Origin of the sequence: Nitrosomonas halophila (assembly GCF_900107165.1) — a bacterium.
Classification (GTDB): domain Bacteria; phylum Pseudomonadota; class Gammaproteobacteria; order Burkholderiales; family Nitrosomonadaceae; genus Nitrosomonas; species Nitrosomonas halophila.
Map to the genome: position 1 here is coordinate 1 of NZ_FNOY01000008.1, position 57,671 is coordinate 57,671.

Consider the following 57,671-nt stretch of genomic DNA (forward strand, 5'->3'; position numbering starts at 1 on the left):
ACGGAGAAGTTTGTTCAAAGCTTGGAAAAAATTGCGGGTAGAGTATTACAGTATCGTCCGATAGGGCGTCCTGGAAAGAAAAAAGGGTAGCGTCCCCTTTTGTTAGACTGATTGTTCATCAGACGATACCGAGCATCAATCCTGATCCGATCACAAACATAGCACCCGCCACCACCTGCCGCACGGTGTGCAGCGTAATCTTGTGCAGTATCCGCTTGCCAGCAAACGCCCCAATGAAAGCACAGAGCGAGCCGACGATCACAGGTGCGGCCAGTTCACGGGACACGGCAAAATGGCTGGCCATGAAGACCATGCTGTAGACAATCAAGCGAAAGATATCGACGATGACCGCTGACACAATACCGGTCGCCACAAAAGCTTCCTTGCACAGGCCTGCCTTGAGCAAGAAGGCCGAGCGCAAAGCGCCCTGGTTGCCCGACAAACCACCAAAAAAACCTGACAAAATACCGCCAAGCGGCAGCCAGCGCGGAGAAAATGCCAGCGCCTGGAAACGCGGCCAAAGCTCCAGCCAGGCGAACACGATGATCAGAGCGCCAATCACGGCTTTGGTCAGCGTGATCTCAAATGTCGCTTCATTCAGCGTATAGCTCATCAGAACCGGCAGCCGATCGATCACACCAAGCAGCCCCGCACCCGCCATGGCCGCCCCTGCGGCCGGGATACTGAAACGCGCCACCACCCGCCAGTCTGCCTGGCTGGCCATCAGGCCGAATTTGAAAAGATTGTTGGCAAAATGCACCACTGCAGTGGCCGCAATCGCCAGCGGAACCGGAAAAAACAACGCAAACACCGGCATCAGAATCGTCCCCAGTCCAAATCCGGAGAAAAACGTCATACCGGAAGTGAGCAATGCCGCGACACCTATCAAAACAAGTTCCACAGAGCCCCTCTTACAGATCACCGGAAACCGGCGTTTGATCGATAATGTGATCGTTTATACTACAAGCTTCTAAGCAGCTGTTTGGTAATTTCCGTTCCAGGCCCATCTCCTCAACGTGATAGCCATTGCGGCGATACCTTGCCACTGAAAAATGCCTGGATGGCCGCAAGGATGCACTTGTGCACCGATTTTTGTTATGCCAGGCGATTTACCGGCGGTGGCCAGAGTTTGACGGTGCGCAAGCGCACCCGACGGATCACGTCGATGTTATCAATCATAAAACCCACATAACAACAAATCGTTAGTTTCATGTTTCCCCGATTGCTCAACACACCTGAAAACTCGCATGCTTGCTACCGGTCCGGCTCGCTGGTATTTGGTGGCGGTCATGTCATCCTGCCATTGCTGCAGGCCGAAGTGATGCCCATGAGCTGGATCAACAATGCCTCGTTTCTGGCCGGCATCAATGCGGCGGTGGTCGGGGCCTGCTGCTGGCAGCGCTCTATCAGCCGGTATGGATCCACGCAATATACCAGCCGCAGGACTTCGGGCTGGCACTGGTCGCATTGATGGCACTCATGTTCTGGAAGCTGCCGCCGTGGCTGGTCGTGCTCGGGAGCAGCACGGCGGGGTGGCTGCTGGCTACCATGTCTTGAGGCAGCGAGACCAAGCTGCCTGCCGGGAGCACGCGGACACCACTCAAAACCTCACCGCGATCGAGCCGATCACTGCCATGCTGTCCCGGGCCATCGCTTCCCGCCTGGGCAGCACAGCATCATTGCTGCCCAGCCAGCGTGCTTCCATCCGGCATAGCATATGCCGGAATGCGGCGTAATCAATGTTCGCCGACAAACCGACGACGCTGAATCCCTGGCCGGTTTCTGGCGCAACAATGACACCGTCAGGGTCGGCATAATATTCTCCGCGCAGTGCAAGATGCCATTTGTCAGCGAACCGGTAGCGGGCAATCACCACCGGTGTAAACCAGACATCATAAGCCGAGCTGCCTTTCGCGGTCTGTTGCATGCCCATATCGAAACCGGCGAACAGGCTCAACCTGTCCGTTGCCTGAAAGGTGCCATACCAATTATTGAAAATACGCAGCCGCCGGTTTCTATCCGGATCATCCGTGCCTATGAAGGTGCTCCAGTTCAGGGAAAAGCGCGCATCCAAGGTATAGGTCACCTGCGTGCCGACACCTGGCAGCGAGTTACCGGTGGCCGGTCGGATTCTTTGCCAGCCGCTGACGACCAGGGCTGCGAACTGCCAGTTAGGGCTCGCATCCCAGCTCAGGCGTGCGCCTGCCAGGTAATAGGGTGAATTCTCGGCAGCAAGCGAGCGCGTCAGAGTGGGGTTGTCTGCCGAAATCGCGCTTTCAAACCCGATATGGGAGGGCATTACACCGACGTCCAGCCAGAGGCTGCTGCGCTGATTGAGAGCCACGCCCATATTGGCAGCATATACATGCCGCAATAATTTCGGTTCATGCGCCAGATTGCGCTGCGCATAGGTGCCCCCCATCACACCCAAGTTGGCGCGATACCGGTCCTGATCGAGATGCAACTGGAGCAGGGCCAGATTGGCATGAATCTTGTTATGACGGTGATGGTTGAACAGGAAATCGGGCCTTGTGTTGCTGGCAGGCTGGTTGAAGTCAAATCCGTAATACATGTCCAGAAATCCGCTCGCTTGCACTACAGTGCGCGCTTCCGGGTCAATAACATCCTGACCGATGGCATCTACCACCGGCAAGGCCAGCAGAAGACACCCCAGCAATTGCCGTCTCACCCACTTGACCCATCGGCCTGTCCGGCCATTCGTCTCTGGGAACATGTCAGCTACGGCCGCCCGCATTGATCAGCATGTTTGCCGGGCAGTAAGGTGGGCATAGGGGGGTCGGGTTCGCAGACGCGGGTCTTCGACCGGTCCACCCACTGTAAAGTGATAGAGTGATTGCCAGGCATGGCCCGATAGGCCCAGCAGCGAATGCAGGGCATCATCGAAGTAGCATCCGATCCCGGTCCCGTGCAAGCCGGCGGCTTCCGCCTCCAGGTATAGCGCCTGACCGATCAGGCCCGCTTCATGCAACAGCTCGCGGTAACGCCATGCCCCCTCGTGCAAGCTGGACTCGAATTCGGCCAGCATCCCGAGTGAAAAACAGCCGTCGGCAGCGATAGACTGATGACAGCTGATCACGCGCGCCGCCTGGCGCACATCACCGGCAAACAAGCGGTACAGGCCCAGGTGATCAGGCGCCCCCGCGACAGCTGCCCACTCGGCATCCGCGCGCAAGGCCTGGCGCAAGGTCGGCGCTGCCGAGGGTGCGCGCAATAGAAGGTAAATGCCTGGCGTCACCGCTTGAACGCGGTGAACAAACAAAACCAGATGTATGCGCGGCGGCCGCTGCCAGACCGTCCAGGGCGGAAGCCCCGGGCGTGGCAGCAATGCGTCGAGCAGCGCAAACCAGTGATCGGCGGGCAACGCGGTCATGCCATCAAAAGCGACCGCGCTGCGGCGCTGGCGAATGAGTGTGGCGGCTTGCTGCATACCGGTTATCGGTGCGAGAGGCGGCCATGGTGGCAACGGTGCGTGCAAGGAAGCAGTGACGGCTGGCCGTGCAGCCGCCATCTGCACGGCATCGATCCCCTCCCAATGGCGATGCTGCGGGCTCAGGCGATTGGCGTGACCGGTGAACCGCAACCCTTCCGCCAAGACAATTGCAGCTTGTGCCGTGCATAAGCTTGGATCCGGGTCGCGGCTGCCCACCCATAGCGCGACCTCGGGCGCCTCAGTCTCATATTCAGCGAAATCTTCCCGGCGCGAGACACCGCTCAATGCTGCCAATGCCGAATCGCTCCAGTTTTCCAAGACCTGCGCACGCCAACCCAATGTTGCGGCGGCATAGCTGACCGCTGCCAAGGCATGACCACAATCATGCTGACAATAACGATAGGCCCGCAAACCATATTTCCAGGCTTCACGCCAGTGAACGGCTGTCAGCAGCAGCACGAAGCCGCCAGCCATCGGCGCGCCCCAATCCGAACGGGCTGCGGCGCGCTGTTCCAGACAATGATCATGGCTGGCATAATGGTGCAAGCCACCCGCCAAACCGTTGCTTTCAGCAGTGAGCACATAGCATTCGGTGGGATGCAGGTTGCCACTGGAGGGATTGCAGCGCAATGCCCAGCGGGTATCGCCGCTTTCCTTCCACGCCGATAGACCGAAACTCAGTTCCAGCAATGTCCCCAGGCCAGCGAGATCCGTGGCGGCCGGTGCTGGCCGCTGGCCGCTGCGAAGGTCGGCAAATGCAGCCTGCAGGCTGGATGTTCGTAATGGCAAATTACAAATTTGCGTGCCTGGATATCGACGAAAAGGATCAGGCTGGTTGGCCAATCCAACCCGCCAGGGCCAGGAGCATAGCCTTCCAATCGATGCTTGCTGGCTTCGTGATATGCGAGCACGGCTGACAGTCCTGTCCCGCTCATCCTGGCCACCTGCAACCGGCTGACAGCGCTTGCTGAGTGATGGCAGTCAGGTTGGAATACGGTCTCTGCAGGGCAGACGGTACATGGAAATTATTCGCAGAATCGGCACCAATCGGCAGCAAGCTTGGAAATTTTTTCTGAATCACGTAAAACCTTATTTATTTTGCAGTAACGATAATGCAGCGACCGAATGCCCTTCAAGCATAGGCAGGACAGCTGACCACAAGACGACATGACTATTCAACCCAAAAACACGCAAGCTGTCATCTCCAGATCCGATAATTTACCACCAGTCACCATTTTCTGGTTCAGAAGGGATCTGCGCCTGGAAGACAATACCGGATTGGGCAAGGCGCTTGCCGCTGGGCATCCGGTTGTACCGATATTCATTTTTGATCCCAATATTCTGGACGGTTTGCCTCGGGATGACGCCAGGGTGACATTTATCTTCGATACCCTGCAAACACTGAAATCACAGCTACGGCAACCACATGGCAGCAATCTGGCGCTATATCACGGCCAGCCAGCGGCCGTGTTCGAGCAGCTCGTACACAGCTATTCCATTGCGGCTGTTTACGCCAACCATGACTATGAACCCTATGCCAGGCAGCGCGATGCGCAGATACGCACCTTGCTCGGCCGCCACAGGATTAAATTTCTCTCGTTCAAGGATCATGTCCTATTCGAAACCAGCGAAATTGTCAAACCGGACAACCAGCCCTATGTGGTCTATACCCCTTATATGCGGCGCTGGAAAACAGTCTGGCGTGAAAAGAAATCCTGTGCAGAAACGACCTCACCAAACTGGGGAAATCTACTCAAACATATTGACCTGCCCAGCTTGAGCCTGGCTGACATCGGTTTCAAACGTTCAGCCATCAGGGTGCCGGCCGCTCGCACCGGGCATGCATGGCTGCACGACTATCGTGACACCCGCGATTTTCCCGCATGCGAGGGCACTTCCCGGCTGGGCCCGCATCTGCGCTTTGGAACTGTCGGCATCCGCAAGATCTTTCATGAAAGCGAGCAGGCTGGCGCAGAAGCTTTTTGCAACGAGCTGATCTGGCGGGAATTCTTCAGCCAGATTTTATGGCATTTTCCACATACGCCTGAAAGCTGCTTCAAACCACGCTTTGAGCATATTGCCTGGCGCAATGATGAAAGCGAATTCAAGTACTGGTGCCAGGGCATGACCGGTTATCCGCTGGTGGATGCCGGCATGCGTCAACTCAATCAAACCGGCTTTATGCATAACCGGGTGCGCATGGTCACAGCCAGCTTTTTGTGCAAGCATCTGTTGATCGACTGGCGCTGGGGAGAAGCTTATTTCGCCGAAAAATTACTGGATTATGAGATGGCCAGCAATGTGGGCAACTGGCAATGGGTGGCTGGCTGTGGTGTCGATGCAGCACCCTATTTCAGGATTTTCAATCCGATGACACAGGCCGATAAATTCGACCGGGATAAACGCTATATTGGTGCCTGGATCAAGGACCTGAATGCACCGAGCTATCCACAGCCCATCGTCGAACATGCCTGGGCACGTAAACGGTGTCTGGATGCTTACCGGCGCGCACTGGGCGCATCTTGACTGGTACATTCCGGATTGCAAGAGAACCTGTGCGATTAAACTGTGCCGGTTTTGCGTTGCTCGATCAGCGCAAAAAGCTTGTCTGCCGTAACTGGATGGCTGAACAGATAGCCCTGGGCATGATGACAGCCGGCTTTATGCAAAAAATCCAGCTGTGCCTGGGTCTCGACTCCCCCGGCTTCGACTGTCAAATCCAGGCTTTTTGCCAACGCAATGATCGCCGTCACTATGGCCGAATTATCGGAATCGCTCCCCATATCCTTGGCAAACGAGCGGTCGATTTTAATGATATCGATCGGAAAGCGCCGCAGATAACTCAAGGATGAATAGCCCGTTCCAAAATCATCGACCGCAATTCTGACCCCCATTTGCTTGAGTTCATGCAGGGTTCTGATACTGGCTTCTGCATCCTGCATCAGTACGGATTCGGTGATTTCCAACTCCAGCCGGTTCGGGTTCAGTTCGGTGGTATGCAGCACGCCTGCAACATGATTGATCAATTGGGACTGGTCCAGCTCAATGGCGGATATGTTGACCGCGATAAAAATCGATTCATGGCCGATCTCCTGCCAGGCCTTTGCCTGCTTGCAGGCTTCATACAAGACCCACTTGCCGATTTCAATGATAAAACCGGTCTCATCGGCAATCGGAATGAATTTGTCCGGCATGAGCAGTCCGAATTCAGGGTGGTTCCAGCGGACCAATGCCTCGGCACCGATAATCTCGTGGCTGCCAAGATCGATCACTGGCTGGTAATGCAAGACCAGTTCCTTATTGTCGATCGCACGCCGCAACGACAATTCGAGATCCATTCTTTGCGATGAGGCTTCCCCGATCTCTTTGGCATAGAATTTATACGTGTTGCGCCAAGTTTCCTTTCTGAAGGACAGCGTATTCTCGGCATTGGCCAGCAACATCTCTATATTCTTACCATCATCGGGATACATACAAATTCCCATGTTCAGGGTGACATAGAGCTCAAGGTTGTTGATGGTAAAAGGGGTTGCGGTCAGCCGCAAAATCTGGTTGGCAAACAATTGCACTTGGTGAACATTGGTCAGGCCGGCATGGAAGAAAGCAAATTTGCTGCCATCGATACGCGTCAGGATACACTCCCTGTTGCTATAGATTGACAAACGATTCGCCAGCTGCTGGATCAGAATGTCGCCGACGCAAAAACCATATGTGCTGTTGATGCGTGGCAAGCGATCGACATCGATGAAATAAATAGCGGAGAATGTACCGTCTTCCCGCGCATCATCGGAGAGCAGGCTTGCAACCTTCTCGCAAAACAGGTTGCGCTTGGGCAGGCCAGTCAGCTCGTCGAAATACGTCATGCGGTAAATATAGCTATCGGCCTGCCGTTTTCTGCGCTTCAGATCCATGTATTCCAGTTCCCGGTCAATCACCATCTTGAGATGCATCGAATGCCCTTTCTGGACACAATCACTCGCGCCCTTGCGCAGCACGGAAAGCACGGTCTGTTCATCAGTCACCGACGTATAGACAATAAAAGGAATGAACTGGTTACTGGCCTTCAGCAGATCCAGTGCGCGCAGCGCATCGAACCCCGCCATCGAATACTCCGAAACAATCGCATCCCAGCTGGATTCGTTCAATGCCGATTGGAAACCGGCCAGGCTATCGACATGTTTGTATAGCAATTGTTTGCCGTTTCTGGCCAGATCCTCGCGCAGCCGATTCACATCCGCTTCGGAATGGTCGATGATCAAAAGTTTTAAATTACTATATGGCATTCTGTACTTTTTCCAAATGGTCGGTCTATGTGCTAACGGCGCGACGGGGCAAAACTTTACGCACGGAAATCATTGGAAAAGCATGTCAATGCCGGTGCCGGTCAGCCTGTTTGACGACGCAGTTGCGACAGGCGCGCCAGTTCGAAATGTATGAAGGCCAGGGCGGTCAGGGTTGGCGCGAAAAAGTTTATAAATGGTATGAATTGCAACAGTGCCGTCAGAAAACCAAGTCCCCAGCGGGCGGGACGGTCCGCTGCCAGCAACTGCTCCAATTCCGACTGGTCGGCATGTTCACTCAGTGCGTCATAGCAAAACAAGCGTTGATTCAGATACGCCGCCGCCAACAACGGTACCAGCAGGCCGATGCCGACGAACCACAAGGGAAGAGTGACGGCCCAAATCACGATAAAAACAATCAGCGCCGAAATCATATGGCGCAGACTGCCGGCAACGGTTCCACCCTGCATCCGGACCATTGTCGGGTAATAGCGCTTTGCCACAAAATTGACCAGATCCGACATAGCGAACATAGCGGTGATCACGAGGCTGGTAATCACGATCAAAATGATAAAGATGATCAAATTGAACATTGCTTCCACTCCTTCGGCGACCGCTTGCAGGCTCGAAGCCTCCAGCCAATCCTGCAATTCGCTGACTGGCAACACCGTCAACAACCAGCCGGACAAGGGTGTCCAGAAATACATGCCGATCACTCCCCAGAACAAGCCGGCCGCCAGCAACGGCCAGCCCCATAGCCATAACATACGGGGATTGAAAAGATTAATGGTCGCTCGTGAAAATGCATTCAAAAGTCCAGACATCCACAATTCCTTTAAATAGTTTAAAAATGATTCGTTCATGCGCGTGAAATCGCAAACAGAATCCGCCTACCTGCTACCAGGGCTTCAATCCACCCACTGCGACTTGCACACGGGCGCATAATTTTAACCCGGATCTCCTCGCAAATAACAGGCTGACAAGATTAACATATTGTAAAAAAAGATAATTCTCCCTGTTATGCTATGTTCACATCTGGTTCTTCACCCGCCTGAACCTTCATCTAGAATGGTGGCCTAAGTTTTCATTAAAAGGTAGCATGCAACTTAAGGGCTCGTTAATGAATAACTTGCGTATGCGCAAGTTATTCATTAACGAGCCCTAAGATAAGCTTGTCGTGAATAAGGAGCTGTATATGAAAAAGAACGGCTGGTTTTACCTGTCTTTGGCACTGATGACCATGCTATGGCAGGATGCTTCATGGGCGGGACACACTCACAACCATAGATACCAGCGCGCAAACCCGGGCTTTGCCCCTGGCCGCATAGCCGGAAGACCGAACCCCGCTTTTGGAACGGCCCGCCGGACCAGCGCCTTCGGCTATGGCGGACATTACAGCTACCATACGCCCAATACCCGATTTTTTGGCAGCATTACCTATGGGAGGCCAGCTCCCTTTTACCGGCCCTACTACAGGCCCATCCATCGGCCCTATTACAGGCCTTTTTATGACCCTTTCTACTGGCCGGCCTATCCCACTACAATCTACCCCCCTGTCTATCCCCCGATCGTCGTTGTACCAGCCACGCCACCGGTTTATATTCAACAGCCGAGCGTGATTCAGCAAGCACCCCCTGCACGGGTAACGTCAACGATCAATTATTGGTACTATTGTGAGAATCCGGCTGGATATTATCCGGAAGTGAAAAGTTGTCCTGGCGGATGGATACAAGTGCCGCCAAGACCGACGCAATAATTCAGGAGCATGTGATGCAAAATATTTCCCGATCTATCGTATTCCTGCCCGTGGCGCTGCTGGTGGCATGCGTGCATGTACCCTCCGGGCCGAGTGTGATGGTGCTGCCAGGTGCTGGCAAGAATTTCGATCAGTTCCGCAGCGATGATTTTCTGTGCCGTCAATTCGCCAGTCAGCAAATCGACGCGCAGACCCCTAGACAGGCCGCCATCTCCAGTGGCGTGGAAACCGCTGCAGTGGGTGCCGCGCTGGGTGCCGCGGCAGGCGCTGCGCTGGGCGGTGGACGGGGTGCTGCCATTGGGGCAGGCACCGGCTTTCTTGGAGGCGGGCTGGCTGGCAGTGGCGCCGCACAGTCTTCCGGCATGATCCGTCAGGAACGTTATGACATCGCCTATATACAATGCATGTATGCCAACGGTCACCGCGTACCCGTCTCCGCGCAGCTGAGCGAAGGACTTGGTGGGCACAGCAGTTACGACTACCCACCGCCACAGCAACCCTCTGGGCGATACATTCCTCCGCCACCGCCCGGAAGTCCGCCGGCCCCACCGCCTTATTGAGAACAAATATGGCATTTCATGTAGTATGTTGTAGAATGATTGATAACGAGAAAAACTGGCTGGGAATGTTTTGAGATTTGTTCAATCGCAATCAAGCGTTACCCGGCTCTCGTTATTCTTTACTCACATCTACATTTACATTTGCTTTTTGATAAAGGAGAAATATCATATGGCAGCTAAAGCCATTTTCTACCATGCAGGTTGTCCCGTTTGTGTCTCTGCCGAGCAAACTGTTGCCAATGCGATCGACCCCTCCAAATACGAGGTCGAAAGCGTGCATCTGGGCACAGATAAATCCCGCATCGCCGAAGCCGAAGCGGCTGGTGTGAAATCTGTTCCTGCGCTGGTCATAGATGGCGCCGCATTCCATATCAACTTTGGTGCCGGCATTGCGGACCTGAAATAACAGCAACATGGCCATAACGGGGCCGTTGGATAACCGTTAGGCTATAAAAAGGGGCGTATGCCCCTTTTTATATGGGTGCCGTGTTCGCTCGTCCTGAAGAGATACCCGCTACGGTTTTCAGGATGAAGTGTTGGTGGTGGTTTTCGAATATTCGAGGGCCGCAGCAAAGAATCCATCGGTATTATGCTGCAACGGGGAAAGTTGCAAGAATTCCCCGGTCTCTAATGCTGGCAAGTGTAGCTGCTGCTGCGCAAGCAGTTGCTGGCAATTCAGCAGCGAAAAATCGGGATGATCGGCCAGAAAATTTTTAACAACTGCCTGGTTTTCTTCCGGCAACAGACTACAAGTGGCATAGACCAGACGGCCACCAGGCTTGAGCAGCTTGGCTGCGGCAGTCAGAATGGCTCTCTGCTTCTGGATCAGCTCTTCGACACTCTCGGGGCTTTGGCGCCATTTCAAATCCGGGTTACGACGTAATGTGCCCAAGCCGCTGCATGGCGCATCAACCAATACCCGGTCAATTTTTCCTGCCAGGCGTTTGAGCTTGCTATCCCGCTCGCTATCGATCCGTTGTGGATGCACATTGGACAGCCCTGAGCGCTTGAGTCGCGGCTTGAAGTTGTTGAGCCGCTTCTCGGAAACGTCAAAAGCATACAAACGCCCGCGTGAATGCATCAAAGCGCCGAGCAGCAGGGCCTTGCCTCCCGCCCCGGCACAGAAATCGACCACCATCTCGCCACGTTTCGGAGCCAGCAGGAAACCCAGTATTTGGCTACCCTCATCCTGTACTTCAATTTTGCCGGAAAGAAACAACGGATGCCGGTTGATTGCCGGTTTGCCCGCCAAACGAATCCCCACCGGTGAAAAGGGTGTTGCATGCGCCTCGATGCCCTCCTGATTCAGCAGAGCTAGTACTTCATCGCGCTTGGCAAGCAATGTATTGACACGCAGGTCGAGTGGGGCGGGTTGCTGCAAGGCCTGACCAAGACGTACGATCGCATCGTCGCTCAGGAATGCCTGCAGCTTTTCGATCAACCATTCTGGAAATTCCGCTTGGATCGCAAGCGGCTGGGTCGCTGGTGACCTGGCCTTGATTTGCGGGATCCATTTAGCTTCAGCCTCCCGCACCAGGGGAATCAATTCCCGCAAGTTCATGCCCTGGTACCTGGCCAGATAAGCCAGCACCAGTTCACGAGCGGTTGCTTTCTCGGTGATGGCTTCCAGAAAGAGGCGATGGCGCAGGACACCGAATACGGTTTCAGCGATCATCGCCCGCTCATGCTGCCCCAGTTGCGGATGATCACGAAAAAACTGGCGAAGCAGGGTATCTGCCGGGGCTTGCAACGGCAGCACCTTGCGCATCGCCGCAATCAGGAAATCGAGATATTCGGGAGTCAGGCGCATGGCAAGAAGCGTTGGGTCATCGACCGTCATCCTCATCACGGTAATGGATATGGGTCACGATCTGATCCACTTCCAGCCCACCTTTCTCCGTCGATACAATACGCACTGGCAGCAGATGGTGATCGATCGCAAGCCAGATTTGCTTGCGGAATGGATCATCTGCCGCTTGCTGCTTGGTCAGGACGATGGTTGCAAGCGTTCCCATCGGTGTTTCGAGCATTTCCCGGCTGACGCGATAGCGTGCGCTCTGCAGGCGGCGGTGATCCGTTTCATGCAGCGTGACTTCCGCTTCTGGCAGGGGCGCAAACATAAAATGATAGGGCAGGCTGAGTTTATCCAGTGCACCAGCTGGCAAACTCGTTTCCATCTGCTTGCCCTTGCGCCGATAGACTATCCGCTGCCCGTCCCAGTCAAACTCGACTTCGCGCGCTGCCTTTTTGCCACGCTGGTCGGTAAAGCGCATCGGCTGCAGGCCGGCCTGGTTGATCTTGCCGTGGCTGGCACGAACGATACTGCCGGGTTTGATCAGGCGGAGAAAACCGCTGGCTGAAATCTCGCTCTGGATGGCATATTGGCGGTTGTTTTGTTCCTGCTGGATGATAATGGTTTCATGCGCCTTACCCTTGCCGATACTGCCATTGAGTGCAAAATCGATTTCAATCCGCGCCGGCAAATCGCCCGCCAGCGCCATACTGGCAGTCCAGCCTAACATTACGATAAGCAACAAATATCTCATGGTTCCAGACCCGGTGAATACAAAACTTGCTGTTCACGATTAACACCTATGATTTCTACATGACCGTCGACCAGGGTCAAACGTTCCTGCAAAAACCAGTGGACTGCCTGGGGATAAATGCGGTGTTCCTGCGCCAGCACCCGGGCTGCCAGCGTTTCAGGTGTATCCTGGCTCAGCACCGGTACTGCAGCCTGGATGATGACCGGGCCATGATCCAGCTCAGGCGTCACAAAATGGACCGTGCAGCCATGAATCCTGATGCCTTCCTGCAGCGCCCGCGCATGGGTGTTGAGGCCCGGAAAGGCGGGCAGCAGGGAAGGATGAATATTGATCAGCTTACCCTGGTAATGATAGACGAACTGATCACAAAGAATGCGCATGAAGCCAGCCAATGCGACCAGATCGGGCTTGCAGGCATCGATAACTTCCGCCAGCGCCGCATCGAAGGATTCCCGGCTGGCGTAGACCCGGTGATCCACGACATGCGTGGCTATGCCGCGGGCCTGGGCAAGCGCCAAGCCCTCAGCTGCCGGGTTGTTGCTGATAACCGTAATGGAAGCCGCTGGCAGGTTGGCTTCCAGCAGCGCTTGCATGTTGCTGCCACGGCCGGAGATCAGGATGACCAATGATTTCATGGTATCCACACTTCAATCGATCGCAATCGCACAAGCTCCGGATTCACGCCGCTGTATGGTACCGATTTGCCAGACCGTTTCGCCGTTGGCCCTCAATATATCGATGGCAGTCCGACCATGCTCGGGTGCAACGATCACGACCATTCCGATGCCACAATTGAAAACGCGCAGCATTTCCTCCTCTGCCACATTGCCATGCTGCTGCAGCCAGTCGAACAAGGGCGGGCGCACCCAGCTGCGCCGGTCGACATGCGCCATCACGGTCTCCGGCAGTATGCGCGGAACGTTTTCCAATAAACCACCGCCAGTGATATGTGCCAGTCCCTTGACCGGCAAGGCCTGAATCAATGCCAGCAGTGACTTGGCATAAATGCGGGTAGGGGCCAGCACGATATCCAGCAGCTTCACATCGCCAAGCTGGGTATCGGCATCCACTGCATGTTGCGTGAGTATTTTGCGAATCAACGAGAAGCCGTTAGCATGCGCGCCGCTGCTGGCAATGCCCAAGACTAGATCCTGGTCTGTGATCTGCCTGCCGTCTATGATCCGGTCTTTTTCCACCACGCCAACCGCAAAGCCGGCCAGATCGTATTCACCTTCCGGGTACATACCCGGCATCTCGGCTGTTTCCCCGCCGATCAGTGCACAGCCAGCCTGCTCACACCCTTTTGCAATCCCTTGGATGACCTGTGCGGCGGTTTCCACATCCAGCTTGCCGCAGGCAAAATAGTCCAGGAAAAACAAGGGTTCGGCGCCCTGCACCAGAATATCGTTGACACTCATTGCGACCAGATCTATGCCAATCGTGTCATGTCGATTGGATTGAAAGGCAAGCTTGAGTTTGGTGCCGACACCATCTGTGCCGGAAACCAGTATCGGTTGACGATATTTTTTAGGCACCTCGAACAGCGCACCAAAGCCACCAATGCCGCCCAATGCCTCCTGACGAAGCGTGCGCTGGGCAAAAGGCTTGATTTTTTCGATCAGGCGGTTACCCGCATCAATATCGACACCGGCCTCCCGATAGGAAGTCTGCGGCGTCATGGAATTTTTTGGATTGGATACAGTCAAGTTGAGTTCTCGCTGGGTTAGGGCTAGAGTGCGATCTTTACAAGCCTGATTTTACCGTAAATGAACAACAAGCATTCCTTGGATTCACATTTTTTCTGGTGGCTGACACTCATTGGCGTCGTCAGTGCACTGATCTATCTACTCAGTCCTATCTTGACGCCTTTTCTGCTCGCCGCAGTCATCGCCTATATCTGTAATCCGCTGGTGACCTGGCTGGCCGCCCACAAAATTCCAAGGACGCTCAGCACCATTTTTGTCATGCTAATGACGATGGGTGCATTCACGGCCATGATACTGATCATGCTGCCACTGTTTGAAAAAGAAGTTTCTCGCCTGATCGAACGGATCCCATTTTTTCTCGATTTCATCAAAAGCAGACTGATTCCCTGGCTGGAAATCCATTTCAACGTCGAGTTGCAGATCGATATCGCTTCGCTCAAGCAGGTATTAATGGATCACTGGCAAAGCGCGGGCGGGATCGCGGCAAAAGTATTACCCACCTTGAAAAGCGGCGGTCTGGCCATACTGGAATTTTTAATGAATATGATCCTGGTGCCGGTGGTGCTGTTTTATTTATTGCGCGACTGGAATGTTCTGGTCAAACGGGCTGGAGAGTTGATTCCGCCTGTCTGGCAAAAGCAGATCTTTCCCCTGGCACAGGAAACGGATCGCGTGCTGGCCGAGTTCCTGCGAGGAGAGATTGCCGTCATCATCATCATGTGCACCTATTTCATAACCGGCTTGTGGCTGGTCAGACTGGAATTCGCTCTGCCAATCGGACTGGTCGCGGGGCTATTGGTATTCGTACCCTATCTCGGTACCATCGTCGGTTTTGCACTCGCCACCCTGACCGCCATCACGCAATTCCAGGAATGGAGCGGTGTCATCGCCGTCTGGATTGTGATCGGCTCGGGACAACTGCTCGAAAGCATGCTGATCACCCCGCGGTTGGTGGGTGAACGCATCGGTCTGCACCCGGTTGCGGTCATTTTCGCCCTGCTGGCTTTTGGTCAATTATTCGGTTTTATCGGGATACTGCTGGCATTACCGGTCAGTGCGGTATTACTCGTCTGGCTCAGGCATTTACACAAGCAATATATGGAAACAATGAAGGAGTAAGGAGTCGCTCAAAAATAACTGTAACATTTGGATCACATCTGGCGGGCGCACTGCGGCGTTACTCGTCGTCGCCATAGCCTTGCTATGACTCCTCCTCCCGCCTTGCATTGCATCCCGCCAGACGCGCCCAATTCCACACTTATTTCTTCACGGCTCCTGAGCGGACATTTCAGTCTGTCCAAGCGAGCTTTTCGGGTTCTATTTACTGGCTACAAAATACCCTGAGATGCTCCGCAAATCGTCCAGCTGCAGCGTACCGGCGGCATAGCGCAAACGCAGATAGGCAAGCAGATAGTTATAGCGTGCGTCCGCCAGATCGACCTGGGCGGAAAACAGCTGTCTTTGCGCATCCAATAAATCAAGGTTGATCCGTACCCCACCCCGTATGCTCTTTTCAGTTGCCTCAACCAGTAATTGGGCAGACTCGACCGCAATCTCCAGCGATTCGATCCGCAGGATGCTGCTTTGCAACAACTGATATTGCCGACGCAACTCAAGCAGCACTTGATCGGTCATCGCATCCAGATCCGCCTCGGTGCGTGCCTGATTGGCACGCGCCTGACTGGTCACGGCATTCACCCGGCCCCCGGCATACAGTGGAATATTGACCTCAACGCCAACACTCGCCAGGCGGGCATTGCGGTCAGCCGTGACAAACGAGGCCGAATTATTGCGGCTAAGACTCGCCACCAATTCGACCCTGGGCGCATGCCCGGAACGGCTTTTCTCCACCTCCTGCTTGCTGGAATCCACCATATACCGTTGGGTGACCAATTCGGCATTGCGCACCAGCGCCATTTCCCGCCAGCTCTCATAATCGGCAGGATGAATCGGCTGTGCCCGGAACGCTTCGCCCAGGGAATCCAGTTGCGTGACGGGTTGTCCGGTGAGGGTGGCCAGCGCCAGGCGCGCGGCTTCCCATTCATCCTGGGCCTCGATCACTTCCGCCTGGGCCAGCGCATAGCGTGAGCGGGTCTCCAATACATCGGTCTTGGTCCCTTCTCCCCGCATCAACATATGTTCATTGACTAGCTTGAGCTCGGCCAAGGCGTCGCGCTGGGCATTGGCGAGCGCCAGGCGATCCTGTGCCAGCAGGGCATTGAAATAGGCCTCCGCCAGCCGGACAATCAGCAAATGCGTATGGCCGGCAAATCTGGCCTGACTGGAATTGGCTTCCGCGATGCCCTGACGGTAGCCGGCCACCGCCTCGAGATTCAGCAATGGTTGCCGCAAGGCCAGTGTCGTCACCTCATTGTTGAAATCGAGCGGTTCCGATATGCCTCCCTGACTGATCGTGCCGCGGTTGATCCCGTGGGCATGGGTGATTGACAGGGTCGGCAGCAAACCGGATAGCCCAATCTCGGCCGACTGTTGACCCGCTTCGTTTTCATGAACAGCCGAACGAAAAACCGGATCATTGCGCAGCGCTTCTTCATAGGCTTCCAGCAATCCCATGGCCTGTGCCTGACTGAATTGCCACAACAAGGCCAAAACAACCTTCAGTTTGACTACCTGACGCCGCACGACTAATCTTCACCCAATGAAGTATGCAATCGATCCAGAATGGGTTTCAGCAAGTAATTCATCAGCGATCGTTCACCCGTTTTGACAAAAATCTCCACTGGCATCCCGGCGCGGATCTGGTGTTTGGCCAGCAGCTGCATGCTTTCCGGCTTGACGCGGGCCCGCAACTGATAATAGGGCATACCCGTATGCTCATCAGTCAGGCGATCGGCGGACACTTGCGTGACTTCACCGGCAATATGCGGGGTCTTGTTCTGGTTGAAGGCACTGAAAATCAGATCAACATCCAGACCGGCATGCACCCGGTCGACAAGGTGTACGGGCAACTGGCCTTCAATGACCAGCATATCCTCGCTCGGTACGATATCCATCATGCGAAAACCGGGCCCGATCACCCCGCCATGCGTGAAAACATTGATGCCCACGACAATACCACCGACTGGTGCCTTGACAAGCACGTTGGCCAATTCAAAGTCCTGGGCGATCAAGCGGCTTTGCAATGCTTCCGCTTCACGCTGGATGTCTGTCAATTGCTGGCGAACTTCTCGCTGATGTTCTTCGACGCGCTGAGCCCGACGCAAGTTGAGTTCCGCAATCTGCCGTTGAGTGCGCCCGATGTTACCGTCATCCTCGGAAATATCACCGATCAGCTGAGCACGCGTGCGTTCCAGCTCAAGCACCCGGTTGCGCGGCACAAACCCTTCATTGGCGAGCGCCTGTAAATTGTCAAGCTGCTCTTTCAGCAGCGCCAGCTGTTGATTTTTACTGACGCGAGACGACTCCAGGCCGCGCAATTGCACCTTGAGACCGGCGATATTCTCGGCCAATGCAGCCAAATCATGTTCCAGCACCGCCTGACGCGAAACGAACAACTGTCTTTGTAGCGCAATTACGCCGGCAATACGCGGATCATCCATAACCGCCGCCAACAGGGAATCCGGGAAATCGATTTCGGATTGATTGTCGCGCTCAGCGATCAGCCGGGCCTCCACCGCACGCGCAGTGATCAGTTGGGCGCGGGTCACTTCCGCCTGGGCCTTAACCTGGATTTCGTTCATGCGCACCAGAGGCTGGCCGGCCGTGACCATATCGCCTTCCTTGACCAGGATTTCATCCACGATACCGCCCGTCTGATGCTGCACCGCTTTGCGGTTGGTTGCCACCATCACCGAGCCGGACAATGGCACGCCTTTGTCCAGTGGTGCGAAAGAAGCCCACAGCAAAAATCCGCCCACCCCCACCAACACGATCAACCAGCCAAGGCGGGCATGGCTGGTCTCATCAGTCTTGACCAGATTGGAAACTTCCATTGGCGAAGCGTCCATCAGCATTGCTTCTTTATGTTCCGATAACTTCATATAATCCATGCCTTCAGGCTTGTTAAACGGCTGTTGTGGTTGCAGGAACCGGCCGGAATCCACAAGAAAATCCTGCCAGTTCCTGGTCATAGCCAAACAACGTCCAGGACGTCTCCCCGTAAATCAAGCCAACTCTCATCATTCCCAAACTACTCAGGATCGGTTCGATCCCATCGTTTTTGATACCGGCACCGCGCTCAGCCCGGCGGGTTGTGCCGGTTTTGTTGAGGATGTCTGCTGCTGTTGGGCCAGCGCAGCCATGACTTGTTCCGTGGGCCCAAATAATTTTGCTGTCCCTTCATGCAACAGCAGCAACTTGGCCGTGGCCCCCAGAATACGCGTGCGATGGGTGATGACCACGATGGTTTTGCCGCGCTTGCGCAAATCCAGAATGGCCGCCAGCAGCGCTTGCTCACCCACATCATCCAGATTTGAATTGGGCTCATCCAGTACGATCAGCGAGGGATCGCCATACATGGCGCGCGCCAGGCCGATACGCTGCTTCTGACCGCCCGACAAGCCACCACCGCCTTCGCCCAGGACTGTATCGTAGCCTTTCGGCATGGTCAGGACCATCTCGTGCACACCTGCCCGCTTGGCGGCCAAAATGACTTTCTCGGGATCGATTTCACCAAAGCGCGCAATATTCTCGCTGATGGTACCGGCAAACAATTCGATATCCTGGGGCAGATAGCCGACATGAGGCCCCAGTTGATCCTTGTTCCATTGGTAGATATCCGCGCCATCCAGACGCACCTTGCCAGTCGCTGCGGGCCAGACACCGACCAGTAATCTAGCCAATGTGGATTTACCCGAGCCGCTTGGACCAATCACACCCAATACTTCACCTGGCGCTATCGCAAAACTCAATCCTTTGATTACGGCAACCTTGGCGCCTGGCGGGCCGGCTATGATGTTTTCGACCGAAACCTTTCCTTCCGGCCTGGGCAGCGCCATGCCAGGCTGACGGGCGGGATTTTCCTCCAATAGCTTGGAAAGCCGTTCATAAGCACTGCGGGTATTGCCAAACTGCCGCCAGACATTGATCAGCAATTGAACCGGGCCGATCGCCTTGCCCAACAAAATTGAACCGGCAATCATCATGCCGGGAGAAATGCTGTCTTCCAGCACCAGCAAGGCGCCCAAGCCCAGCATCAGCGATTGCAATGCGACCGATACTGATTTGCTGAAGGCGGTTACCACCCCCGATTTTTCACTGGCTTGCGCCTGTAAATTCAGGAAGCGACCATGCAGGGCGTACCAGCGCGCCTGCAGATTGGGCAGCATGCCCATGGCTTCGATCACTTCGGCATTGCGCAGGTTATTGTTGGCCATGGTATTCGATGCGACCGCCACGGCATTGGCCTCCGCCAAAGGCTGATGTGAAATCTTCTCATTGATATAGGCCAGCAATATCAGAACTGCAGTACCGAATAAAGCGAATACACCCAGCCATACATTGAACAGAAAGATAACCAACAAATACACCGGAAACCAGGGTGCGTCAAAAAAGGCGAACAATGCATTGCCGGTCAGAAACTGGCGCAGATTGGTCAGATCCTGCAGGGCCTGACCCGCATTGCCATTCCCTTGCCGCAGGCTTTGTTCGAATGCCGCCGTATAGACGCGGCGGTTCAGTTTCATATCAAACTGCGCGCCCACCCGGATCAGGACAAAGCTTCGCACATACTCCAGGGCACCCATGAAAATATAGGCACCCAGCATGATCAGCGTCAGCATCAGTAATGTCATTTCATTGCGGCTGGTCAAAACGCTGTCGTAAAGCTGCAGCATATAGAGCGCGGGGGTCAGCATCAGTAAGTTGATGACCGCACTGAACGCCCCCACCGTCCGGAAAACGCGCTTGAAGCTGGTCAGTATCTGGCCCAGTTCGCTGGGTGGCGTATTGCTTGCTTTCATTTGTAACCGCTCAGCCTGCGACATTCGAATACCATGCGTTATTGGATTTGCACGACCTGGGGCTGTGAAATTTCGAAGAGTAAAGGGATTGCAGCCAGCATGCGGTGCTGAAACCGGTTGTTACCAGACAAGCAGTAATATCAGAGGTCATAAACATATGAATTGATGTGGGTGATAGATAGCTTTCAGCCTTGCAGCCAGGGACTTGCGCATTCGCAACCGGCGATTGAAGCAGACATTCCCCAGGCTTCATGGCCAACTCGATACCTCCGGTCGCCCTGTACACCGCTTTTCCATCCTGCTTGCTGCCAGACGCCGAAACGACAGCCAGGGGTTTCCGGTTATCAAAGCAAATCACTTTTGGTTAATCTGAACGGCCTCGGGGCATACCCAAAATCACAGACCGCATCCGAATTGTCGAACACGAGGTCGCGATTCATGCGTTTGGCCATTCCCAAAGTCCAATATCGATAACGGGGTAGCGTACGAATGACGGTCACGCCCAATTGTATTATCCATTCGGGGACTGGCAGCAGCCGGGGAGCCCGATCCATCGCCCTGAAAACCCGTGCGGCCATTTCCCGGTAGGTGAGTATCTCACTGCCACCGATATTATAAGCGCGATTGCCCGTTTTTCCGGATAAAAATGCAGCCAGGCATGCTTCCGCCACGTCTTCCACATGAACCGGTTGACGCAAACCGCGGGCCTTTCCCAGTAGCGGAAAAAAACCGAATTTTTGTATGATATGCGCAATTTCCGAGATATTCCGATCACGCCCCTGTCCATAAATCAGGGTCGGGCGCAACACTGTCCAAATCACACCGCTGCCTTGTGCCCAACAACGCAGGCGTTCCTCCCCCTCGGCCAGGCTACGCGCCACCTCCCGCTCACCGGGATCATCAGAATCACCCTTGGTATAAACACTGGTCGATGACAAAGCGACAATCCGGCGCGCGCCTTGCGCGGCCAGGAAGTCAAAATAATCCGGTAATGTCCAGATCGGCGCCAAATAAAACCACACCGGAATATTATCCTCGATCGCCTGTGACGGATCGTCTCTTTGGGAAAGATCCACTTCACGCCAGGCAATCGATGGAAACCGGGCCGGCAGTTCATCCAATTTGCGGCGCATAAATGCCGTGACCTGCCAATCCTGGTTCGATAACCTCGCCAGCAGCGGTTCACCGACAAAACTGGACGCGCCGATCACACCGATCCGCTGTCTAGGAGGCTGTCCGAGAATAGCGATCGTAGCGAGTGCGGAGCTGGCTGAGCGGGATTTTTCGATCATTTGAGGCGAATAGTGGTTCTATTCAACGAAAAGGATCGAAAAATCCAGCCTGGCAGGTTCGTCCGCAGTAGATCAGTCTATTCTCAGACAGCCTCCTAGCCATGCCGCAGACCCAATACACGCATCAGATGCACCACGCCATTGACCGACACCACCAGCACAAACCGCAACCAGACACCGATCGATACCAGCCAGGTCAAAAGCACGGGATAACGGTCAAGAAAGAACTTGCGATAAAAACGCAACATGCCTTTGTGCTTGTGCCAGGCCACAAAAAAAGGTCGGGCATGGCTGCATGCGCCCTGATGATGCAAGGCTTCCACATCGGGTACAAATAGAATCTTCCAGTTATGTTGCCCAAAACGCATGCACCAATCGAGATCCTCACAATGCAGAAAATAGCCTTCATCCCATGGGCCCACGTCCTCGATCGCTTCCCGCCGCACCAGCATCAAGGCACCGGAAATCGCTTCCACTTCGATCGGTGTGGACGGCAAGGGTTGATGATGCAAATGAAAATCATAGAACAACCGGGGGAAAAAAGGTGCCAGCCGGTACAGCCCGCACGCACGCACCAGCGCCCGCCAGGGAGTCGGCATCGCGCGCCGGCTTCCGCCTTGCTCACTGCCATCATGATTGAGTAGCCGCCCTCCAACCATCCCCGCGCGCTCATCTGCTTCAATGACCTGACGCAGGCGATTGATCGCCTCCCGGCCCAGCAAACAGTCTGGATTCAAAAACAAAACAAACGGCGATTCTGTCGCCTGCAAACCGATATTGCAACCTGCCGCAAAACCCATGTTTTGATCGAGACGAATGACCTGCAGCTTGTCAGCGGCCAAACATCTCTTCGCCAGCTCGCTCAAACTGTTATCGCTAGACGCATTATCGACCACGACAATCTGCTGAACTTGTGCCTTGACCGCCTCAACGCACTCAGCAAGCAGATTTCCGGCATTGTAATTCACGATCACAGCCGACACGGGCATCGGAGTGTTTTCCACATAATTTGTTTGACTGACAGTCTTGAACACTTTGTCGAATGATGAAATTAATTTCAAAACCTGATCGGGTGATTCACCATTTGGATTGAGGGCACCATTCAAACCTATCTTGTTGATTCATGCTGTCGGTTCTTTCTGAATAACGGTTTATCTGGGGTGTTTGGGATTATTTCCTGATTCGCCTGATTAATGCTGACCATCCTTCCTCTTGCCAAATTCGCCTGGTGCGGGAAATTAGACTGCGCGCCAGCGCTGGCTGCTTCAGGGCTTGTCCTAACAGGGAAATCAAGCGCCTGTCATTCGGCAGGCGCTTACCGCCTAAATAGCCGGCTGTCAGGGCAAAAGTTAGTGGTTGGTTGGCCGGCTCGTTCTTTGCATCGAATAATTGCGGGCATTCTCTGGGCGCCTGCGTACGCCACCATTGCAAATAACCGTCGGCATCAAACGGATCGGGAAACGCACGCTGCAAATCCACCCGTTCCCGATAGACCACGCGCGCGGCCGCATCGATGGCAGTCCCGTCACTGTAGCAGGAAAATGCCCAGGGGCGCTTGGAGAGCGGATCTTCCCGGGTAGGCGCAATGGCCTGGGCATAGTATTCAATGAGCCGCCTGATCGCTTGGTTTTTTTCTCCGTAAACACCCGCCATGATGCGATGGGCGCCGCTATCGAAGCCTGTGAAATGGTAAAAACCAAGTGGCTGCCCATCAACCTGATAACTCCGCACACGATCATAGGTCACTTGCCGGGTACTGATATTCCAGGTCGCGACATTATGACGCGTGCCGCGATGAATCGCGACGTCAGGAAATAGCGCAGGAGCCAGATCAATCCAGCGCTGATCGGTGAACAAGCCGTTGGGAATATCATCACGACAAAAATGATAACAACGTTCGCCCCACCAGTTTGCAAAGGCCAGGCCGGTGCGATCGGCCCGCACACCCGCAAAACCGAGGTTATAGATACCATGTTTGAGCGCACCGGAAATTTCATTGTCAATGATGCCCCGCAGATTCGATTCGGGTGAAACCAGATGCGGCGTGAGTACCAATGAAGCCGAATCAAGCTCGGTGAGCAAGTCATCCAGCCGTGAAAACACTACAATGTCCGGATCGATATAAAGCACTTTCCCGCCATTGGCATGCTGCAACAGTTTTCTCAGGGCGAAGGGCTTGATAGCCGTGGCAAGTTCGACGATACGATGACAAAAGGCCCACCCCCGCCAGCTGGGAATATCGAGCTGGTCTATGCGCAAAATGGAGTCGAAAGGCTCATCACTAAAACTGATATCGCTGTCCGCCACATCGGCCAACGCAAGATGAAATTTCGCTTCCGGATGATGTTCACGGATGGAACGCGCCAGAATCCGTACTTTGGGTATGTAGTTGAGCGCCGCGCTCGTAAAGATATGAAGTTCTGTCATACTTGGATAGGATAAATCTTTTGATGAAATTCGATAATTCTGATAAACAGGTCTTTCGGGCTTATATCCAAGGCCAACAGCAGGCTTTTTGGATATTGGTCGAGATATTCCGCCTGCGCGCCCAAATTGAACGCGACAATCGGTAGTCCCAATATTTTCATTTCCTGAATGACATAGGAAAATGTCTCCGGCCCGATCGAAGGAAATAAAACGAGATTAATTTTTTCGCGGGATAGTATTTCAGGCAGATCCTGATGCCGGTAAGCGCCCGTTTGACGGATTGTCGTCTTGGATGACGCATGCAAGGTACCGATAACGATCAATTCGATATCGTCGCGACCGGAATCCTTGATCACCCGAGCAAGGTTTGCGACAACTGCGCTGCCCTTGATAGGGGTAATGTTTCCCACCACGCCTATCCGAAGCGGTGCGGCAGGCGGCTGCAGAGGCATGGCATCGGCAAAATAAGCCATGCTGTGCGGCGTATACCTGACAACGGCAGGATCCAAGTCAGGAAATGTCTCAGCCAGCAACGTTGCCATGCCCTTGGAAAAAACCTGTATGGCACTGGCGGTGACAATCAGTTCGCGCCAATGACTTCGCCAGCTGCCGATATCATGAATCCCATAGATCGGAACGAATGATTGCGTACTGTGGGCCAAACAACGTTGACAAAGCGCGGGCTCTTTGGGCAGATCGCAAAAATGTCCTTGGGCATCGAGCAAATGAGGCGACGGGCAGAACAGAAAGTAATCGTGCAAGGCGAGTTCCAGCCGGGCCGATGTAAGCCTGGCCAGTGCAACCAGGATCGCAGGCAATGCCGCAGCATCGGGAAAACTGACGGCATTGTTATAAAGTATCGTTTCGACACTGAGCCCCGATGCCAGCGCCAGTATCGTTTCCAGTCTGTCCAGCTGATAATGCCGGACCGCTTGATGCCGCGCATGATGCTCGATCCGATAACCCAGCAAAGCAGGATGATACGTGACAACCAGCACTTCTCTGGCCTGACTGTGAAAACAGTCGATGCGCTGCGCGCGGTAGAGATTGGTTCCTCCCCCCAAACTATGGTCAACAATAATGACACAAGGTTTATGCTGGAGTTGCTTGACAAGTTGTCTGCTGTCTGAGCTGGAAAGTGCCCAGGATTTCAGATAGCGACGTGATTTTTCGCGGATTGCCGAAAAATCACCTTGTTTCAGCAAAGCCCATAATCGGCGTACTACTGTATAAATCAGCGGCCATCGCTTGGATGTCAGCGCTGGAAAAGCAAGGGGAATGTCCAGTTGCTCACCGTCAGCAAATTCAGCAACCAAACGAACAGGGCTCATCGGTTTTGCATGCGAATCCGGCAACCGCACGTAAAACAAAAAACCGCTTGGCTCGGCGAGCGGAGTGGCCGGATAGGCACGGACGACATCTGACCGGGGATTGCCAAATTCGAGCGGAATGGAAAAATCGCCACTTCTGAGCTGCAGCTGGATCGTCTCGGCCGATTCATGAAAAAGCCAGCCATGGCCAAAAACCAGGTTACCCTGCCGGACAGCATGGTCGATATGGTAATGAACGAGGCTTTTCTGCACTATTATCGAATACGATCAATGAGTTGTGAAAAGCGTCGCAATGGTTGGGTAATCCGCCAGCTACGTGAGCTCAACAGTGAATCCAGGGTTGTTTGCAACATCCGGGTCTCTTGCTGGACATGCTGCAGTTGGCCAAGCATGTCAGCTAATTGTGCTTGATATTCATTCAATGAATTTTGGCATTCAGCCAATTGCTTTTCCCGGTAAGTGACCAGCTGGGAAGCCTCGTCCAAATGAGTGGCCGCCCAGAAAAAAGCCTGTTCAAAAGGCGTTGTGCCGAGTTTTTCCAGCCATTTCATGACCACCGTCCGGCGCCATTGCCGATAATGCTTGGTATGCTCCGAAAAACCCTTTCCATACCGGTAAACCGCACTGACGCCAGGCACATGGCTCAGCGTTGTCAGCTGGGCAATTTGCAACCAAAAATCCCAGTCTTCCAGAATGGGCAGATTCTCGTCGATCCGGCAACCCTGGTCCAGCAGTCGCCGGGAAAACAAGACCGCATGAATCGGCAGGAAATTGGTAACGAGCAAACGCTCGAATTCCCACGGGTGATCATAAGTCAGCAAATGCTTGCCTTCCGCATCAACCACCTCAACTCCCGCATACGCGGCCAGATTCTGCGGGGATTGGGCACGCGCCTGGACCAGGCGTGCGATATGCTGCGGATAGAAAAAATCATCATCATCCAGAAAAATCAGCTCATCACCCCGGGCTGCATGCAGTCCGGCATTGGCAGCCGCTGCCCGTGACAAAGGTTGTTCAGATTGCACCAACCGCACTGAACGATTATGCAGATAGTCGAGCAAACGGCGATGCCGGCCCCCCGTGGCATCGATTACCACCATTTCTATGCGGGGATAGGTTTGCGCGATGACACTCGCGATGGCGTCATTCAGTGAGGGTCGGTCGACACTGCGAATGATCACGCTGACAAGAGGTAATTCGGCCGCATCAATCGCCAGCTGCTGGCTGCGCCTCAGCCTCAGCGCAGGTTGCAGCAATGATACAAAGGATCGCCTCAGCTCGCCAGGCGCAACTATCTGGTAAGCTTCGGCCGCAGCGACATCTGCCCCCAGTGAATAAGCACGGTATTGGTTGAGAGCGAGCAGGCGTTGGCGATAGGGCTCAAGTGCTTCCTGTGTAGCAAAACAGGACATGGCTCGTGCCTTGCGCTCGAAAACCGAAGAAATATCAATCAATGCATTGGCGATCAAGGGTGCCGAAACTTCGTAAAATCCAAGCGTTACAGGTTGATCGAGCTGCCTGAGCGCTTCTACGGCAGCCAATGCCAGCACTTGGTGGTCGGGATGCCGTTCCGTAATGGCCGGTGCAAGTACCAAGTCTGGTTGATGCTCCGCCAAACTCTCCAGCAGTGTCTGGATCAGTCCATCGTCAAAGCCCAGCGAGCGATCTTCATAATCGAGAAACGTAAGCCCGCTATAGCCAATCACAGTGGCGGCAGCCTGGCTCTCCGCACGCCGCCTGGTAATCAATTCGTCTGAATCGCTGTCACCGCCTTGTGCGCCATTGGTGAAAACTAGAACATGCACTATTGCGCCCTGTTCAACCAGCAAGCGCAGCAAACCGCCGCATCCATAGACTTCATCATCTGGATGCGGTGCCAACACCAGCACTTTCCGAAAAGCGCTGATATCGAACGAAGCGTTGGGATAGAGAGGAAACTCGGGACTACTGTCAAGCACGATAAGGAAAGGGCTCAGTGAAATTACAAAATGGCATTCTAATGCGGATCGTCAAGCGAGATGCAACAAACTGTTCACAATCCTTCATTTCAAGTTGATCGTGCCAACATCGGCAGAAAAGCATGGATTTCACCTGAAATCCATGTCCCCCCCTGTCAACCACCAGTGATTGTGTAGCATTTCTGCTGCAGGCGCATGACTCCATGCTGGCGTAGGAATAGGAATTTCCTCTCCAGTCTGGACACCGCCGGTTGCCGTAAAACGGGCAGCAAAATTTTTGGGAATACGCAAAAACAGCCTGTTCTTGCCATGGATACCGGCAATTCTTCGGGCATGGGAGACCATCAGTGGCATTGCATGCAGCGGGGCAATTAAATCCATGATTTCAGTTTCATGTGGATCATGCCGCAGTACCATCAATCCGCGCAAGCCTGTACCGAAGCGACTAACCACCAGCACCAGCTGGTAAGCATGTTCAGGGTGGTCTAAATAACGCGCGCGTAAATAGGACTGATCGCGCACGCCAACAATTGCGTCTTGCAACTCCATGGCCATTTGATGCCAAAGCGCATCGATCGCGGATGTTTGCCAGATCTCATGCCAGTCATCGATGGGCTGGAGCCGCGTCAGACAGTGTGGCATTTTACCAGCGGGCTTCCATTCGATTTCGATTACGCTGCCCACCCCGGTATACAATCCCAGCCGTTCGGCTACCCGCATGGCTCGCTCATTGGGAAATCCGTAGGCCGTCAAAAACACCTTGCCATAGCCAATATAGCGCTCCTGAAAGGTTGCCGCCATCAGGAAAAAAGGCCCCTTTCTGGTCAAGACCCCCCGCTCGGCAGGATCAACCATGACATCACCTATCTGAACCGCAGTCCTCGCTTCTCCGAACAGCAGAATTGCACGCGACATACCGCCATAGTGAGCGACCAAGCGGCCATCCCGCCATATGCCCAGGGCCTGGCTGTTGGCGCGGCCATATTTCCAGCGCCATAGCTGTGGCGACATGCTGTGACCGAAGACTTGCTCGAACAAGCTCAGCATCTCCGCTGCGCGTTGCTCCCCAAGCAAGTCTACCCGCCATTTGGGCATGGTTTTTTTTCGGAAATGCAACAAGGCGTAGCCAAAGATACCCTCGGCATATTTTTTACGGTAATGCCGGTTGGATTCATCCAGTTGCGCCAGGACACCAGCCTCTAACCCCAGGTCTCGTTGCAACCGCTGCCGATGCGCATGAGTCATACGCAGCAAATGTTCCAATGTGGGCGCGGCCATGCTCGACAGATCGATATGTTCGACCAGTTCAAACCCCAGCCGGTCGGCCAGGGTCAATATATCGGCCAGCAAATGCAGGCCTTCCTGATGCGCTTCAGTCCGGCGCAGAGCGAACTCATCGACAATCAGAATACTGCCGCCATAAGGCAACAAACCGAGCGCCTGGTTGAAAATCACCAAAGGATTGATATATTGAGCCGATTCCTGAAATAGCAGCCAGTCAAAACTTTCTGCAGCGGCTTCAAAATCTTCCAGCCGTTGACAGCTGACCGCCACCTGCTGCCCGAAACGCGCCTGCAAGCAGGCTATCTGTGCACTGTCCGGCGTAATGCCATGTACTTGGTGACCCTGCTGAGTGAGTAAAGAAAATGTCGCGCCCAGGCCAACGCCAATTTCCAGAATACGGCTGGGTGAAGCCGGCAGGCGCAACAGGATGAGATCGGTCGAATGCTGCTGGGCTTGCCGGATGGACATATCGTCACGTTGAAACAATCCATAATGCAGGGCATCGACCTGTCCTTCCTCCAGGATCAGTGCATAGGCATAGACATTGAGCGGAAAAGCCAGATTTTTACAGGCGGCGTGCATGTTTTGCTCCCATGCAGGCAGGCTGTCGACATCACTATCGATAGCTTGAGTCATAGCATGAACCGCAGTTTCACTCTGATATGGGATTTGTCTGAAACTGCGCACATTCTTATTCATCGTCTACTTTCCATTGATGCGGCATGACAAAATAACCTTGCAACCGGCTCGATTGCTGCACACGCACCGTCGCCACCCCAAGCGCCGAATCATACAAATGGATGCCACGTTCACAGAGCAAGAATACGCTGATCGTGTATTCACCCTTGAGCATGGGAAAATGGGCCATCACCAGGGTCGCAACGCCTTTTCCATTTTGCTCGCGCGCCGGCACAACATGATCCTCCCAGGTTCCGGCGCTGGAAAGCACCCGGTCATCTGTCGCATGCACGGTTACCCCAATATTTGGGCAAGGCAGACCGGGATCTGAAACAAACGCGACCTTGACCGAAACCGTGGACCGGCCACTCGAGGCCAGCACTTGATCACATCCCTTTCCGTCGACTTCAACCACTATATTTTCCAAGCGCACCTGACTCGATGCTGTTCCAGCGGCAGAGGAAGGCACGGACTTGTGGTTTTCAACCGACTCAGTTTTTTTCCCGGAATCAGTGATCGCCTGTTTATCCAAAAACATTTGATAAGCGGCGGTGACCGATTGTGTCTCTCCTTCGGCCATGAGTTGTCCGCGCTCAATCCAGAGCGCGCGGTTACATAACGACTCGATCTGAAACAGTGAATGGGAACAGAACAGGATGGTTTTACCCATATCGCGCAGCTGCATGATGCGCTCGAAGGATTTTCGTGCAAAAGCACCGTCTCCAACCGACAGAGCTTCATCTATCACCAGAATATCAGGGTCGACGTTGATCGCCACCGAAAATGCCAAGCGGACATACATCCCGCTCGAATAGGTTTTAACCGGTTGATCGATAAAATCTCCGATCCCGGAAAATTCAATCATGGACTCAAGCCGGGCGCTGATCTCTTCCTGGCTCAACCCCATGATAGCGGCGTTCAACCAGATATTTTCACGGCCGGTAAATTCCGGGTTGAACCCGGCTCCCAGCTCCAGCAAAGCAGCCAGACGGCCATTGATCGCAACCTCTCCACAAGAAGGGGTCAATGTGCCGCAAATCAATTGCAGCAAAGTCGATTTGCCCGAACCGTTACGGCCCATGATACCGATTACTTCGCCCGGCGCGATAGTCAGATCAATATTCCGCAATGCCCACAATTCCCGGTAATAGTGGCGTCTGCCACGCCACAGGAATTGTTTCAAACGATCTCTGGGATGTGCATAAAGATGGTAGCACTTGCCGAGTTGCGAAGCATGGATGGCTAGTGCAGTCATTCGAAAATGTGATATCCGTTTACAGTCGAAAATAGCTAGTCAGGCGTATCCGGCAATTTTCCAAGCCTTGACAAAAGTTACAGCGCTTGCAAACCCGGCTTAAACTAAATCAGCTTTCGCGAGAAAACTTTATTATACTACTGCTTCCAGCCAAAGCATGTATGAGAGTTCAGCACCCAATGCCCGGGATCCCTTTATGTCTCTATCCGATGCTCGTTTCATATCCCGCAGGGCTGCTGGTGTTGATGAAAGCGCGACACTCTGCCGCCATAACGGGTCTGGTCAGCGGCTAAACCCATGCCATGACAGCGGTACCGCAATCAGCCAGCATATATATCCGTCAGCACGCGGATACGCTTTGCTGATTTCATTTGTATTTCCTCTCTTTCAGAATTTATCGACATCACGTTCGGAGTAACGTCAATCTGTTATGCAGAAAATAAAGACTTTCTGGCATGCCTGCCTTGAACATTTCAAACAGGAATTAAACGGACAGCAATTTAATACCTGGATCAAGCCGTTGAAATTGGAATCTTCACCCGATGAAGACAATACGCTGCTATTAACCGCGCCCAACCGCTTCGTGTTGCAATGGATCAAGGACAACTTCATCATGCATATCGAAGAAATGGCACAGAATCATTTTCCTGAGCCGGTCCATATCAAACTCGCCATATATGATGCCCAGGAAAGCGGCGCCGTCGCCAATACGGCTGTCCCGACAAAGAAAAACGAGGCCGCCAAAGAAGCTGTCACCAGCAGGTTGCGTGCCGTGACATCCAAGAAGTCCAATCCGAGCCAACTCAACCCTAACTTCACTTTTGATGCCTTCGTTACGGGTAAAGCCAACCAGCTGGCGCGCGCGGGCGCGATTCAGGTGGCCGAGCGGCCTGGCATCGCCTATAACCCGTTATTCATTTATGGCGGCGTCGGATTGGGCAAAACGCATCTGATGCATGCCATCGGCAACTATGTACTGGCACATGATCCCGAAGCGAAAATACGTTATGTCCATGCAGAAAAATACGTATCGGATGTAGTCAGTGCCTATCAGCATAAATCATTCGACAAATTCAAGCTTTATTATCACTCACTCGATTTGCTGCTGGTCGATGATGTGCAGTTTTTCAGTGGAAAAAACCGGACCCAGGAAGAATTTTTCTATGCCTTCAATGCCCTGATCGAAGCGCATAAACAGGTCATCCTTACTTCCGATTGCTATCCAAAGGAAATATCCGGCCTAGAGGAGCGTCTGGTATCAAGATTTGGTTGGGGATTGACTGTCGCAATCGAGCCGCCCGAGCTTGAAATGCGTGTTGCCATTCTGTTGAAAAAAGCCGCCATCGACAATATCGACCTGGATGAAAACACCGCTTTTTTCATAGCCAAGCATATACGCTCCAATGTCAGGGAACTGGAAGGCGCGCTCAAACGGGTTTTGGCCTATTCACGCTTTACCGGGCAACCGCTGTCCCTGGAACTGGCCAAGGAAGCATTAAAGGATCTGCTCGCTGTCCAGAACCGGCAGATTTCAATTGAAAACATCCAGAAAACCGTGGCCGATTACTACAAAATCAAGGTCGCGGACATGTATTCCAAGAAGCGCGCCAGGGTCGTTGCCAGACCACGGCAGATCGCCATGACCGTTGCCAAAGAACTGACTCAGTTGAGCTTGCCCGATATCGGTGAAGCCTTTGGCGGAAGAGACCACACAACCGTGTTACACGCCTACCGGAAGATCATGGAACTGCGCACTTCAGATCCATCGATCAACCGCGATTACAACACCCTGATTCATATCCTGCGAGGATAACCTGGATAATTTGTGGATAACTCAGAGAAAACTTGAATTGTTAATCTCATCCACATTTTATCCACATCCCATACGTTGTTTATACAATCCCAAAATTTCAATTAACTATCTGATGTAATATAATTTTTTAACTTATCCCGGATTTGGCTTCTGCTTATTACTATTATCATTTTTTATTTAAGAACTGATTAATAATATTAGACGATTGATCGTATAGCAGCATAAGTACGAGCATGTATTGTTTATTTTCAAAATTCGTTTGATTGGAATACAGTTCATGGCGAGGTCCAACGGGCTGCGTTCATCCAGATGCTATTTGAAGACAATATATCGTTGCAATGGATATGGCGTTGGAGAAATGGGCATAAAACGAAAATTCCCAAACAGCGCGTTCGGTTTACGTAACAAATGGATATTCCACCTTAACTACAAAGCACATGGATTTATTGAACCCAATCTGGAATTCCAATTTTCGAATGATTGTCAAATTTCATAGGTACATTTGGATATGGAATCACTCCTCGATTGGATTTCCAGTGCCGCAGTGATGGCATAACAATCACTTCGTAGCTGAATTTTCGTGGACGATGGATAAATCCATTTTGATCCTGCCTCATTTTTATGTCGGTTTGATGCATACTATTGTGGATAAATAAGTTGATTAAACTTAAAAAGTTTGTGGATAACTCGGATAAAAACCGGTAACAAAAATTTGTTCACATCTTATCCACAACACATTCCCGACTTATACAGTTTAAAAATTTTTTCTAACTTGATGATATAAAAAATAATTTTAAGTTATCCCGGATTAAATCGTTTATTATTACTATTATTTTCTTTTTATTAGATGAAATTAACTATAACTGATAAAGACTTGCTGCTTAAACCCCTGCAAGTGGTAAGCGGTATTGTGGAGCGCAGGCATACGCTGCCCATTCTCTCTAATGTGTTGATTGAAATCGGCAACGGGAAACTGACCTATGTCACGACCGATTTGGAAATCGAAGCCGAAGCCGTTCGCTACAGTCCCGACTTTGAAAACCAGGAAGTCCTGAGAACGACTGTTTCTGTCAGAAAATTTCTGGATATTCTGCGCGCATTACCTAGTGATACCTATGTTGAACTGACAAAGTCGGAAAACCGTCTGCAAATTGTTTCCGGTAAAAGCCGTTTCAATTTACAGCTGCTTCCCGCCGAGGATTTTCCGCGCATGCTCAAGGAAGACGAGCCCGACGGAATCAGCTACACCCTGACACAACAGGTTTTCAAAAAACATCTGCAACGCGTGCAGCATGCGATGGCGCAGCAGGATCTCCGTTATTATTTGAACGGGCTGCTATTGCTAATTGAACAAGACCGATTAACGATGGTTGCTACCGATACCCATCGTTTAGCGCTGACATTCATCCCTCTGGAGAACCCGTTTGATAACTCCGAGACTATTGTCCCGCGCAAAACGGTCCTGGAATTGGCCAAACAGCTGGAAGACAGTGAAAAACCGGTAACAATCGAAGTATTTCCCAAAAAAATCTGCTTCCGCTTCTCGGATGCCATGCTGATATCCAAGGTCATCGCTGGAAAATTCATTGATTTCAGCCGTGCCCTGCCGGAAGACAGAACCTATCAGTTCAGTGTCAACCGGTTAAAATTGCTGCATGCATTGCAACGGATTGCAATTATCTCCAATACCAATGATTTATTTCGAAGCGTTCGCCTGAATATCGCAAATAACAAAATATCGATCTCAGCCCAAAACAACGAACAGGAAGAAGCACAGGAAGAAGTCGAAATCAACTATGATCAGACAGCCATCGATGCCAGTTTCAATATCACCTATTTGATTGAAGTGTTAAACAATCTGGATAGCGACAATATCAGCTGCTCATTTGAAAGTCTGCGAAGTGGTATATTGATCACCCTACCCGATGATGAACGGTTCAAGCATATTTTGATGCCGATGCGCGAGTAATCAAATATATGCTGGTTAAAAACCGTTTCTCCACCATATTTTAATAAAGTGACGCCAAGTAATGAATGATAACTCCAGTTCTGCCAAAAGAAATGATGGCAACACACGCGACTACGATTCAGACAGCATCAAAATCCTGAAAGGACTGGATGCTGTTCGTAAACGGCCTGGTATGTATATCGGTGATACCAGCGATGGTACCGGACTGCATCACATGGTGTTTGAAGTTGTCGATAACGCTATCGACGAAGCACTGGCAGGTTATTGCAATGATATTTCTGTCATTATTCATCCTGATAACTCTGTCAGCATTCATGACAATGGCCGCGGAATTCCGACTGGTATCAAGCAAGACGATGAATTCAAACGTTCCGCAGCCGAAATCGTTATGACAGAACTGCATGCCGGCGGCAAATTCGATGACAATTCCTACAAGGTATCCGGTGGACTGCATGGCGTGGGGGTTTCGGTGGTCAACGCCTTATCCGAATGGCTGCGCCTGACGATCCGCCGAGGTGGCAACGTCCATCAAATGGAATTCCGGGCAGGGGTGCCGGTGGCGCCGCTCAAGGTTTCTGGCCATTCCGAAAAACATGGGACAGAAGTGCATTTTCTCGCCAGCAAGGCTATTTTTGGTGATATTACCTATCATTACGATATCTTCGCCAAGCGTCTGCGAGAGTTGTCTTTTTTGAATCACGGCATCAAGATCAAATTGATCGATCAGCGAGCAGACAAAGAAGAGGCCTTTGCTTTCACGGGTGGTATTCGTAATTTCGTCGAATATATCAATCGAAGTAAAACGATTCTTAATCCATCCATTTTCTATGCCAAAGGCAGCAAGGACAATATCGTTGTCGAAATCGCCATGCAGTGGAATGACAGCTATGCCGAACAGGTTTTATGCTTTACCAACAACATTCCACAAAAAGATGGCGGTAGCCATTTGACAGGGTTGCGTGCGGCCATGACGCGTACCCTTAACAACTATATCGAAAAAAACGAATTGGCTAAAAAAGCCAAAGTGGATACCACCGGTGACGATATGCGCGAAGGGCTGGCATGTGTGCTCTCGGTCAAGCTGTTTGAACCCAAGTTTTCTTCGCAAACCAAGGAGAAATTGGTATCGTCAGAGGTCCGGCCAGTCGTCGAAGAAATCGTTTCTCAGAAATTCTCGGATTTCCTGCTCGAAAACCCCAACGATGCCAAAATGATTTGCAACAAGATCATCGAAGCGGCCAGAGCGCGTGAGGCGGCCCGCAAGGCACGCGAACTGACGCGCCGCAAAGGGGTCTTGGACAGCATGGGGTTGCCTGGAAAATTGGCGGACTGTCAGGAAAAAGATCCAAAGTTATGCGAACTTTACCTAGTGGAAGGGGATTCGGCTGGTGGTTCCGCCAAGCAGGGACGGGACCGCCGCTTTCAGGCGATCATGCCACTCAAGGGAAAAATCCTGAATGTCGAAAAATCACGTTTTGACAAGCTGATTTCTTCCCAGGAAATTATCGCTCTCATCACTGCTTTGGGTACAGGTATCGGTAAAGACGAATACAATCCCGACAAGCTGCGCTATCACCGCATCATCATCATGACCGATGCGGATGTGGACGGTTCACATATCCGCACCTTGCTTCTGACTTTCTTTTACCGGCAAATGCCCGAGCTGATCGAACGCGGCCACATATTTATCGCCCAGCCCCCGCTTTATAAAATCAAACATGGCAAGCAGGAGCGTTACCTCAAGGATGATTATGAGCTCAAGCGTTATATGCTTGGCCTGGCATTGGCTGATGCGGAACTTTTTCCAGGCATGGACAAGCCACCGTTGACTGGCGAAACCCTGGCGAAAATTGCGGATGAATATCTGCTTGCCGAAGCGGTGATCGAACGAATGAGCCGCCTGATCGACCATAAAGTCATGCATGCTTTGCTCAAACGACCAGATCTTGATTTGAGCACCGAAACCAGTGCGCAAGCGAGCGCTGCCAGCCTGTCCACTTTGCTGGTTGATGTTGAGGTGAGCGCAGATTACGATGAGGATTTCGAACGCTACCGTCTCAAAATCATGCGCATGCAGCATGGCAATGCCCATGTCAGTTATCTGGACGAGGATTTTTTGCTCAGCGGCGATTTTGCTCAGATCAAGCAAGCAGCGCAAGTTCTCCATGGTTTGATTGGTGAGGGCGCTGTGGTCAAGCGCGGTGACCATCAGACTGCCATCCATGAATTCAAGGAAGCTTTGGAGTGGTTGCTGGAAGAGGCAAAGAAAGGAATTTCCATCCAGCGCTACAAAGGGTTGGGTGAAATGAATCCGGATCAACTATGGGAAACGACCATGGATCCGAATAATCGCCGCTTGCTGCGCGCTCAGATTGAAGACAGCATTTTGACCGATGAAATCTTCACGACCCTGATGGGTGACGTGGTCGAACCCAGGCGCGCGTTCATCGAAAACAATGCCCTACGGGCCAGAAATATCGACATTTAGGCAGCCACTGGCTGGTTCAGGTTTTCTGAACCGGTCAAGCACACCAGCATGGGCGTTCGTGGGACGTGGAACGATCGAAGAAATGGTTCTGTCACATGGAACGACGACGAATGTCAGTGTTAATTGCTTGTTTACCTGATGGATATGCTTACCGAATCTACTAAACAAACAGATCGTACTCAAATCAATATTCATGTACTGCAGTTGCATCACTCGCCGCTCATGCGCTGGTTGTACTTGAGTATTGGCATGAGTGCATTGGTGGCGGGAATATTGGGGATATTTCTGCCAATATTGCCCACTACCCCGTTTATTTTGCTGGCCGCTGCTTGCTTTGCGCGCAGCTCGGAGCGTTTTCACGATTTCCTGCTCAACCACCGCATCGCCGGGCCCATCATACGCGAATGGTGCGAGCATCGCAGCATGCCGCGCCAAGCCAAGCGCTGGGCGTATTTATTGATGTCCCTGTCCTTTGGCAGTTCCATTCTGATTGTGCCTTCCTGGTGGCTCAAGGGTATGTTGCTATCGATTGCAATAGTATTGGCAATTTTGATCTGGCGTGTTCCCGTCAGGGATCAAGCCGCAAACCCTCAACAAAAAGTGCCATAATAACGGCCCCGTGAATGAAACAAGAACAATAAAATTGTAATCGTATGAGTTTATTGCTGGTCGTGTTTTTCCCTTTTTTTGCCGCGCCCTTTGCTGCTGCGATTTCTAAACTGGGCCGATTGCACGCAGCCTGGCTGGCTGGTGTCACCAGTGTGGGCGCGCTCAGCTTGTTGTTTCCGGAAGCGCTGGCCGTTTTTGCAGGGCAAAGCATTTTCTACCAGCTGGAATGGATACCGATGCTGGGCATGAATCTGTCCTTCCGGCTGGATGGACTGGGATTGTTGTTTGCTCTGTTGATTCTTGGAATCGGTTTACTGGTCGTGCTTTATGCGCGCTATTATCTGTCCGCACAGGACGATATGGGGCGGTTTTACGCTTATCTGCTGTTGTTTATGGGGTCGATGCTGGGCATCGTGCTGTCAGAAAACGTCATCCAGCTGCTGATATTCTGGGAATCGACCAGCTTGTCCTCGTTCTTGTTGATCAGTTATTGGCAACATCGGCAGGAATCCCGCAGTGGGGCGCGCATGGCATTGGCCATCACAGGCGCGGGCGGGCTGGCCTTGCTGGGGGGATTTCTGCTGCTGGGTGAGATTGTTGGCAGCTATGAATTGACGTCCATACTCGAATCGGGTGAGATCATTCGTTCCCACCCGCTTTATTTTCCGATGCTGATACTGGTTTTGTTGGGCGCCTTTACCAAATCGGCACAATTTCCCTTTCACTTCTGGTTGCCCAATGCGATGGCAGCGCCTACGCCAGTCTCTGCCTACCTGCATTCGGCGACGATGGTCAAGGCCGGCGTTTTCCTGCTGGCAAGGCTGTTTCCAGCCCTGTCCGGTACACCGGAATGGTTCTGGCTGGTCAGTGTCGCCGGCCTGATCACATTGCTTTCAGGCGCGTATATCGCCTTATGGAAACATGATCTGAAAGGATTGCTGGCCTATTCGACCATCAGTCATCTGGGGTTGATTACGCTGTTATTCGGTATCGGTACACCCTTGGCAGCCGTTGCGGGCGTATTTCATATCATCAATCACGCGACTTTCAAGGCTTCACTCTTCATGGCGGCGGGAATTATCGACCACGAAGCCGGTACGCGCGACATGCGGCGGCTCAGGGGATTATGGGAATTCATGCCTTATACCGCGACCTTGGCCATGGTGGCCGCTGCTGCCATGGCAGGGGTGCCGTTGCTAAACGGTTTTCTCTCCAAGGAGATGTTTTTTGCGGAAACATTGCACGATATCGATTTGCCATGGGGATGGCTGCTGCCGACGGGTGCGACACTGGCCGGTATATTCGCGGTGGCTTATTCCTGGCGTTTCATTCATAACGTATTTTTCAATGGACCGCCCACCAATTTGCCAAAAACGCCTCATGAGCCGCCGCGCTGGATGAAAGTCCCGGTGGAAATTCTGGTGGTGCTATGTCTGGTGGTGGGGATAGTACCGAATCTGACCGTTGCCCCCTTGCTGGCCGTTGCAGCCAGCGGTGTGTTGCAGGCGCCCTTGCCTGAGTATACGCTCTCTATTTGGCATGGATTGAATACGGCTTTCTGGATGAGTGTGATAGCGTTGATAGGCGGTGTGCTGGTTTATCATTTTTTCAGCTTCTTTTTTGCGCTGCGGCAAAGCTCGGGTGAGTGGCCGGCCATGAAAACCCTCTACAATATTGTTCTGAATAAACTATTTAATTTGACAGAAGGTGTTACCCGTTTTTTGCATACCGATTCTTTGCAAAGGATGGTATGGGTGCTGGTTGTATTTGCCTTGATGCTGGGCATAGGCGGATTGATCGGCGAGCCGTTCGCGTTCACTGGTGAACGCGCCTTGCTGCCAGTGGATGGCGTGAGTCTGCTGGTTGCGATCGTTATTGTGCTCGCCGCGGTCGGTACTGCAGTATTGCATCAGCAGCGGCTGGTCGCACTGATCATGATCGGTGTGGTCGGGTTGGGTGTGGCATTGATTTTTGCTAAATTTTCGGCCCCAGATTTGGCACTGACCCAGTTATCCGTGGAATTTGTCACGATCGTGCTGATGCTGCTGGCACTTTATTTTTTGCCGCAGTTTACGCCAGGCGAATCCAGAAACTGGCTGCGTGCGCGGGATGGTATGCTGGCCCTGGGCGCTGGCAGCGGCATGGCATTGTTGACCTGGGCGGTTTTGACCCGGCCCTATGCGACGATTGCGGAATATTTTCTGGCAGAGAGCGTACCCGGGGGGGGCGGGCATAACGTTGTCAATGTAATTCTGGTCGATTTTCGTGGATATGATACCTTGGGTGAGATTACCGTGATGGCGCTGGCAGGACTGGGCATTTACGCCATGCTCGAGGGATTGAAGCTGAAAGGCTCGGTAGCCGATTTCAAGGCCGATCAATGGGATGAGGACAAGCATCCGGTGATCATGGGATCCTTGACACGTCTGCTGCTTCCACTTGCCCTGCTGGTTTCCATATTCATTTTTTTACGTGGACATAATCTGCCTGGAGGAGGATTCATCGCAGGGCTCATTACGGCCGTGGCGCTGATCATGCAGTACTTGGCACAAGGCACTACTTGGACCCAGGCGCGCATCCCCTTCGATATGCAAACCATGATTGCCGCGGGACTGCTGATTGCGGCAAGCACCGGTCTGGCCAGCTGGCTTTTCGCTTATCCATTCCTGACTTCCACTTTCAGCCACTTGCATTGGCCCCTGGTAGGGGAATTTGAATTGGCTTCGGCCATGGCTTTTGACCTGGGGGTGTTTCTGGTTGTCGTGGGTGTGACCGTGTTGATCATTGTCAACCTGGGTTTGATCCATACTGATAGTCATTCTTCAATTCCAACCCGCAATAAAATACGCTGATGGAAGCGATTATCTCTCTCATAATTGGGGTGCTGACCGCCTGCGGTGTGTATCTTTCTCTACGCGGGCGCACCTTCCCGGTCGTTTTGGGCCTGACACTACTTTCCTACGCAGCCAATTTGTTCCTGTTGGCCATGGGCAGGCTTACGATCGGTGCACCGCCAATCATCACCGAAACAGCTGATGGCTATGCCGATCCAATTCCACAAGCACTGGTTCTCACGGCGATCGTGATCAGCTTCGCCATGACGGCATTCGTGATCGTGCTGGCGCTCAAGACCTTCAAGGAAATGGGTAATGATCATGTCGATGGAATCCACAAACCATGACGACACATCTGGTCATTACTGCGGTTTTACTGCCATTGCTAACCGGCGTGGGGTTGCTATTGCTGCGCCAACAGCCTCCTTTTCTGCAACGGGCTGTGAGCATCGGTTCGGTATTTATTCAGGTTATTCTGGTATGCCAATTGCTCGCACTGGTCAATCAGGGCGATATTCTCACTTATTCTCTCGGTAATTGGGCCGCGCCGTTTGGAATTGTGCTGGTGGCCGATCGGCTGGCCATCTGGATGTTATTGATCACAGCGCTGATTGCGCTGTTTTCCCTGCTTTATGCCTTGCTCGATGTCGATAAGGCCGGCCGGCATTTCCATGTGCTGTTTCAATTGCAGTTGTTCGGCCTGAATGGCGCTTTTCTGACAGGAGATTTGTTTAACCTGTTCGTATTTTTCGAAATTCTGTTGATCGCTTCCTACAGTTTGTTGCTGCATGGCGGTGGACGATTGCGCACCAAGGCGGGTTTGCATTTCGTGGTGATCAATCTGGTCGGCTCAACCTTGTTCCTGTTCGCCGTCGGCATACTCTACGGCATCCTGGGAACACTCAACATGGCTGATTTGGCCCTCAAGGTGGCTGCCTTGCCGGCTGAACATGTGCCGTTGATCAAGGTGGCAGGTTTGTTGCTGTTTGGTGTATTCGCACTCAAGGCGGCACTGGTTCCGCTTTATTTATGGCTGCCGAATGCCTATGCACAGACTTCGGCGCCGGTTGCGGCCTTGTTCGCGATCATGACCAAGGTCGGTGCTTACAGCATACTGCGCGTGTATTCGCTCATTTTTGGGGCCGAGGCAGGGTTGGCCGCTAACCTGATCGAACCATGGTTGCTGCCGCTGGCATTGCTGACACTGGTGATCGGGATGCTCGGAGTTGTTGCCAGCACAGGTTTACGTCAACAGACAGCTTATCTGGTGATCGCTTCGGTCGGCACCCTGTTGACTGCCATCGGCTTGAATACGCAGGCCGGTATTGTGGCAGGCTTGTATTACTTGCCGCATTCCACGTTTGCCGCGGCCGCTTGCTTTTTGCTGGCGAATACCATCGCAGTCCGGCGGGGCGAGTTTATCGACCGTTTTGAATCCGGACCGTCCCTCCCTCATGCGCGCTTGATAGGCGGATTGTTTTTCATGACAGCCGTTCTGCTGGCGGGATTACCGCCACTGTCCGGCTTTATCGGCAAATTCATGATACTGAAGGCCGCCTTGGCGCATCCGCAGCTGGTCTGGATCATGGGGATCGTATTGACGACCAGTTTGCTTGCATTGATAGCGTTGGCCCGCAGCGGCAGCCTGCTGTTCTATAAAGTGCAGACGGTACGGGGCCAGGCGGAGTCTGCCGTACCTGTCCCGATCACGCGGGAAGTGTTGCCGATCGCTGGTTTATTGGCACTCTGTGTGGTGTTGGTGGTTTGGGCTGGACCGGTTACCGGATTTCTCCAGCTGACCGCCGAGCAATTGCTGGAGCCGTCTTTCTACATACAGGCGGTCATGACTCTGGAGAAAACACCCTGATGCGACGCTTATTGCCCCATCCCTTGCTGACACCGGTTTTGACCCTGATCTGGTTATTGCTGGTCAATAGCCTGGAAGCCGGTCAAATCGTACTCGGCCTGTTTCTTGGCTGGGTATTGCCGGTGCTGACGCTGCAGTTCTGGCCGGAACAGGTGCGGATATACAAACCAATGCTGCTGATGCGTTTCCTGGGTATTTTCCTGCTGGATATCGTGCTGGCGAACTTCACCGTTGCGCGTTTGATTTTGGGCAGGCCGGAGCGGCTGCAACCGGTGTTTGTCAATGTTCCGTTGGATGTCAAATCCGATCTGGCAATCAGTTTTCTGGCCAATGTCATTTCCTTGACGCCCGGCACGGTCTCGTCCCGCGTTTCTCCCGATCATCGCTACCTGCTCGTGCATGCGCTGAATGAGACCGATACCGAAGCGCTGGTGGCAACGATCAAATCACGTTATGAAGCCCCGTTGAAGGAGATATTTGAACCATGTTGAATATAGCCGTGGTGATTGCACTCACCCTGGTGAGCGCGGCAGTGGCGCTCAGTTTCTGGCGACTGCTGCGTGGCCCGAGTCTGCCCGATCGTATTCTGGCGCTGGATACGCTGTATGTGAATACCATCGCCTTGCTGATCCTGCTCGGGATACATTTGACCAGTCCATTATATTTTGAAGCGGCGCTGCTGATCGCCGTCATGGGTTTTGTCGGCACGGTGGCGGCCTGCAAATATTTGCTGCGCGGCGACATCATAGAATAAGCCATGCTGGAATTTCTTATTTCACTGCTGATTGTGACGGGTGCTGTGTTCGCCTTTATCGGTTCCCTGGGTCTGGCCCGTCTCAAGGATTTCTACACCCGCTTGCATGGTCCGACCAAAGCAACCACCTTAGGGGTGGGCTGCTTGTTGATCGCATCGGCCTTGCATTTCAGCATCATCGAACAAAGCGCCAGTTTGCACGAAGTGTTGGTGACTTTGTTTTTGTTCATGACGGCTCCTGTAAGTGCTCATATGCTGGCCAAGGCGGCGCTTCATCTCGGGCTGAAATCGCTGGCGAAACTGCCCGATGCAACAATGGCCAACCGTTCCATGTCGCCCAGACACAAGCAAACCAGGCAATAGCCAGATCCAGACGTGGAAAAAGTTCGCTTGTCCAAGCTGATGGCTAGCAAAGGATTGTGTTCGCGCCGTGAAGCGGATCGTTATATCGAACAAGGCTGGGTTTGCGTGGATGGCCAGCCGGTGAGCGAGCTCGGCATCAAGATCTACCCTTCGCAAACGATTACCCTTAATCATGCTGCAATGACCAGGCAAAACCAGCTGGTCACCATTTTACTCAACAAACCCATAGGCTATGTATCGGGACAGCCGGAACCGGGTTACCGGCCGGCTGCCGGTCTCATCAGTGCCGCATCGCGTTATCATCTCGACCGCTCTCCACTCCGCTTCAGTCTGCAGCATCTCAAGCACCTGGCGCCGGCCGGGCGGCTGGATATCGATTCGCAAGGCTTGCTGGTATTGACTCAGGATGGCCGAATCGCCCGCCAATTGATCGGCGAGCATTCCCAGATCGAAAAGGAATATCTGGTAAGAGTGGCCGGTAACCTTACCGTGGAAGGCTTGGCCTTGCTCAATCATGGTTTACAGCTCGACGGCCGGCCGCTCAAGCCAGCAAAGGTCAGCCGCTTGAACCGCGATCAATTACAGTTTGTGTTGCGGGAGGGTAAGAAACGCCAGATCCGGCGCATGTGCGAGCTGGTGGGTTTGCAGGTGACCGGACTCAAGCGGGTTCGTATCGGCCGCATCAGATTGGCCGATTTGCCCCAAGGCAAATGGCGTTATTTGGGCCAGGAGGAATCGTTCACGTGATTTATCAGTATTGCCTTGGCTGGCGCGTCTATGCGAGGCTGGTGGATGCGATAGGTGCGGTCACTTTGAAGTATACGGGCTGATTGTGAGCTATATGTCATGAGCCAGGCATTTGCCGGCAGATTGATTAGGTGGCAGCTTGAGCATGGTCGGCATGGGCTGCCCTGGCAGGGCACCAGCGATCCTTATGCGATCTGGGTATCGGAAGTGATGTTGCAACAAACGCAAGTGTTGACAGTCATTCCTTATTATCAGCAGTTTATGCGAGCGTTTCCGGATGTGTCATCTTTGGCCCAGGCGCCACTTGAGAGAGTGCTCGCCTTGTGGAGTGGTCTGGGCTATTACTCGCGCGCGCGTCACTTGCACCGCTCTGCCCAGCTGCTGTTGGAAGACTATGGTGGTGAGTTTCCCCATGACAGGACAGTGCTGCAACGGCTGCCGGGGATAGGCCGTTCGACTGCGGCGGCGATTGCCGCATTTGCATTTGGTGAGTGTTGCACTATTCTTGATGGCAATGTCAAGCGGATACTCGCGCGTTATTTTGGCATTCGCGGCTATCCGGGGGAACGCGCGATCGAGGCGCAGCTATGGCAAACGGCGGAGCGCCTGTTGCCGCAGGGGCCTGATAGCAAAACGATGGCGAGCTATACCCAGGCGCTCATGGACTTGGGTGCGCTGGTATGCACGCGCGCCCGGCCGCGTTGTCAACTTTGCCCATTGCAATCCGATTGCGTTGCTTACAGGCATGATCAGACTGCGGTGTTGCCAACGCCCAAACCCAGAAAGTCGTTGCCTGTCAAGGCAGCTGCGCATTTGATTGTCATCGACCACAACCGGATTTTTCTTGAAAAGCGGCCGCCATCTGGTATTTGGGGGGGGTTATGGTGCTTTCCTGAATTGGCAGTCGATCAGGACAGCATCGATTATTGTGCGCGCAATATCAATTTGCGTGTGTCGAAAGTTACCGAGCTGCCGTGTTTGAATCATGGTTTTACGCATTTTAAACTGTGCATTTATCCCCAGCTTCTGCGGCTGGTTATGCCCGGGCCGTCATGCGCAGCGCCCGATCGAACCTGGGTGACGATTGAAGAGGCAAGGGAGCTCGCTATCCCTGTGCCTGTCAAAAAACTATTGTCCATCACCGAAACAGTATTTCAATCTTGCAATCATGTCTCACAGTAGCGCGCATCAGGATTGGAAGCAGCAGCAGCGTATACGCTTGCGCCAATTGCGCCGGCAGATAACGGAGGCACAACGCAGCCGCTGGAGTGCATCCATCACGAATGCGCTCACACAAGGTTTCCCGATGCTGGCTCGCCAGCGAATAGGTTTTTATTGGCCGCATAAAGGTGAATATGACCCTTTGCCCGCCATGTACTTTTTTAGAATTCAAGGCGCCCAGCTCGCCCTGCCGGAAGTCGTTGCAAAATGTCAACCGCTCAGGTTCATCGAATGGTGGCCCGGGGCACCCATGAAAAAGGATGCGTATGGTATACCAGTGCCCGACAATACCGATGAAATAGCAATAAATGCCGTGATTATTCCGATTCTTGGATTTGACGGACAGGGCTATCGGCTCGGCTATGGCAGTGGTTATTTCGATCGCACGCTGGCCGCCATGAATCCACGCCCACTGAGTATTGGAGTGGCGTTTGAGATTCTCAGGTTACCGACCATACATCCGCAACAATACGATATTGCAATGGATTATGTTGTAACCGAGCAGTCTATTTTTTACCGTGCCGACCATGGCCTGCAGCCGCTATCGATAACGGATTGTGCGCTCAGAAATGCCGCAAGGTAAACCATGCTCTCCACAACCAGCAGGGGATGCAAACCGGTAAAGACAAATGCCGCTATTCAGGGTCACCCCAGCGCGGCATCAAGTGATGTACAACGCCAAGATGATCGAGTATGCGCGCGACAACGAAATCGACGATATCCTGAATGGTCTGGGGATGATAATAAAACCCGGGATTGGGAGGGAGAATGACTGCACCGCACTGCGCCAGTTTCAACATGTTTTCCAGATGAATGATGGAAAAGGGCATTTCGCGGGGTACTATAACCAGCTTGCGCTGTTCTTTTAGCATCACGTCGGCAGCGCGTTCGATCAGCTTTTGGCTTTGGCCGGTTGCCACTGCCGACAAAGTGCCCATGGTACAGGGACAGATCACCATCGCATCGGCTGGATTGGAGCCGGATGCAACCGGCGCAAACCATTCTTCCCGGCCAAATACCTTGAGCAGTCCTGGTTCAGCCTTGAAATATCCGGTCAAAAATGCTTCGGCTTCTTTCGGGCGGGAGGACAGTGTCAGCCCCATTTCTTGTTGCGCGACGATTTGGGCGGCCTGTGAATATAGCAAATAGATCCTGTGCCGCAGTTGCAGCAAAATTTCCAGTAAGCGGATGCCATAGGGCATGCCGGATGCGCCCGTTAAGGCGACGGTGATAATTTTTTCTGGATGGCTCATGGCTCAGTGGGTGGAAGGACGGTCCATACTGGAACAAGCTGCCAGTTGTAAAGGTTATAGCCCTTAATCTTTGGGGTCATCAAAATGTTCGGCCACATTTCCGGCCATTTCCAGTTCATGCCGGCGCACGAATTCCTGAGTGCTGTCGATTCCTCGCAGCTGCAAAATATAGTTGCGGACAGCGGCCTCGACCAGTACCGCCAGATTGCGGCCGGCTGCTACCGGAATGGTGACCTTGCGGATGCGGACATTTAGGATTTCCTCATCGAGGTTGCTCAAAGGCAGGCGCTCAAAGGTGTTGACAAGATCGCCAGCTGTTTTTTCCAGGTGCACGATCAGTTTCATGTTCTTGCGGCGGCGAACTGCGGTTTCACCGAAAATGGTCCGGATATTCAACATTCCCAGGCCGCGTACTTCAATATAATCTCGAAGCAGTGGCGGGCAATAGCCTTCGAGCGTTTCCGGACCGATCCGGTGCAATTCAACGACATCATCCGCGACCAGCCCATGTCCGCGACTGATCAGTTCCAAAGCTAACTCGCTTTTGCCGACTCCGCTCTCTCCAGTGATCATGACACCCATCCCGAGTACATCCAGAAATACCCCATGCCGGCTGATAACCGGTGCCAGAACTCTTGCAAGATAGGAATGCAGGATCCAGATAACTTCCGTGCTTTTACTGCTGGAATGAATCAGCGGTGTGCGGGTGTGGTGTGCGAACGTTGCGACCCTGTCCGGCACAGGCGCATCATCGGCCACGATCAGGCAACTCAGATCGCTGTTCACCAAGCGTTGCAGTGCTTTTTCGAGGGAAGGGGAATCAAGCTGATTGAGATCATTGATTGAAGCACGACTGAGCACTTGTACCCAGTTGGGATGAATCAAGTTGAAATGGCCGATCAAGCCCTGGGGAGATGCGGCGATGAGATGGTCATCGATGATTTTATGGACGGCACCAGGGGGTGTATGCCACTGCAGACCGAGTTTCTCCTCATTATCCTCGAACAGTTGGGCAACGTTAACTTGAGACATGTTCGGGCGCCCAGTCAGAGATGAGCTGATGAATCTCTTTAGCATCCCTGCTATGCAGTAATCTTTCGCGAAAGTTTTTATTGCTGAACATTTGCGCCAGTTCGCTCAGGATGAGCAGGTGCTGATCCGTTGCCTTCTCAGGTACCAGCAGGATGCAGGCGATATTGACCGGCAGGCCGTCTGGCGCATCAAACGGGATGGCTTCCTTCATTCTGACCAGTGCTACGGCTGCTTCGCGTAGTCCCTTAATTCTGCCATGAGGAATGGCGACACCTTGCCCAAGTCCGGTCGATCCGAGTTTTTCACGCGCGAACAAGCTGTCGAAAACCTGGCTGCGTGCTACATGTAAGGTGTTTTCAAACAATAAGCCGGCTTGTTCAAACACGCGTTTTTTACTGGCTACATCCAGATCAACGATGACGTTGGATTCCGGCAATAATTGGGAAATGAGATTCATAAATATTCAGGTCACTTAAGGAAATTCAAAGGCGTATCACTGTAGATGAAGGCAGGATTCGCTGCATCTTTTCCATTGCTAAGTAGATGGATTCTGATTCATTCAGGGAGTTCCTGTTCGGAACTTGATGACATCATCTGCAACCCGCCTCGGGTTTTAGCGTTCGATCATGGGTTTAAATCGCTCGAGTATGGGTTGACAGATCCTGACAGGAACAGCGAGTATTATTCAGGTTCCTTGATTTCCTGGTCTTTTAGTCCACCATGATGGTTGCGGCGATCGATATTTTTTTCCTTGTATTTAAGAATCTGGCGATCGAGTTTATCCACCAGGCTATCGATCGAGGCATACATGTCGGGACCGTCGGCCTCGACGAAAATATCCTTACCCTTGACATGTATTGTCGCCTCAGCCTTTTGATTGAGTTTCTCTACGGATAGAATAACGCTGATATCGATGACATGGTCAAAATGGCGCGTAATTTTGTCAATTTTGGAAAGCACATATTCGCGCATTGCCGGAGTAATGTCGACATGATTGCCTGTGAGATTTAAATTCATTCTTTCTCCTTATTTTAGAGGATCGGTTTTAAGATAACCTAGGAGGCTGTCCGAGAACAGACTGATCTACTGCGGACGAGCCTGGCTGGCCGGATTTTCCGATCCTTTTCGTTGAATAGAACTACTATTCGCCTCAAATGATCGAAAAATCCCGCTCAGTCAGCTTCGCCCTCGCTACGATCGCTATTCTCGGACAGCCTCCTAGAGTGCCTTGCGTAAATTGGTCGGGGGAATATGCATGAACTCCCGATATTTTGCAACCGTGCGGCGGGCGACCACGATGCCCTGCTGGGCGAGTATCCGCGAGATCTGGCCATCATTGAGCGGTTTTCTCTGATCTTCGTTCTGTATCAATTGTTTAATCAAACCACGTATGGCGATGGCCGAACAGGTCTCGCCGGATTCTGTGCTGACATGGCTGCCAAAAAAGTACTTGAGTTCGAAGATACCATGAGGGGTTCGCATGAATTTCTGATTCGTGACACGGGAAATGGTTGATTCATGTAAACCCAAAGTTTCTGCGATTTCGCGCATGACCAGCGGCCGGATGGCTATTTCACCATGGTCCAGGAAGGCTTGCTGCCGGTTGACGATTGCCTGGCTGACTCGGAGTATGGTCTCAAGCCGTTGATGGACGTTTCTGATCAGCCAACGTGCCTCTTTCAGCTGGCCCATCAAGGGCTGAGTCGTTTCATCCCGGTGATGTTTCAGGATGCGCGCATATAAATGGTTGATATGGATGCGCGGGATCGAATCCGGATTGAGCCGCACGGTCCAGTTGTTGTGGAGCTTGGCTACAATCACATCGGGCGTGATATAGCGCGCCGTGCTTGTATTGAAACTGGCGCCTGGCCTGGGATTCAACCGTGTAATCAGCTGCTGGATCGATTGCAGGCAGTTCTCGTCACAGTCCAAAACTTTTTTCAGCTGGCGGAAATTCTTGGCCGCGAGGCTTTCAAGGTGCTCACTGACCAGTTCGAGTGCCTCCTCGCGGAAAGGCGTATTTTCGGGCAGTGCATGCAGCTGCAGCGTCAGGCATTCTTTGAGGTTGCGCGCGCCCACTCCCGGTGGATCGAGTTGCTGGACATATTCAAGTGCCGCCTGCCAATCCTCAACACCGATTCCCAGTTCAGCCTCAAGCATATGGGTCAGCTCATCCAGATCCTGGGTCAGATAACCCTCTTCATCCAGGCTATCGATCAATAAACCGGCAATTTTCTTCTTTCGTTCAGACAGCTGACTTAAACTGATTTGCTGCAAAAGGTGTTCACGCAGACTGGTGGGTTTTGCTGCCAGTTGTGAAAAATCCGAGTCACCTTCTTCATCGTCAGCCATATCGAAACGGGGTTCCTGACTGCCATACATCTGTTCATCAAGCTGATCGATCAAGGTGTCGGTATTCTCACTCATGGCGGGCGTGTCGGGCGATGCGGCGGAATCGGAGGAAAGCATCGAAGTGAAACTATCCAAAAAATCGCCGGTTTCGAACTCGTCACGATCGTTTCCGTCATCGAATTCCAACAGCGGGTTTTCCTGCACGATCTGAGCGATTTCCTGGCTGAGCTCAAGCGTTGACAACTGCAACAATCGAATCGACTGCTGCAATTGCGGGGTCAGCGTGAGACCAGTAGACAGTTTGAGCTGAAGAGAAGGCTTCGTATTCATGAAAAACAGTCAAGCTCCTGAGTGTGAAAGTATTTCCACTTGTCAAAGCCGGAAATTTTCTCCTAAATAGACTTCCCGGACACGCTCGTCGGCGATGAGTGCATTGGGTTCGCCGCTGGAAAGTACTGTCCCGTTGCTGATGATATAGGCACGATCGCAAATTCCCAGTGTTTCCCGTACATTATGGTCGGTGATCAAGACACCGATGCCGCGCGTCTTGAGGAAGCGAATGACCCGCTGAATATCGATGACAGCGATAGGATCCACCCCTGCAAAAGGTTCATCAAGCAGAATAAATCTCGGCTGGGAAGCCAGCGCCCGGGCTATTTCCACGCGCCGCCGCTCCCCGCCCGATAAACTGATGCCCGTGCTTTCTCGTAAATGACTGATATGCAGATCATGCAACAAATCATCCAGTCGCTGTTGGATATCTTCTTTTGTCAGGCGTTGTAACTCCAGAACTGCCAGAATATTGTCTTCGACGGAAAGCCGGCGGAAAACAGAAGCTTCCTGGGGGAGATAACTCAAACCCAAGTGTGCGCGCTTATGGATCGGCAATAGGCTCAGATTATGCTCGTTTAGGAATATTTCGCCGCCGTTGACCGGCACCAATCCAACCACCATGTAAAAACAAGTAGTTTTACCGGCCCCATTGGGGCCGAGTAGGCCGACCACTTCTCCGCTCCGGACGGAGAACGATACATCGATCACCACCTTGCGCGATTTGTAGCTTTTTTGCAGATTTTCGGCTCTCAGTTCATTCATGCATCACCCAGTTTGACTTCAATGTGCCTGGAATTGCGTCAATTTTGTGATTCCTCGTCAGCCTGTTTGGTTCTGGGTTGAATGACCGCACGTACTCTGCGATCTGAATCAACCTCGTTATTGGGCTGCAGTTTTCCTTTTACCTGGAAAAAATCCCGTGCGATATCATACGAGATGTAATCGCCTTCCACTTCATCGCCCCCCCGCTTCAGGCGGGCCTTGCCGAATAATTCTATTTTGTCGGTTTTATCGTCGTATTCAACGCGCTTGCTCCAGGCTTCAATATATTCATCCACACCATCGCGTTTCTGCCGGAAACTGACCAAATCACCATAGGCTGTGGCATAGCGATAGCCAATTGGATCCTCCTTCATGATGACTTTGTCCGCGCGGATCACCAGCGTGCCTTGCGTCAGCACAACGTTGCCGGTAAAAATACTGGTCCGGAAGTCGCCTTTGCGTTTGTAGTCCTCAACGGTGGCGTGATCCGCTTCCAAATGAATCGGTTGATCACGATCCGCACGCTCGCCCATGACAGCGGTTGAAAGAGCCATCATAACAAAAGCAAGCGAGATAAAAATAAGTTGCATGGCGCGCTGTTCCAGTGAGAGAAATCCGATAAATGTCAGGTATTTCAATTTAACAATCATCGCAGCGACTGATTGAACTGTACTCCAGGATCTTGCCGTCGTGCGACGTTAGCGTCGAGTACGTTCATCTCTAGCGCTGACCCGTGACAAGAGCTGAATGTCCCCGGTTTGATTGTTCAATACCATTCCCACAGCGTTGATCGTGCTATTCATTCTGGTCACAACGACGGACTGATCGGTTTTGGCAGTACTCCCGTCCGGAATAAGGTGTAAAAAAGTAGTCAGCATGGTGACTTTATCTCGATCCGCGTCTTCTCCCCTGATCACCGAGACGTTCCCGCTGAGATAAATATCTTTGCCACCTTCGGTCAGTTCCGCATGGTCGGCGCTAACTCTGATCATGGGTTGATCGGGTTCGATGCTGGTAAAATTCACCTGCTCCAAGTGAGTAATATCCCCTTGCGGGTAATGCGTCAGTGTGTGAGCAGTAAATAGACGATGTGCCGCCAACGTATAATCAACCTGAATCCCATCCAGATTTTCGATGATGTAATCCACGCCCTGCTGCAACTCGCCATTTTGCTGAACGCCGGGCTGCTGCATCTTGTCCAGCCAGTAGGTCAGCACCACGAGCACGACAAGCCAGGGAGCCAGTCGTGAGACCAATGGACGAATCATTTTGCGTTACGTTTACTTTGCAATGGTTTTACCCGTATGGGTTTCAGAACGAAACGGACAGCATACAAAGCACTGTTATGCTTGATTTTTCAATATTATAACAGAACCAATTTTACTTTATGGTGGGTAACATCAAGGGTTTTTCCCGCGCTGTTTCTTGATTGATAGGCAAAAATAGCTGAATCGCCAGCGCTTGGCAAATAGCCGGGCTGGGTAATTTAATCTGTTGAATTGCACTTTATGCTTGAATAAGCCTCTCATTATGGTTATGGTCGCGTTTCCCGGTAAATGAATTTGGATTAAGCATGCAAATGAATGCCATCGATTTTGAAAAATACGAATTGTTGCAAGATGAGGTTTGCGCACAACGAATTGTCGCAGCCAAGCAGAAGCTCGGCAAACGCACCGTGATACTGGCGCACCATTATCAACGTGCAGATGTCTACCAACATGCGGATCTGACGGGTGATTCGCTCAAGCTCTCCTATCTGGCCGCTCAAACGGATGCGGATTATTTGGTCTTTTGCGGCGTGCATTTCATGGCCGAGGTGGCAGATATCCTTTCCAGTTCCGAGCAGGTCGTTATATTGCCTGATCTGTCTGCCGGCTGTTCCATGGCGGATATGGCCAATCTCGCCAAAGTGGAGCGAGCCTGGCGTGAATTGGCTGAAGTAATCGATCCGGATGCATTGATCACACCGGTGACCTATATCAATTCCAGCGCCGACTTGAAAGCTTTTTGCGGAGAACATGGCGGTATAGTGTGCACCTCCAGCAATGCTACCAAAATTCTGCAATGGTCGTTTGCCCAGCGAGAAAAAGTATTGTTTTTCCCCGATCAGCACTTGGGACGCTGGAGCGGTCATCAAATGGGCCTGTCCTTGGAAGAGATGCCGGTTTGGGATTTCGATGAACCGATGGGGGGGTTGACTCCCGAACAAATCGACAAGGCCAAGATATTGTTATGGAAGGGGCATTGCTCGGTCCATCAAATGTTTCAGCCACAGCATATTTTGCGTTTTCGTAATCAACATCCCGATGGGTTGGTGATTTCCCATCCGGAATGCAGTTTTGAAGTTTGCAAGGCTTCCGACTTTGTCGGCTCGACCGAATATATCATCAATACCATACGGGAAGCTGAGCCTGGCACGCGTTGGTTGGTCGGAACCGAATTGAACTTGGTTGGGCGCATCGCGGAGGAATTCAAGTCGCAAGGAAAAATGATTCAGTTCATGTCACCGATGGTGTGTATGTGTTCAACCATGGCGCGGATTGATCCGCAGCATCTGGCCTGGTCACTCGAGAATCTTGTCGATGGTCGGGTGGTCAATCAAATCAAGGTACCGGAGCGGGAGGCCAAGCTGGCAAGATTGGCCCTTGAAAAAATGCTGGCTGTCTCAAAATAGAAAAGAAGTGCAGCCAAGTGTTTTATAACGGCTGGTAATGTCCAGCGATTGGATAGTTGATTTATGCCAGACAAGTCATTGCACATTGCCACTTACAATATCCACAAGGGGTTGTCCTATTTCAACCGCCGTATGATGCTGCACGAGTTACGCGACCGTTTGCGTGATCTCGATGTCGATCTCGTGTTTTTGCAGGAAGTGGTCGGTGAGCATGTGCGGCATGCCTCCCGCTTCCAGAATTGGCCAGAAACTTCCCAATATGAGTTTCTGGCCGATACAGTATGGCAGGATTTCGCTTATGGAAAAAATGCCGTGCATGACTACGGTCATCACGGAAATGCCATTCTCAGCCGTTTTCCAATCTTGAGCTGGGAGAATGAAGATATTTCGGCCCACCGTTTTGAAAGCCGCGGCCTCTTGCACTGCGAGATTGAAATTCCGGGCTGGGATGAAACGCTGCACTGCCTGTGCGTCCATTTGGGGTTATTCAAGCGCGGGCGGAGTGTACAACTTCAGGCTATGGAAAAACGGATTCAGGAGCTGGTGCCGCCCGAGGCACCCTTGGTTGTTGCGGGGGATTTCAATGATTGGCGCGGTTTGGCCAATCGGGTTCTGGTCGACCATTTGAAACTGACTGAAGTATTTCAGCATGCGCATGGTAAGACTGCCCGCAGCTATCCTTCCATACTGCCCATGCTGCGCCTCGACAGGATCTATGTGCGTGGCTTTCAAATCAAGCATGCGCGCATCCTGCACAACCGTGCCTGGTCGAAAATTTCCGATCATGCCGCGCTGGCAGCCAATCTGATTCGTCTATGAGAGTGCCCGATTTTATCGAGGGTAACCAAATTACATTACTCCATAATGGAGAGGAATATTTTCCAGCGCTGGAAACTGCTATCGATGCAGCCCAGCTGGAGATATACCTTGAAACCTATATTTTTGAATATGACGCGACTGGCATCCTCATCGCCGCTGCCTTGAAGCGGGCAGCCCAGCGAGGGGTGGCTGTCCGATTATTGATCGATGGATTCGGCTCCTTCAATTTACCCAGTGCGATGATTCAGGAACTGCTGGCAGTTGGCGTTCAGGTGCTGATTTACCGGCAGGAATTTTTTTCTTTCCAACTGAAGCGCTACCGCCTGCGTCGCATGCATCGCAAACTGGCGGTTATGGATGCACGGATCGCGTTTGTGGGCGGCATCAACATCATCGACGACTATCATGAGCCCGATGCACTGTGGCCGCGCTTTGATTATGCAGTTGAAATCAAGGGGCCGTTGCTAAGGAAAATTCATGCGGCAGCAAGGCATTTATGGATGCTGGTTGCATGGGCGCACTTCAAAAAACGTTGGGCCGATGATCTTTGCATCGACCAAGATGCATTACCGACAGGCAAGCAGCGGGCGGCTTTCGTGATTCGGGACAATCTGCGGAATCGGCGCAGTATTGAGCGCTGTTATCTCAAAGCAATTGCTTCCGCCCGCCAGGAAATCATCATTGCAAATGCCTATTTCCTGCCCGGCCTCAATTTCCGGCATGCCTTGATCAAAGCCGCTCGGCGGGGTGTTTCGGTCATACTGCTTTTGCAGGGAAAAATCGAATACCGCTTGCAGTACTATGCCACGCGCGCTTTATATGGCAGTCTGCTGGATGCTGGTATCAGTATTTACGAGTATCAGCAGGGATATTTACACGCCAAGGTAGCAGTGGTCGATCACATATGGTCCACTGTTGGCTCTTCCAATATCGACCCTTTCAGCTTGCTGCTGGCACGCGAAGCCAACGTCATCATCAGTGACCGAATATTTGCCACAGAACTGCGCAACAGCCTCCAGCAGGCTTTAGCCACATCCTCTCCGATCTTGCAGCATTTCTGGAACAGGTACTCCTGGCTCAGGCGGGGCTTGAACTGGGTATGCTACTATTTTGTTCGGGTGCTACAAGGGCTATCGGGCTACAGTCGTGAAGGAAGCCGGATTTAGTCAATTGATGCCAAAAACAGCGTTTGCCATCACAATTGCAGCTACTCATTGCCACAATCGGTTTTTTTCAATCCTTTCCTGAAAATCTGATTCGTTACCGAGTGTATAATCTATCGCTTATTGGTTTGATATTCAGGCATGATCCGTAAATTTCTGCGCCGTATTTTTTCTTCAAATGCCACTACTCCTGTGACCGAAAAAGGGTGCCGCACAATTTCATGCGAAGAGCATGGCATTACGCGTAGCCGCATCAGTTCGAGCTCATTGAAAGTTGCCTTGACCTTACAGCAGGCGGGCTATTCTGCTTATGTCGTGGGCGGCGCCGTTCGTGATTTGCTGCTGGGGCTCAAACCCAAGGATTACGATGTTGCAACCAATGCGACGCCCGAGGAGGTGCGTGCTGTTTTCAGGCGTTCGCGCATCATAGGGCGGCGCTTTCGTTTGGTGCATGTGATCAGTCATGGTGAGATCGTGGAGGTTTCCACTTTTCGCGGCGGTATGCTTGGAGACGCTTCCCGGCCAGATACCGGGCAGGGTTATGCGGACGCTAATGGGCGCCTGCTGCATGACAACATATTCGGCAGTCAGGAAGAAGATGTCAGGCGGCGCGATTTCACCATCAATGCCTTGTTTTACGACCCTGCGACCGAAGAAATCCTTGACTACCTGGACGGCTTTGAGGATGTACTGTCCAAGCGGTTGTGCATGATAGGCGAGCCCGAACAGCGTTACCGGGAAGATCCCGTCCGGATGTTGCGGGCGGTTCGTTTGGCGGCCAAGCTCGGCATCCAGATCGAAGACAGGACGGCCGCCCCGATCGGGGATTTGGCGCCTTTACTGCAGAATGTGCCGCCGGCCCGTTTATACGATGAAATGTTGAAGCTATTGTTCTCCGGCCATGCGCTGGCTGCAGTGGTGGATCTGCGTACCCGGGGTCTGCACCATGGATTGCTGCCGATGCTGGATGTGATCTTGGAGCAACCCCTCGGCGAACGTTTCATCACCTTGGCGCTCAGAAATACCGATGAGCGTGTGCAGCAGGGTAAGCCGGTTTCACCCGGCTTTCTCTTCGCGGCGCTGTTGTGGCACGAAGTCCTGGCGGCCTGGAATGTGCAGCTCAAAACCGGGGAGAGGCCGATTCCGGCGCTCTATAGAGTGATGGGAAACGTATTGGCAACGCAACGCGGCCGACTGGCCATCCCGCGCAGGTTTGATGGGGTAATCTTCGATATCTGGTCCATGCAGCCAAGATTCGAGTCCCGTGCAGGACGCAAGCCATTCCGTTTGCTGGAGCATCCAAATTTCCGGGCAGCCTATGATTTCATGTTGTTGCGTTGCAAGAGCGGTGAAATCGATTCAGAACTGGCGCAGTGGTGGCAGACATTCAAGAACGCGGATCACACCATCCGGGAGAGCATGCTGCATCAGGAAGTTTCGCCCAAACGGCGCAGAAGACGGCGCAGCCGCCGCAAGCCGGCCGATCATGAAAAAGCCGAAACTGTTCAATAATTGTATCAATCATGCCCGCAGAATCCGCTCAAACGCAATCAGCGCCGACCAGGCAAGCCTATATCGCATTGGGAAGCAATCTGGACAATCCCCTGTTTCAAGTCAGGCGAGCAATGCTGCTGCTGGCCGAACTTGAACATTCACATCTGGTCAAGCGTTCCTCATTTTACCGCAGCGCCCCACTGGGTAAAACGGACCAGCCCGACTTCATCAATGCGGTAGTGCAAATGGAAACGAAATTGACGCCACACCACTTGCTGGAGGCACTGCTGGAAATCGAGCGGGCCTGCGGCCGGATTCGGACCTACCCGAATGCACCGCGGATACTCGACCTGGATATTCTGTTGTATGATGGATTGCAGTTCCAGGACGAAAGGTTGGTTTTGCCGCATCCGCGCATGCACGAACGGGCCTTCGTGCTGCAACCCTTATTGGAAATTACCAGTACATGCATGATTCCGGGGCGAGGCAGCGCGGCTGAGTGCTTGAGCGCATGCAACGACCAATCATTGGAGCGTATTGCATCATCATGAGTTTGCAGCGATATCGATATATTGCAATCGAAGGGCCGATTGGTGCAGGAAAAACCAGCCTGGCCCGCAATCTGGCGGACCGCCTGAAGGGTGCCTTGGTCCTGGAGCAACCGGAAGCCAACCCGTTT

At 52.6% G+C, this 57,671-nt stretch carries 52 protein-coding genes (1 of these 52 running past the window's edge); 25 read left to right on the plus strand and 27 right to left on the minus strand.

All coding sequences use genetic code 11. The features are described from left to right. Positions 1–118: 118 nt before the first annotated feature. Entirely contained in the window at positions 119–901 is a 783-nt protein-coding gene (locus BLV85_RS03095; protein WP_090412032.1) for a TSUP family transporter, read from the minus strand. Positions 902–1,210: 309 nt separating this feature from the next. On the opposite strand from BLV85_RS03095, the gene BLV85_RS03100 reads away from it, so the two are divergent. Then, on the plus strand, positions 1,211–1,471 hold the full coding sequence (locus BLV85_RS03100) for a chromate transporter (RefSeq protein WP_425433774.1): 261 nt from the start codon (positions 1,211–1,213) through the stop codon (positions 1,469–1,471). Positions 1,472–1,600: 129 nt separating this feature from the next. Here BLV85_RS03100 and BLV85_RS03105 read toward each other — a convergent pair whose 3' ends face one another. Together BLV85_RS03105 and BLV85_RS03110 are read right to left on the minus strand one after the other, a co-directional pair. Continuing rightward, complete coding sequence (locus tag BLV85_RS03105; RefSeq protein WP_176973905.1) at positions 1,601–2,734, minus strand: porin; 1,134 nt, start codon at positions 2,732–2,734, stop codon at positions 1,601–1,603. A 24-nt stretch (positions 2,735–2,758) separates the two neighbouring features. After that, positions 2,759–4,240: a SagB/ThcOx family dehydrogenase gene (locus tag BLV85_RS03110; RefSeq protein ID WP_245725069.1), complete on the minus strand. Its 1,482-nt coding sequence runs from the start codon at positions 4,238–4,240 to the stop codon at positions 2,759–2,761. 378 nt (positions 4,241–4,618) lie between these two features. Here BLV85_RS03110 and BLV85_RS03115 point away from each other — a divergent pair, with 378 nt between their 5' ends. Next, the gene (locus BLV85_RS03115) at positions 4,619–5,977 is read left to right on the plus strand and encodes a cryptochrome/photolyase family protein (protein ID WP_090412037.1); all 1,359 of its coding nucleotides are present in this window, start codon (positions 4,619–4,621) and stop codon (positions 5,975–5,977) included. Positions 5,978–6,012: 35 nt separating this feature from the next. Here the strand turns inward: BLV85_RS03115 and BLV85_RS03120 are convergent, their stop codons facing one another. Together BLV85_RS03120 and BLV85_RS03125 are read right to left on the minus strand one after the other, a co-directional pair. Further along, on the minus strand, positions 6,013–7,734 hold the full coding sequence (locus BLV85_RS03120) for an EAL domain-containing protein (RefSeq protein WP_090412039.1): 1,722 nt from the start codon (positions 7,732–7,734) through the stop codon (positions 6,013–6,015). A 101-nt stretch (positions 7,735–7,835) separates the two neighbouring features. Beyond that, positions 7,836–8,555, minus strand: a complete 720-nt coding sequence (locus tag BLV85_RS03125) for an EI24 domain-containing protein (RefSeq protein WP_090412041.1) — start codon at positions 8,553–8,555, stop codon at positions 7,836–7,838. Positions 8,556–8,926: 371 nt separating this feature from the next. Between BLV85_RS03125 and BLV85_RS03130 the strand changes: the two genes are divergently transcribed. The 3 genes from BLV85_RS03130 (at position 8,927) to BLV85_RS03140 (ending at position 10,453) form a co-directional block, all read left to right on the plus strand. Beyond that, the gene (locus BLV85_RS03130) at positions 8,927–9,487 is read left to right on the plus strand and encodes a hypothetical protein (RefSeq protein ID WP_090412042.1); all 561 of its coding nucleotides are present in this window, start codon (positions 8,927–8,929) and stop codon (positions 9,485–9,487) included. A 14-nt stretch (positions 9,488–9,501) separates the two neighbouring features. Continuing rightward, on the plus strand, positions 9,502–10,047 hold the full coding sequence (locus BLV85_RS14805; RefSeq protein WP_143032281.1) for a YMGG-like glycine zipper-containing protein: 546 nt from the start codon (positions 9,502–9,504) through the stop codon (positions 10,045–10,047). Positions 10,048–10,216: 169 nt separating this feature from the next. Then, entirely contained in the window at positions 10,217–10,453 is a 237-nt protein-coding gene (locus BLV85_RS03140; protein WP_090412046.1) for a thioredoxin family protein, read from the plus strand. A gap of 117 nt (positions 10,454–10,570) precedes the next feature. Here the strand turns inward: BLV85_RS03140 and BLV85_RS03145 are convergent, their stop codons facing one another. The 4 genes from BLV85_RS03145 to purM are packed head-to-tail and all read right to left on the minus strand — an operon-like array spanning position 10,571 to position 14,299. Next, positions 10,571–11,857 carry an RsmB/NOP family class I SAM-dependent RNA methyltransferase gene (locus tag BLV85_RS03145; protein ID WP_090412148.1) on the minus strand — a complete coding sequence of 429 codons (1,287 nt, stop codon included), beginning with the start codon at positions 11,855–11,857 and terminating at the stop codon, positions 10,571–10,573. Positions 11,858–11,873: 16 nt separating this feature from the next. Continuing rightward, positions 11,874–12,593 carry a DUF3108 domain-containing protein gene (locus tag BLV85_RS03150; protein ID WP_090412049.1) on the minus strand — a complete coding sequence of 240 codons (720 nt, stop codon included), beginning with the start codon at positions 12,591–12,593 and terminating at the stop codon, positions 11,874–11,876. Next, complete coding sequence (purN, locus tag BLV85_RS03155) at positions 12,590–13,228, minus strand: phosphoribosylglycinamide formyltransferase (protein WP_090412051.1); 639 nt, start codon at positions 13,226–13,228, stop codon at positions 12,590–12,592. The genes BLV85_RS03150 and purN overlap by 4 nt, the downstream gene beginning before the upstream one ends. A 12-nt stretch (positions 13,229–13,240) precedes the next feature. Further along, positions 13,241–14,299, minus strand: coding sequence for a phosphoribosylformylglycinamidine cyclo-ligase (gene purM, locus BLV85_RS03160; RefSeq protein ID WP_425433775.1), 1,059 nt, complete (start codon positions 14,297–14,299; stop codon positions 13,241–13,243). Between the two features lie 60 nt (positions 14,300–14,359). Between purM and BLV85_RS03165 the strand changes: the two genes are divergently transcribed. After that, positions 14,360–15,418 carry an AI-2E family transporter gene (locus BLV85_RS03165; RefSeq protein ID WP_090412056.1) on the plus strand — a complete coding sequence of 353 codons (1,059 nt, stop codon included), beginning with the start codon at positions 14,360–14,362 and terminating at the stop codon, positions 15,416–15,418. Between the two features lie 198 nt (positions 15,419–15,616). On the opposite strand, the gene BLV85_RS03170 is transcribed toward BLV85_RS03165, so the two are convergent. From BLV85_RS03170 to BLV85_RS03215, 10 genes are all read right to left on the minus strand, one after another. Further along, positions 15,617–16,942, minus strand: coding sequence for a TolC family outer membrane protein (locus tag BLV85_RS03170; protein ID WP_245725070.1), 1,326 nt, complete (start codon positions 16,940–16,942; stop codon positions 15,617–15,619). Between the two features lie 2 nt (positions 16,943–16,944). Further along, complete coding sequence (locus BLV85_RS03175) at positions 16,945–18,390, minus strand: HlyD family type I secretion periplasmic adaptor subunit (protein ID WP_245725074.1); 1,446 nt, start codon at positions 18,388–18,390, stop codon at positions 16,945–16,947. A gap of 63 nt (positions 18,391–18,453) precedes the next feature. Then, a complete protein-coding gene (locus BLV85_RS03180; RefSeq protein WP_090412154.1) occupies positions 18,454–20,220 on the minus strand; it encodes a type I secretion system permease/ATPase in 1,767 nt (588 codons plus the stop codon). A gap of 344 nt (positions 20,221–20,564) precedes the next feature. After that, entirely contained in the window at positions 20,565–21,512 is a 948-nt protein-coding gene (locus BLV85_RS03185; protein WP_090412058.1) for an SDR family oxidoreductase, read from the minus strand. A 95-nt stretch (positions 21,513–21,607) separates the two neighbouring features. Then, positions 21,608–22,573, minus strand: a complete 966-nt coding sequence (locus BLV85_RS03190; protein ID WP_245725071.1) for a glycosyltransferase family 2 protein — start codon at positions 22,571–22,573, stop codon at positions 21,608–21,610. Positions 22,574–22,682: 109 nt separating this feature from the next. Beyond that, entirely contained in the window at positions 22,683–23,939 is a 1,257-nt protein-coding gene (locus BLV85_RS03195) for a glycosyltransferase family protein (RefSeq protein WP_090412060.1), read from the minus strand. Further along, positions 23,936–25,522, minus strand: a complete 1,587-nt coding sequence (locus BLV85_RS03200; RefSeq protein ID WP_090412061.1) for a glycosyltransferase — start codon at positions 25,520–25,522, stop codon at positions 23,936–23,938. Before BLV85_RS03200 ends, BLV85_RS03195 begins: the two co-directional genes overlap by 4 nt. 2 nt (positions 25,523–25,524) lie before the next feature. Further along, the gene (locus BLV85_RS03205) at positions 25,525–27,228 is read right to left on the minus strand and encodes a PIG-L family deacetylase (RefSeq protein WP_090412063.1); all 1,704 of its coding nucleotides are present in this window, start codon (positions 27,226–27,228) and stop codon (positions 25,525–25,527) included. A 129-nt stretch (positions 27,229–27,357) separates the two neighbouring features. Then, on the minus strand, positions 27,358–29,148 hold the full coding sequence (locus tag BLV85_RS03210) for a GNAT family N-acetyltransferase (protein ID WP_176973906.1): 1,791 nt from the start codon (positions 29,146–29,148) through the stop codon (positions 27,358–27,360). Positions 29,149–29,203: 55 nt separating this feature from the next. Continuing rightward, positions 29,204–30,445 carry an ABC transporter ATP-binding protein gene (locus tag BLV85_RS03215; RefSeq protein WP_090412067.1) on the minus strand — a complete coding sequence of 414 codons (1,242 nt, stop codon included), beginning with the start codon at positions 30,443–30,445 and terminating at the stop codon, positions 29,204–29,206. A gap of 430 nt (positions 30,446–30,875) precedes the next feature. On the opposite strand from BLV85_RS03215, the gene dnaA reads away from it, so the two are divergent. From dnaA to BLV85_RS03280, 13 genes are all read left to right on the plus strand, one after another. Further along, positions 30,876–32,258, plus strand: coding sequence for a chromosomal replication initiator protein DnaA (dnaA, locus tag BLV85_RS03220; protein WP_090412070.1), 1,383 nt, complete (start codon positions 30,876–30,878; stop codon positions 32,256–32,258). Positions 32,259–33,105: 847 nt separating this feature from the next. Next, positions 33,106–34,227 (plus strand): DNA polymerase III subunit beta, encoded by a 1,122-nt coding sequence (gene dnaN / locus BLV85_RS03225; protein WP_090412072.1) that lies wholly within the window; start codon positions 33,106–33,108, stop codon positions 34,225–34,227. Positions 34,228–34,288: 61 nt separating this feature from the next. Beyond that, a complete protein-coding gene (gene gyrB, locus BLV85_RS03230) occupies positions 34,289–36,715 on the plus strand; it encodes a DNA topoisomerase (ATP-hydrolyzing) subunit B (RefSeq protein WP_090412074.1) in 2,427 nt (808 codons plus the stop codon). Between the two features lie 222 nt (positions 36,716–36,937). Further along, on the plus strand, positions 36,938–37,324 hold the full coding sequence (locus tag BLV85_RS03235) for a YbaN family protein (protein WP_342707017.1): 387 nt from the start codon (positions 36,938–36,940) through the stop codon (positions 37,322–37,324). A gap of 44 nt (positions 37,325–37,368) precedes the next feature. Next, the gene (locus BLV85_RS03240; protein ID WP_090412076.1) at positions 37,369–40,176 is read left to right on the plus strand and encodes a monovalent cation/H+ antiporter subunit A; all 2,808 of its coding nucleotides are present in this window, start codon (positions 37,369–37,371) and stop codon (positions 40,174–40,176) included. Next, positions 40,176–40,505: a Na+/H+ antiporter subunit C gene (locus BLV85_RS03245; protein ID WP_090412078.1), complete on the plus strand. Its 330-nt coding sequence runs from the start codon at positions 40,176–40,178 to the stop codon at positions 40,503–40,505. Before BLV85_RS03240 ends, BLV85_RS03245 begins: the two co-directional genes overlap by 1 nt. Then, a complete protein-coding gene (locus BLV85_RS03250) occupies positions 40,502–42,025 on the plus strand; it encodes a monovalent cation/H+ antiporter subunit D (protein WP_090412080.1) in 1,524 nt (507 codons plus the stop codon). Before BLV85_RS03245 ends, BLV85_RS03250 begins: the two co-directional genes overlap by 4 nt. Further along, positions 42,025–42,516 (plus strand): Na+/H+ antiporter subunit E, encoded by a 492-nt coding sequence (locus tag BLV85_RS03255; RefSeq protein ID WP_090412082.1) that lies wholly within the window; start codon positions 42,025–42,027, stop codon positions 42,514–42,516. The genes BLV85_RS03250 and BLV85_RS03255 overlap by 1 nt, the downstream gene beginning before the upstream one ends. Further along, positions 42,510–42,779, plus strand: coding sequence for a K+/H+ antiporter subunit F (locus BLV85_RS03260; RefSeq protein ID WP_090412084.1), 270 nt, complete (start codon positions 42,510–42,512; stop codon positions 42,777–42,779). The genes BLV85_RS03255 and BLV85_RS03260 overlap by 7 nt, the downstream gene beginning before the upstream one ends. 3 nt (positions 42,780–42,782) lie before the next feature. Next, the gene (locus tag BLV85_RS03265) at positions 42,783–43,142 is read left to right on the plus strand and encodes a Na+/H+ antiporter subunit G (protein WP_090412086.1); all 360 of its coding nucleotides are present in this window, start codon (positions 42,783–42,785) and stop codon (positions 43,140–43,142) included. A gap of 12 nt (positions 43,143–43,154) precedes the next feature. Next, a complete protein-coding gene (locus BLV85_RS03270; protein WP_090412088.1) occupies positions 43,155–43,889 on the plus strand; it encodes a pseudouridine synthase in 735 nt (244 codons plus the stop codon). 99 nt (positions 43,890–43,988) lie between these two features. After that, the gene (gene mutY / locus BLV85_RS03275; RefSeq protein WP_090412090.1) at positions 43,989–45,071 is read left to right on the plus strand and encodes an A/G-specific adenine glycosylase; all 1,083 of its coding nucleotides are present in this window, start codon (positions 43,989–43,991) and stop codon (positions 45,069–45,071) included. Next, positions 45,058–45,693, plus strand: coding sequence for a 5-formyltetrahydrofolate cyclo-ligase (locus BLV85_RS03280; protein WP_090412092.1), 636 nt, complete (start codon positions 45,058–45,060; stop codon positions 45,691–45,693). The genes mutY and BLV85_RS03280 overlap by 14 nt, the downstream gene beginning before the upstream one ends. Before the next feature lie 52 nt (positions 45,694–45,745). Here the strand turns inward: BLV85_RS03280 and BLV85_RS03285 are convergent, their stop codons facing one another. The 8 genes from BLV85_RS03285 to lptC all read right to left on the minus strand — a co-directional run bounded on the left by BLV85_RS03285 (position 45,746) and on the right by lptC (position 52,110). Next, entirely contained in the window at positions 45,746–46,363 is a 618-nt protein-coding gene (locus tag BLV85_RS03285; protein WP_090412094.1) for a flavin prenyltransferase UbiX, read from the minus strand. 63 nt (positions 46,364–46,426) lie between these two features. Further along, positions 46,427–47,395 (minus strand): HPr(Ser) kinase/phosphatase, encoded by a 969-nt coding sequence (hprK, locus tag BLV85_RS03290; RefSeq protein ID WP_090412097.1) that lies wholly within the window; start codon positions 47,393–47,395, stop codon positions 46,427–46,429. Next, positions 47,382–47,852 carry a PTS sugar transporter subunit IIA gene (locus BLV85_RS03295; protein ID WP_090412099.1) on the minus strand — a complete coding sequence of 157 codons (471 nt, stop codon included), beginning with the start codon at positions 47,850–47,852 and terminating at the stop codon, positions 47,382–47,384. Before BLV85_RS03295 ends, hprK begins: the two co-directional genes overlap by 14 nt. Before the next feature lie 224 nt (positions 47,853–48,076). Continuing rightward, a complete protein-coding gene (gene hpf / locus BLV85_RS03300; RefSeq protein ID WP_090412101.1) occupies positions 48,077–48,412 on the minus strand; it encodes a ribosome hibernation-promoting factor, HPF/YfiA family in 336 nt (111 codons plus the stop codon). A 201-nt stretch (positions 48,413–48,613) separates the two neighbouring features. Beyond that, on the minus strand, positions 48,614–50,077 hold the full coding sequence (locus BLV85_RS03305) for an RNA polymerase factor sigma-54 (RefSeq protein WP_090412103.1): 1,464 nt from the start codon (positions 50,075–50,077) through the stop codon (positions 48,614–48,616). Positions 50,078–50,119: 42 nt separating this feature from the next. Next, complete coding sequence (gene lptB / locus BLV85_RS03310; protein WP_090412105.1) at positions 50,120–50,842, minus strand: LPS export ABC transporter ATP-binding protein; 723 nt, start codon at positions 50,840–50,842, stop codon at positions 50,120–50,122. 38 nt (positions 50,843–50,880) lie between these two features. After that, positions 50,881–51,492, minus strand: a complete 612-nt coding sequence (lptA, locus tag BLV85_RS03315) for a lipopolysaccharide transport periplasmic protein LptA (RefSeq protein WP_342707021.1) — start codon at positions 51,490–51,492, stop codon at positions 50,881–50,883. A gap of 48 nt (positions 51,493–51,540) precedes the next feature. Continuing rightward, positions 51,541–52,110: an LPS export ABC transporter periplasmic protein LptC gene (gene lptC, locus BLV85_RS03320; protein WP_090412107.1), complete on the minus strand. Its 570-nt coding sequence runs from the start codon at positions 52,108–52,110 to the stop codon at positions 51,541–51,543. Positions 52,111–52,415: 305 nt separating this feature from the next. Here lptC and nadA point away from each other — a divergent pair, with 305 nt between their 5' ends. From nadA to BLV85_RS03350, 6 genes are all read left to right on the plus strand, one after another. Next, entirely contained in the window at positions 52,416–53,516 is a 1,101-nt protein-coding gene (gene nadA / locus BLV85_RS03325; RefSeq protein ID WP_090412109.1) for a quinolinate synthase NadA, read from the plus strand. A 63-nt stretch (positions 53,517–53,579) separates the two neighbouring features. Continuing rightward, positions 53,580–54,335: an endonuclease/exonuclease/phosphatase family protein gene (locus BLV85_RS03330; protein ID WP_090412111.1), complete on the plus strand. Its 756-nt coding sequence runs from the start codon at positions 53,580–53,582 to the stop codon at positions 54,333–54,335. Further along, entirely contained in the window at positions 54,332–55,501 is a 1,170-nt protein-coding gene (clsB, locus tag BLV85_RS03335; RefSeq protein ID WP_090412114.1) for a cardiolipin synthase ClsB, read from the plus strand. Before BLV85_RS03330 ends, clsB begins: the two co-directional genes overlap by 4 nt. 138 nt (positions 55,502–55,639) lie before the next feature. Beyond that, a complete protein-coding gene (pcnB, locus tag BLV85_RS03340) occupies positions 55,640–57,010 on the plus strand; it encodes a polynucleotide adenylyltransferase PcnB (protein WP_090412116.1) in 1,371 nt (456 codons plus the stop codon). Between the two features lie 11 nt (positions 57,011–57,021). Beyond that, on the plus strand, positions 57,022–57,543 hold the full coding sequence (gene folK, locus BLV85_RS03345) for a 2-amino-4-hydroxy-6-hydroxymethyldihydropteridine diphosphokinase (protein ID WP_090412118.1): 522 nt from the start codon (positions 57,022–57,024) through the stop codon (positions 57,541–57,543). Then, on the plus strand, positions 57,540–57,671 hold the 5' end (the start) of the coding sequence (locus BLV85_RS03350) for a deoxynucleoside kinase (protein ID WP_090412120.1). 507 nt of this gene lie beyond the right edge of the window; only the first 132 of its 639 coding nucleotides appear in the window; its start codon is at positions 57,540–57,542; its stop codon lies off the right edge, out of view. Before folK ends, BLV85_RS03350 begins: the two co-directional genes overlap by 4 nt.

Excerpts from the sequence above, each read along its gene's own strand:
- hpf (WP_090412101.1), bottom strand. The coding sequence starts at position 48,412 with ATGAATTTAAATCTCACAGGCAATCATGTCGACATTACTCCGGCAATG.
- BLV85_RS03195 (WP_090412060.1), bottom strand. The coding sequence starts at position 23,939 with ATGACAGAACTTCATATCTTTACGAGCGCGGCGCTCAACTACATACCC.
- BLV85_RS14805 (WP_143032281.1), top strand. The coding sequence starts at position 9,502 with ATGCAAAATATTTCCCGATCTATCGTATTCCTGCCCGTGGCGCTGCTG.
- BLV85_RS03115 (WP_090412037.1), top strand. The coding sequence starts at position 4,619 with ATGACTATTCAACCCAAAAACACGCAAGCTGTCATCTCCAGATCCGAT.
- BLV85_RS03105 (WP_176973905.1), bottom strand. The coding sequence starts at position 2,734 with ATGTTCCCAGAGACGAATGGCCGGACAGGCCGATGGGTCAAGTGGGTG.
- BLV85_RS03100 (WP_425433774.1), top strand. The coding sequence starts at position 1,211 with ATGTTTCCCCGATTGCTCAACACACCTGAAAACTCGCATGCTTGCTAC.
- BLV85_RS03250 (WP_090412080.1), top strand. The coding sequence starts at position 40,502 with ATGACGACACATCTGGTCATTACTGCGGTTTTACTGCCATTGCTAACC.
- BLV85_RS03145 (WP_090412148.1), bottom strand. The coding sequence starts at position 11,857 with ATGCGCCTGACTCCCGAATATCTCGATTTCCTGATTGCGGCGATGCGC.
- mutY (WP_090412090.1), top strand. The coding sequence starts at position 43,989 with ATGAGCCAGGCATTTGCCGGCAGATTGATTAGGTGGCAGCTTGAGCAT.
- pcnB (WP_090412116.1), top strand. The coding sequence starts at position 55,640 with ATGATCCGTAAATTTCTGCGCCGTATTTTTTCTTCAAATGCCACTACT.
- dnaN (WP_090412072.1), top strand. The coding sequence starts at position 33,106 with ATGAAATTAACTATAACTGATAAAGACTTGCTGCTTAAACCCCTGCAA.
- BLV85_RS03285 (WP_090412094.1), bottom strand. The coding sequence starts at position 46,363 with ATGAGCCATCCAGAAAAAATTATCACCGTCGCCTTAACGGGCGCATCC.
- hprK (WP_090412097.1), bottom strand. The coding sequence starts at position 47,395 with ATGTCTCAAGTTAACGTTGCCCAACTGTTCGAGGATAATGAGGAGAAA.
- gyrB (WP_090412074.1), top strand. The coding sequence starts at position 34,289 with ATGAATGATAACTCCAGTTCTGCCAAAAGAAATGATGGCAACACACGC.
- BLV85_RS03210 (WP_176973906.1), bottom strand. The coding sequence starts at position 29,148 with ATGACTCAAGCTATCGATAGTGATGTCGACAGCCTGCCTGCATGGGAG.
- BLV85_RS03120 (WP_090412039.1), bottom strand. The coding sequence starts at position 7,734 with ATGCCATATAGTAATTTAAAACTTTTGATCATCGACCATTCCGAAGCG.
- BLV85_RS03130 (WP_090412042.1), top strand. The coding sequence starts at position 8,927 with ATGAAAAAGAACGGCTGGTTTTACCTGTCTTTGGCACTGATGACCATG.
- BLV85_RS03175 (WP_245725074.1), bottom strand. The coding sequence starts at position 18,390 with ATGACCAGGAACTGGCAGGATTTTCTTGTGGATTCCGGCCGGTTCCTG.
- lptB (WP_090412105.1), bottom strand. The coding sequence starts at position 50,842 with ATGAATGAACTGAGAGCCGAAAATCTGCAAAAAAGCTACAAATCGCGC.
- BLV85_RS03255 (WP_090412082.1), top strand. The coding sequence starts at position 42,025 with ATGCGACGCTTATTGCCCCATCCCTTGCTGACACCGGTTTTGACCCTG.
- BLV85_RS03280 (WP_090412092.1), top strand. The coding sequence starts at position 45,058 with ATGTCTCACAGTAGCGCGCATCAGGATTGGAAGCAGCAGCAGCGTATA.
- BLV85_RS03180 (WP_090412154.1), bottom strand. The coding sequence starts at position 20,220 with ATGAAAGCAAGCAATACGCCACCCAGCGAACTGGGCCAGATACTGACC.
- lptA (WP_342707021.1), bottom strand. The coding sequence starts at position 51,492 with ATGATTGTTAAATTGAAATACCTGACATTTATCGGATTTCTCTCACTG.
- BLV85_RS03235 (WP_342707017.1), top strand. The coding sequence starts at position 36,938 with ATGCGCTGGTTGTACTTGAGTATTGGCATGAGTGCATTGGTGGCGGGA.
- purN (WP_090412051.1), bottom strand. The coding sequence starts at position 13,228 with ATGAAATCATTGGTCATCCTGATCTCCGGCCGTGGCAGCAACATGCAA.
- BLV85_RS03140 (WP_090412046.1), top strand. The coding sequence starts at position 10,217 with ATGGCAGCTAAAGCCATTTTCTACCATGCAGGTTGTCCCGTTTGTGTC.
- BLV85_RS03295 (WP_090412099.1), bottom strand. The coding sequence starts at position 47,852 with ATGAATCTCATTTCCCAATTATTGCCGGAATCCAACGTCATCGTTGAT.
- clsB (WP_090412114.1), top strand. The coding sequence starts at position 54,332 with ATGAGAGTGCCCGATTTTATCGAGGGTAACCAAATTACATTACTCCAT.
- BLV85_RS03215 (WP_090412067.1), bottom strand. The coding sequence starts at position 30,445 with ATGACTGCACTAGCCATCCATGCTTCGCAACTCGGCAAGTGCTACCAT.
- BLV85_RS03305 (WP_090412103.1), bottom strand. The coding sequence starts at position 50,077 with ATGAATACGAAGCCTTCTCTTCAGCTCAAACTGTCTACTGGTCTCACG.
- BLV85_RS03245 (WP_090412078.1), top strand. The coding sequence starts at position 40,176 with ATGGAAGCGATTATCTCTCTCATAATTGGGGTGCTGACCGCCTGCGGT.
- lptC (WP_090412107.1), bottom strand. The coding sequence starts at position 52,110 with ATGATTCGTCCATTGGTCTCACGACTGGCTCCCTGGCTTGTCGTGCTC.
- BLV85_RS03165 (WP_090412056.1), top strand. The coding sequence starts at position 14,360 with ATGAACAACAAGCATTCCTTGGATTCACATTTTTTCTGGTGGCTGACA.
- BLV85_RS03265 (WP_090412086.1), top strand. The coding sequence starts at position 42,783 with ATGCTGGAATTTCTTATTTCACTGCTGATTGTGACGGGTGCTGTGTTC.
- nadA (WP_090412109.1), top strand. The coding sequence starts at position 52,416 with ATGCAAATGAATGCCATCGATTTTGAAAAATACGAATTGTTGCAAGAT.
- BLV85_RS03185 (WP_090412058.1), bottom strand. The coding sequence starts at position 21,512 with ATGATCGAAAAATCCCGCTCAGCCAGCTCCGCACTCGCTACGATCGCT.
- BLV85_RS03260 (WP_090412084.1), top strand. The coding sequence starts at position 42,510 with ATGTTGAATATAGCCGTGGTGATTGCACTCACCCTGGTGAGCGCGGCA.
- folK (WP_090412118.1), top strand. The coding sequence starts at position 57,022 with ATGCCCGCAGAATCCGCTCAAACGCAATCAGCGCCGACCAGGCAAGCC.
- BLV85_RS03330 (WP_090412111.1), top strand. The coding sequence starts at position 53,580 with ATGCCAGACAAGTCATTGCACATTGCCACTTACAATATCCACAAGGGG.
- BLV85_RS03150 (WP_090412049.1), bottom strand. The coding sequence starts at position 12,593 with ATGAGATATTTGTTGCTTATCGTAATGTTAGGCTGGACTGCCAGTATG.
- BLV85_RS03125 (WP_090412041.1), bottom strand. The coding sequence starts at position 8,555 with ATGTCTGGACTTTTGAATGCATTTTCACGAGCGACCATTAATCTTTTC.
- BLV85_RS03240 (WP_090412076.1), top strand. The coding sequence starts at position 37,369 with ATGAGTTTATTGCTGGTCGTGTTTTTCCCTTTTTTTGCCGCGCCCTTT.
- dnaA (WP_090412070.1), top strand. The coding sequence starts at position 30,876 with ATGCAGAAAATAAAGACTTTCTGGCATGCCTGCCTTGAACATTTCAAA.